Here is a 56,988-nt window from a genome sequence, read left to right on the forward strand (position 1 = left end):
CATGCGGCGGGCGGCAGCGTCATCGCTCGCGCGGCCTCGGTCTGGCGGGCCCGGAAGGCCTGCAGCTGGGCACGCAGGGCCGCGTCCTGGTTGGCGAGCATGGCCACCGCGAACAGGGCCGCATTGGCCGCGCCCGCGGCGCCGATGGCGAAGGTGGCGACCGGCACGCCCTTGGGCATCTGCACGATGCTGTGCAGTGAATCCACGCCCTGCAGGTGGCGGCTGGCCACCGGCACGCCCAGCACCGGCACCACGGTCTTGGCCGCGAGCATGCCCGGCAGGTGGGCGGCGCCGCCGGCGCCGGCGATGATGGCCGCGAGCCCGCGCGCCTGCGCCGCTTCCGCGTAGGCGAACATGTCGTCCGGCATCCGGTGGGCCGAGACCACCTTCGCTTCGTGCGCGATGCCAAATTCCTGGAGAATCGAGACCGCGTGCTGCATCGTGTCCCAGTCGCTGCTGGAACCCATCACCACGCCAACCTGTACCGAGCTCATGGATGCTCCCAAAGGTTGAATTTTACGGTTCCAGCCCGAGCTGGTCCGGTGGACCCCCAAGAAGAGCCCCACGCCATGATCGACGTCACCCTGGAAAATTTCGAAGCTGAGGTCATCGCGGCCTCCATGACCCAGCCTGTGCTGGTGGACTTCTGGGCGACCTGGTGCGGGCCCTGCAAGGTCATAGGCCCCATCCTGGAGAAGCTGGAGGCCGACTACGGCGGCCGCTTCAAGCTGGCCAAGATCGACTCCGACGAGCAGCAGCAGCTGGCCGCCGCCTTCGGCATCCGCAGCATCCCGACCGTCATCCTGATGATGAACGGCCAGCCGGTGGACGGCTTCATGGGCGCGCTGCCCGAGGGCAAGGTGCGCGAATTCCTGGACAAGCACCTGCCCGAGGGCGGTGACGCGGACCTGCCCGAGGAGGAGCCCGAGGTCGAGGCCGCCCCGCAGGACGCCGGCGCCGTGCTGGAGAAGCTGCAGCATGCCGTGGCCACCGACCCGGCCAACGACGACGCGCGCGCCGACTACGTCAAGGCCCTGCTGCAGGCCGGCAGGCCGCACGAGGCGGCGCAGGCTTTCGAGCCGGTGGCGGGCAAGGCCGCCCTGGAGCGCCGCTTCGAGTCGCTGGAGCGGGTGATCGACGCCTTCGCCTTCGCGGCCAGCCACGAGGGCCAAGGCGACTTCGACGGCCGCATCGTGGCCAACAAGCGCGACTTCGAGGCCCGCTTCGGCAAGGCCCGCCAGCTGATCGCCGCGCGCCGCTGGACCGAGGCCATGGACGAGCTGCTGGAGATCCTGATGCGCGACAAGGCCTGGCACGAGGACCTGGCGCGCAAGACCTACATCGCGGTGCTGGACATCATCGAGCCGCCCCGGCCCAAGGTCGCCGACGGCCAGATCCCGCCGGACGACCCGACGGTGGCCAGCTACCGCCGGCGGCTGTCCAGCGTCGTGCTGAGCTGAAGGGCCGGGCCTGGCGGCCTTCCCCATGACGAAGGGCCACCCCAGGGTGGCCCTTCGTGCTTGCGGCGGCCGGGACGGGATCGTCCGCCGGCCCGGGTCAGACGATGGCCTGCCGGTCCGGGAAGGCCTTCTGCCAGCGCAGCACCTCGACGCGCTCGCGCAAGCCCTGGACCCAGAACGGATCGGTGGCGAACAGGGCCCGGACGGCCTGCTCGCTTTCGGCCTCCACGATCCAGAGTCCGCCCACGGGGCGGTCGTCCCCGGGGTCGCGCAGCGAGCCGCCCACCAGCACCTGGTCCTGGTGGGCGTCCAGCCACGCCACATGCGCGGGCAGGTACGCGTGGCGCACGGGCAGGCGGTCGGGTCGGTCGTGGAATCGAACGGCAAACAGCATCAGGCCACTCCGGTGTCGGTCAGCACCCGCCAGGCTCCGGCGCCCGCTCAGGCCGTCAGGCGCTGCAGGGCTTCGCGGTACTTGGCGGCGGTCTTCTCGATCACGTCCTGCGGCAGACGCGGGGCGGGCGGGGTCTTGTCCCAGGGCTTGCCGTTCACCCGCACCTGTTCCAGCCAGTCGCGCACGAACTGCTTGTCGTAGCTGGGCGGGTTCTCGCCGCGCTCGAAGGCCGCCTGGTAGCCCTCCACCGGCCAGTAGCGCGAGGAATCGGGCGTGAGCACCTCGTCCATCAGCACCAGCGTGCCCGCATCGTCCAGGCCGAATTCGAACTTGGTGTCGGCGATGATCATGCCCTTGCTGAGCGCGAAGTCGGCCGCTTCCTTGTAGATGCGGATGCTGGTGTCGCGGATCTTCGCCGCCAGCTCGGGGCCCACCACGGCCACCACCTGGTCGAAGGAGATGTTCTCGTCGTGCTCGCCCGCCGCCGCCTTGGCGGCCGGCGTGAAGATGGGCTCGGGCAGCTTGCTGGCGTTCTTCAGGCCCGCCGGCAGGGGCACGCCGCAGACCGATTGCGTGTCCTGGTATTCCTTCCAGCCGCTGCCGGCCAGGTAGCCCCGCACCACGGCCTCGACCGGGATGGGCTTGAGCCGCTGGACCAGCATGGCGCGGCCGCGCACCTGGGCCGCCTCGTCGGGGCGCACCACGGACTCGGGCGCCTGCCCGGTGAGGTGGTTGGGGCAGATGTGGCCCAGCCGCGCGAACCAGAACAGCGCCATCTGCGTCAGCAGCTCGCCCTTGCCCGGGATGGGCTCGCCCATGATCACGTCGAACGCCGAGAGCCGGTCGCTCGCCACCATGAGGATGCGGTCCTCGCCCACGGCGTAGTTGTCGCGGACCTTGCCACGCGCGAGCAGGGGCAGCGAGTTGATGTTGGAGGTGTGCAGGGCGTTCATGGCAGCAAGAAAAAAGGCCCGGGATGCCCCGGGCCTTCGATTATCGCGCGCTGGCGCGCGCCGGCTCAGTGGACGACCTGGGCCAGTTCGCCCTTGGCGTACTTGGCGGCCACGACCTGCAGGCTCTCGCCCTTGATCTTGCCGGCCTGGCCCTCGCAGCCGAACTGGAGGTAGCGCTGCTTGCACACCTGCTTGGCGGCCTCGCGTGCGGGCTTGAGCCATTCGCGGGCGTCGAACTTCTCCGGGTTCTCGGCCAGGAACTTGCGCACCGCGCCCGTCATCGCGAGGCGGATGTCGGTGTCGATGTTGATCTTGCGCACGCCGTACTTGATGGCTTCCTGGATCTCCTCGACCGGCACGCCGTAGGTCTCCTTCATCTGGCCGCCGTACTGGCGGATCTGCGCCAGCAGCTCCTGCGGCACCGAGGAGGAACCGTGCATCACCAGGTGGGTGTTGGGGATGCGGCGGTGGATTTCCTTGATGCGATCGATCGCCAGAATGTCGCCCGTGGGCTTGCGGGTGAACTTGTAGGCGCCGTGGCTGGTGCCGATGGCGATGGCCAGCGCGTCCAGCTGCGTCTTCTTGACGAAGTCGGCGGCCTGCTCGGGGTCGGTCAGCAGCTGCTCGCGCGTCATGGTCGCGTCGGTGCCGTGGCCATCTTCCTTGTCGCCCTTCATGGTCTCCAGCGAGCCCAGGCAGCCGAGTTCGCCTTCCACCGTCACGCCCAGCAGGTGGGCCATGTCCACCACCTTGCGGGTGACGTCCACGTTGTACTCGTAGCTGGCGATGGTCTTGCCGTCGGCCTGCAGCGAGCCGTCCATCATCACCGAGGAGAAGCCGAGCTTGATCGCGCCGGCGCACACGTCGGGGTTCTGGCCGTGGTCCTGGTGCATCACCAGCGGGATCTCGGGGTATTGCTCGATGGCGGCCAGGATCAGGTGCTTGATGAAGGGCTCGCCCGCGTACTTGCGCGCACCGGCGCTGGCCTGCAGGATCACCGGCGCGCCGGTTTCCTTCGCGGCCTCCATCACGGCCTGAACCTGCTCCAGGTTGTTGACGTTGAAGGCCGGAATGCCATAGCCGTTCGTGGCGGCATGGTCCAGCAGTTCGCGCATGGAAACGAGAGGCATGGTGCGATCCTGAAGAGCTTGAAAGAGGGCTGCGCCCGTACGGCCGGCACAGAACAGTCAGATTTTAGCGACCCGGCCAGGCCAGGCGGCCTCGTGTAACAGCCTGAACGGGCCACAGCCCGAAGAAGGGCCCGAGCGGTGCAACACGCGGCGAGCGCCTACCCGGCTCAAAGAGCGCCGAAGGCCCTCAGAGCGGAGCCGCGAAACAGCGTGCAGCGGCCCGCCCCCTTGATGAATTCCGGGTCCCCCGGAATTCATCAACTGACTAGTCAGTTTGAAAACGCAGCAGCGTTTTCAAACTGCACGGCAAATTTTGAGCATGTTGGTCCCCCCCGGCGCACCCATGGGCTCGCCGCAGGTGATGACGTAGATGTCCCCGCTGGTGACGATGCCGCGCTTCTTCAGGTGCGCCTCGGCCTCGGCCAGCGCCGTGTCGCGCTCGGCGCTCTGGTCCACCAGCAGGGGGCGCACGTTGCGGTACATGGCCATGCGGCGCTGCGTGACCAGCTTGGTCGTCAGCGCGTAGATCGGGATGTGGATGCGGTGCCGGCTCATCCACAGCGCGGTCGAGCCCGAGTCGGTCAGCGCAACGATGGCCTTGCAGCCCAGGTGGTGGGCCGTGAACAGCGCGCCGATGGCGATCGACTGGTCGATGCGCGAGAAGCTCATGCCGGAGAAATCGGCGTCCAGCCGCACGTCCTCGGCCTTCTCCGCTTCCGAGCAGATGTTGGCCATCTCCACGATGGTCTCCAGCGGGTACTTGCCGGCGGCGGTTTCGGCGCTGAGCATCACCGCGTCGGTGCCGTCCAGCACCGCGTTGGCCACGTCGCTCACCTCGGCGCGGGTGGGCACCGGGTTGGTGATCATGGACTCCATCATCTGCGTGGCGGTGATGACGAACTTGTCGTGCTCGCGGGCGAGCCGGATCATGCGCTTTTGCAGCGCGGGCACGGCCGCGTTGCCGACCTCCACTGCCAGGTCGCCGCGCGCGACCATGATGCCGTCGCTGGCCTTGAGGATGGATTCCAGGTTGGGGATGGCCTCGGCGCGCTCGATCTTGGCGATCAGGCCGGGCTTGTGCCGCGCCTCCGCCCCGGCGACGTTGCACAGCTGGCGCGCCATCTCCATGTCGGTGGCGTTCTTGGGGAAGCTCACGGCCACGTAGTCGGCCTGGAAGCTCATCGCGGTGCGGATGTCCTCCATGTCCTTGGCGGTGAGTGCCGGCGCCGTCAGGCCGCCGCCCAGCTTGTTGATGCCCTTGTTGTTGGAGAGCTCGCCGCCCAGCTTGACGGTGGTGTGCACCTGCTCGCCGGCGACCCGGTCCACGGTGAGCACGATCAGCCCGTCGTTGAGCAGCAGCAGGTCGCCGGGCTTCACGTCGCGCGGCAGCTCCTTGTAGTCCAGGCCCACGCCATGGAGGTCGCCGGGCGCGGTGCGCGCGGCATCGAGCACGAACTTCTCGCCCGGCGCCAGCTGGACCTTGCCCTCGGCGAACTTGCCGACGCGGATCTTGGGGCCTTGCAGGTCGGCCATGATGGCCACCTCGCGCCCGGCGCGCTGGGCGGCCTGGCGCACCAGCGTGGCCCGGTCGATGTGGTCCTGCGCCTTGCCGTGGCTGAAATTGAGGCGCACGACGTTGACGCCGGCGCGGATCATCTGTTCGAGAAGCTGCGGGTCGCTGGAGGCGGGACCCAGGGTGGCAACGATCTTGGTGGCGCGACGGGCCATGGCTCTTCCGTGGTGGTGCAGGGTGCGGGATGCAGGCAGCCATTGTGGCCCATGACCGGGGCCGCCCTGCCTTGCGGGCACGATCGCGGCCCGATGTCCCCCAGGCATGGAAAAGTGGGCTTGCCGGCGCCTGGCCGCGAGCCCGGGGGAGAGGAACAGACTCAGGCCGCGGCGCGGCGCGACAGGATCTCGAAGGCGGGCAGGGTCTTGCCTTCCAGCACCTCGAGGAAGGCGCCGCCGCCGGTGCTGATGTAGCCCACGTCCTTCTCGATGCCGTACTTGGCGATGGCGGCCAGGGTGTCGCCGCCGCCGGCGATGCTGAAGGCGTCCGAGGCCGCGATCGCCCGGGCAATCGTTTCCGTGCCGTGCGAGAAGGCCTCGAACTCGAAGACGCCCACCGGGCCGTTCCAGACGATGGTGCCCGCCGACTCGAGCTGCGCAGCCAGGCGCTTCGCGGTCTCGGGGCCGATGTCCAGGATCAGGTCGTCGGCCTCCACCGCCGAGGCCGCCTTCACGGTGGCCGGCGCGTCGGCGGCGAAGGTCTTGGCGGTGACCACGTCGCTGGGGATGGGCACCTCGGCGCCGCGCGCCTTCATGGCCTCGATCACGGCGCGGGCGTCGCCCACCAGGTCGGGCTCGGCCAGCGACTTGCCGATGGGCAGGCCGGCGGCCAGCATGAAGGTGTTGGCGATGCCGCCGCCCACGATCAGGCGGTCCACCTTGGCAGCCAGCGACTGAAGAATGGTGAGCTTGGTCGACACCTTGGAGCCGGCGACGATCGCGGCCAGCGGGCGTCGCGGGTGCGCCAGGGCCTGGGTGATGGCGTCGATCTCGGCCGCCAGCAGCGGGCCCGCGCAGGCGAGCGTGGCGTATTCGGCGATGCCGTAGGTCGACGCCTCGGCGCGGTGGGCGGTACCGAAGGCGTCGTGCACGAAGATGTCGCACAGCGCGGCCAGCTTCTTGGCCAGCTCGGGGTTGTTCTTCTTCTCGCCCTTGTTGAGGCGGCAGTTCTCCAGCAGCACGAGCTGGCCGGGCTGAACCTGCACGCCATCCACCCAGTCACGCACCAGGGGCACCTCGCGGCCCAGAAGTTCGGACAGGCGCTGGGCCACGGGGGCCAGCGAATCCTCGGGCTTGAACTCGCCCTCGGTGGGCCGGCCCAGGTGCGAGGTGACCATCACCGCCGCGCCGGCGTCCAGCGCCATGCGGATGCAGGGAATGGAGGCGCGGATGCGGGTGTCCTCGGTGATGCGGCCGGCATCGTCCTGCGGCACGTTGAGGTCGGCGCGGATGAACACGCGCTGGCCGCGCGCGCGGCCCTGGGCGCAAAGGTCGGAAAAACGCAGGACTTGCATGGAGTCTCTTCGGATCGGTTGGACGGAAACCGAAGATTCTAGAAGCCGCGCCTTCCAGGCCGCTGACCCGGCCGGGCTACCAGCCCAGCCCCAGGTGCAGGGGCAGGTAGACCGCCATGCCGCCGACGATGGTGAGCAGCACGTTGCGGCGCCAGAAGTACAGCAGCGCGCCCACGGGCGCGGCGAAGAGGCGCGCGTCCAGCACGCTGGGCACCAGGTGGCCGGCCGTCATCACGATCTCGGGGGCGATCACGCCCGCCAGGGCCGCGGCCGGGGCGTAGTGCAACGCGCGCTCGGCCCAGGCCGGCAGCGACCAGGGCCGGTCCAGGATGAAGAAGAAACACCGGGTGAGCACGGTCACCGCGGCCATGCCGAGGATGACCGCGTAGGTCCAGGTCTCGCTGCGGGCCATCAGGCGGCGCTCCGAAATGCGGTCATGCCGGCTCCCCCGCCGCCAGCCGCGGGTCGCGCTTCTCCAGCACGGAGCACAGCAGCACCGCCGCCGCGATCGCGACCACGATGTTCAGCTTGAGCGGCAGCGCATACGCGGCTACGGACGCGCTGCCCGCCACCAGCACCGCCAGCCGGCGCAGCGCCGTGTTGGCCAGGGCGCAGAGCACGCCCACCAGGCACAGCACCCCGGCGAAACCCAGCCCCCACGCGGCCGGGATCAGGTTGCCCAGCGCGATGCCGATCACGCTGGCGATCATCCACGCGCACCAGGTGACGCAGTAGTTGCCGCTGAGGTAGGCCTCCTGCTCGCGGTGCTGCTGCGGCGTGGTGCCCGGCGTGGGGAAGCGCCGGGTGAAGAGGGCGTAGCTCATGTCGGCCGTGAGGTAGCCGTTGGCCAGGCGGCGCCAGCGCGGCAGGTGCATGAGGTAGGGCCGCAGGTGCAGGCTGAAGACCACGAAGCGCAGGTTCACGCAGAACGCGGTCGCGAAGATGACCCAGGCCGGCGCGCCGGCCACGATCAGCGGGATGGCGGCCAGCTGCGAGCTGCCGGCATAGACCAGGAAGGTCATGGCCAGGGCCTCGCCCACGCTCATGCCCGACTTCACCATGGCGACGCCGGTCATCAGGCCCCACGCGGCGATGCCGGTGGCCAGCGGGGCCATGTTGCGCGCGGCCTGGCGGAACGCCGGGTGGCGGAAATTCTCGGGCAGGAAGAACACGCTCAGCCGCCCAGCACGGCGCCCGGCGCCAGGGGGAAGCCGCGCAGGAAGTCGGCCGCGGGCAGGCGCTTGCCGCCGGCACGCTGCAGCACCCGCAGGCGCAGGGCGCCCTGGCCGCACTGCACGTCGATGCCCCCGGGCCCGGCGGCCAGCACCGTGCCGGGCGCCGCACCCGGCGGCGCGTCCAGGGGTTCGGCCTGCCAGACCTTGATGGCCTCGCCGGCGCACTGGGTGCCCGCGCCGGGCGCCGGGTTGAAGGCCCGGATGCGGCGGTCCAGCACGGCCGCGGCCTGGGACCAGTCGAGCCAGGCTTCGGCCTTGTCGATCTTGGCCGCGTAGGTGACGCCCTCGGCCGGCTGCTTCACCGGCTTCAGGCCGCCGCAGGCGGCCAGTTCCAGGGCCTCCACCGCCAGCCGGGCGCCCAGCACCGCCAGCCGGTCGTGCAGGCTGCCCGTGGTGTCCTGCGGGGCGATGGGCACGCGCTCGGCCAGCAGCATGTCCCCGGTGTCCAGCCCCGCGTCCATCTGCATCAGGGTGACGCCGGTCTCGGCATCCCCGGCCTCGATCGCCCGGTGGATGGGCGCCGCGCCGCGCCAGCGGGGCAGCAGCGAGGCGTGGATGTTGAGGCAGCCCAGGCGCGGCAGGTCCAGCACCCACTGCGGCAGGATGAGCCCGTATGCGGCGACCACCATGGCGTCGGGGCGCGCGGCCTGCAGCACCTCGCGGGCGGCCTGCGCCTCATCGGGATACTTGCCGTCCAGGCGCAGGCTGCGCGGCTGTGCCACCGGGAAGCCCTGTTCCAGGGCGAAGGCCTTCACGGGCGAAGGCTGCAGCTTCAGGCCGCGGCCCGCGGGGCGGTCCGGCTGCGTCAGCACCAGGGGGATCTCGAAGCCGGCGGCGTGCAGCCGCGCCAGGGCCTCGCGCGCAAACTCGGGCGTGCCGGCGAAGACGACGCGCATCAGTCCCGCTCGGACCGGGAGCCGCGGAATTCCATGCCGGCCTGGGTGCGCCGCACCACGCCGGCCGCATCCAGGTAGACCCAGTAGAGCATGTCCGCGCCGCCGGCATCGCGCCAGCGGTAGTTGAGGATGGGCCCGCTCCAGCTCGCGACGGCGTCGACCTGGGCCGGCGGCCCGAACTCGCGCTCCACGTCCTCGCGGGTCCAGCGGTCAACCGCGATGCGGCGGAACCCGTCCTCGGTCAGCACCTGTTCGGCCCGGGTCACCCGTCCGGCGGCATCCAGGTCCACCATCCAGGCCTGCTGGCCGAAAGGCTGGCGGCTGTACTGCAGGCGCTGGCCGGACGGCAGCGCGACGACACGGGTCGGCCGGCCGAAGCGGGCGATGACGCTGTCACCGCTCTGGCCCACCGCCGGGGCGTCGAACGGCCCGCCGGCGCAGCCGCCCAGCAGCGCCAGCGCCAGGGTCAGGGGAAGCAGCAGCGTTCGCACGGGCAGGCCCAGCCGCGGCATCAGGCGCGCTCGGTCTCGCGGCGCGACTTCAGCATCTTGGACTTGATGCGGTTGCGCTTGAGCGGCGACAGGTATTCGACGAAGACCTTGCCCAGCAGGTGGTCCATCTCGTGCTGGATGCACACGGCCAGCAGGCCCTCGGCCTCGATCTCGCGCGCCCGGCCCTCTTCGTCCAGGGCGCGCACGCGCACGGCCACGGACCGCTCCACGCCGTCGTAGATGCCCGGCACGGACAGGCAGCCCTCCTCGTTCAGGAGCTTGTCCTCGCTGGCCCACAGGATCTCGGGGTTCACCAGCACCAGCGGCTGGTTGCGGTCCTCGGACACGTCGATCACCACCAGGCGCTCGTGCACGTCCACCTGGGTGGCCGCCAGGCCGATGCCGTTGGCTTCGTGCATGGTCTCCAGCATGTCGGCGATCAGGGTGCGCACGCGCGCGTCCACCGCCTGCACCGGCTTGGCGACGGTGTGGAGCTTGGGGTCGGGATAGCGGAGGATGGGAAGTAGTGCCATGGGAACCTGCAGGTGTCGCTATTTTCGCCACTTTTGGGCGGCGACGCAGTCCTCAAGAGGCATAAACGTTGCCCAATCAAGGGCTTGGGCCCAGAATCAGCTGTACTTTGTCAAGACCTTGTGACGGCCCGGCAGCGCCAGGCCGCCCTACGCCGCACATGAAGAAATACCGCCAGAACCCTTCGCCGACCGCCCGGGATCCGCTCGCACGCGCCACCCGGGCCCTGGGCTGGGGGTTGGCCCTGGCGGCTTTCGCCATCGGGCTGCCGGCCCAGGCACAGTCGCAGCCGGCCGGCTCGCGCTTCCCGGTCACCCCGGGCCAACGCGCCACCGCGCAGCAGGTCGCCAGCGCCGGCGTGCCCCTGTCCGAACTGTCGCCCAACGCGCCCGAGCGCTACACCGTCAAGCGCGGGGACACCCTGTGGGCGGTGTCCGGGCTGTTCCTGAAGTCGCCCTGGCGCTGGCCCGAGCTGTGGGGCATGAACCTGCAGGAAATCCGCAACCCGCACCTGATCTACCCCGGCCAGCTGCTGGTCCTGGAAAAGCAGGACGGCATGGCCCGGCTGCGCGTGGGCCAAGCCCCCGACGGCCAGGCGCCGACCGAGGTGGTCCGCCTGTCGCCCCGGGTGCGGGCCGAGCCGCTGGCCGATTCGGCCATCCCGGCGCTGCAGCTCAACCTGATCGAGGCCTTCCTCACCGAGCCGCTCATCGTCGACGAGGCCACCCTGAACGCCGCGCCGCGCATCGTCGCCGCGCCGGAGAACCGGGTCATGATCACCCGTGGCGACCGGGCCTACGCCCGCGGCCTCGCGGCGACCCCGCTCAAGCTCACGCAGGCCGGCCGCAGCGACGACTTCCGCGTCTTCCGCAACGCCAAGCCGCTGCGCGACCCGGCCGACCCGAAGCGCGTGCTGGGCTACGAGGCCGAGTACCTGGGCCAGGCCCAGCTGGTGCGCAGCGAAAGCAGCGTAGCCGGTGCCGGCGGCAAGGCGGCGGTGGTGCCCGCCACCATCGACATCGTGACCGCCAAGGAGGAGATGCGCGTGGGCGACCGGCTGCTGCCCGAGCCGCCGCGCCAGTTCCCCAGCTACGTGCCGCATGCGCCGCAGGGCCTGGGCCCGGGCCGCATCGTGTCCGTCTACGGCGACGCGGTGTCCGTCGCCGGCCAGAACCAGGTCGTGGTCATCGACAAGGGCAGCGCCGACGGCATCGAGCCGGGCCATGTGTTCGCCATCCTCAAGGACGGCCGCAGCCTGGAAGACCGCACGCAGGAGGGCGAGCGCGCCCAGATGCAGCTGCCGGACGAGCGCAACGGCCTGCTGATGGTGTTCCGCCCCTTCGAGCACCTGTCGTACGCGCTCATCCTCGAGATCACCGACACGGTCAAGGTCGGCGACCGGGTCGCCAGCCCGCGCTGAGCGCGCGGGCGTTGCAGCCATGGACCGGTCGTCGCTGGCCGGCTGGCTGCGCCTCCTGCTGACCCCCGGCCTGGGCCGCTCCACGGCCCGCAGGCTGCTCGCGGCCTTCGGCCTGCCCGACGCCGTCTTCGAGGCCGACACCGAGGCCCTGCAGGCCCTGCTGGGCAGCAGCCTGGCCCGGTCGCTGGCCCAGGTGCCCGAGGCCCTGGGCCCTGCGGTGGAGGACACCCTGGCCTGGCTCGCACAGCCGCCCGGCGCCGCATCGCCCCAGGCCTCGCGCGCCGTCATCGCGCTGGGTGACCCGCTCTACCCCCCGCTGCTGCTCGCCACCGAGGACCCGCCGCTGCTGCTCTTCGCCCAGGGGCGCCTGGACCGCTTGCAGACGCCCGGCGGGTGGCCGCGCGCCGTGGCCATCGTCGGCAGTCGCAACCCGACGGCGCAGGGCGCCGACCACGGGCTCGCCTTCGCCCGCAGCCTGGCCCAGGCCGGGCTCTGCGTGGTGTCGGGCATGGCCCTGGGCGTGGATGCGGCGGCGCATGAAGGGGCGCTGCAGGGCGGCGCCGCGGGCGCCCTGCGCACGGTGGCGGTGCTGGGCACCGGCCTGGACCGGGTCTACCCGGCCCGCCACGCCGACCTGGCCGCCCGCATCGCCGACCAGGGCCTGCTGCTGAGCGAGTTCCTACTGGGAACGCCCCCGCTGGCGCAGAACTTCCCGCAGCGCAACCGCATCATCTCGGGCCTGGCGCAGGGCACGCTGGTGGTGGAGGCCACCCTCAGATCGGGCTCGCTGGTGACCGCGCGCATGGCGGCCGAGCAGGGGCGCGAGGTGTTCGCCATCCCGGGCTCGGTCCATGCGCCGCAGTCACGCGGCTGCCATGCGCTGATCCGCCAGGGCGCCCAGCTGGTGGAGACGGCCCAGGACGTGCTGGACGGGCTGCACGTCCAGGCGCCGCCCGGCGCGGCCGCGGCGCCCGCGCCGTCGCCGGGCGTGCGCCGGGACCCGGTGCTGGAGGTGCTGGGCCACGACCCCATGAGCCTGGACGGCCTGGTGGCGCGCTGCGGCTGGCCGGCCTCGGCGCTGCTGCCGCGACTGCTGGAACTGGAGCTCGAGGGTCGCGTGGCGCGCCTGCCGGGCGGCCTCTTCCAGCGCCGCGACGCGGCCTGATGCAACATCGCAACAAGCGCAAAGAAAGCAGCGGCCGGGCACGGAACTCCGCTATATTGGATTTCATGTTCGATGTACTCGTCTTCGTCTACGAACATTACTGGCGCGGCGATGTGTGCCCCGAGCTCCAGCAGCTCGAGCGCAAGCTCAGCGCCCACGGCTTCGATGCCGATGAAATCCATGCGGCCTTGAGCTGGCTCGACGGCCTGAATTTCGCCGCCCAGCACGCCTCGGCCGACCCGGGCCCGCGCGAGCCTGCGGGCGCCCCTGGCAGCATGCGCATCTACTCGGTGGCCGAACAGGACCACCTGGGCGCCGAGTGCCTGGGCTTCATTTCCTTCCTGGAGGGCGCGGGCGTGCTGCCCCCGGCCATGCGCGAGATCGTCGTCGACCGCGCCATGGCGGCCCCGGGCGACCCGGTCGCGCTCGACGAGCTGAAGATCATCGTCATGATGGTCTACTGGAGCTTCGGCCACGAGCCCGACGCGCTCGTGCTGGACGAGCTCTGCGAGCCCGCCACCGGCCGGCTCGCCCACTGAAGCCCCGCCTCAGGCCTCCAGCAGGCGCTCCGGGTTGGCGTCCAGCTTGGCCAGCGCGTCGCGCGTGGCCCGTACCGTCAGCGCCTCTTCCTCGACCGGCAGCAACAGGCCCGCCTGCAGGTAGGCGGCCAGGCGCTTGACCTGCACCAGGTAGCTGCGGCCGCCGGGTGCGGCGAACAGGTGCAGCTGGCCGCGCTCGCTGCGCCACACGTACTGCACCTGGGCCACCCGGCCGTTGTGGTCCAGCGAGAACCAGGTGCCCAGCTGCAGCTCGTTGGCCCAGGCCATCATGGCCTGGCTGGGCTGCGAGCCGCCGTCGGCCACGACCTCGATCATGGAGGCGTCCATGCCCAGCATCATCTCGATGCTCTCGGCGTCCAGCGGCAGGTCGGTGGCCGGGTCGGTCGCCACGTAGTCCTCCAAGTGGACGAGGCGCCGGGCCATCTCTTCCACGCGCGCGCGGGGGATGGCTTCGGTCTTGGACATGAAGGCGTCGGCCAGGGTGTCGCCGATGGCCTTGATGTGGCCTTCCTGTTCCTCGCCCTGGATGCCCACCAGCGTCATGCCCGCGCGCAGGCGCTGCAGCAGGCCCGGCAGGTCCTGGATGACCTGAGCGCGTTCGGTGCGGTTGGGCTTGGCGCCCGCCGACCAGACCAGCTCGGAGGCGGCGCGCTTGAGCGCGAGCGTCTCGTCGTGCTGCGGTCCGTGGCGCACCGCGGCCAGGGCCAGCACCTCGGCCCAGACCTTGAAGAGGAAGTCGCGGATCTCCTCGGGCACGGGCATGCCCTCGAGCAGGCTGCGCATCTCGATGGTGTACTGGATCGCCAGCGTTTCCTTCTGCTCGACCTGCTGCGCGACGCTGACCACCTTCTGCGTGGCGCCCTTCTCGGTGAGGTAGCGCGCGAGGAACTTCTGGAATTCCTCGTACACGAGCTGGAACACGCGGCGGCCGGTCTCCGGGTACTGCTCGATCACCTGCACGACGCGCTTGATCTCGATCTCCAGCGCGCTGCCGCCGATGCTCGCGGCGTCGAAGCCGAGCACGCAGGAGCCCATGCGGTCGATCAGGAGGCGCGCCGGGTGCTCCAGCGTCCCGAAAAATTCAGGCTCGGCCAGGGCCACGCGCAGGACCGGCATCTGCAGGCGCGCGAACCACACCCGCACCGCGGGCGGTATGCGCTCCTCGGACAGGATGCTCTGGAACATGAGCGCCACGATCTCGATGGTGGCCTTCTCGGAGGTGGTGGAGGCCTTCTTCTTGAGCTCGCCCGTCTTGCGCCGCAGGTCACCGGCAACGCGCTCGACCGCAGCGTTGTCATAGGGCGTGTCCTCGTCGCCGGCGCGCGTCATGGGATGCGTGCTGCCGGCGTCCAGCGGGGCGTCGGCGGGCTGGGTGGTCTCCTGCGCGCGCAGCGCGGCCGCCAGGCCGGGCGAGATCGGGGGCGCGGTGTCGCCGCCCGAGGCGGAGAAGCCGGCCACGCGATCGGTGAGCAGGCGCCGCAGCTGGCCCAGCACGCCGGTCGCGCGGGCGCGAACCCGGGCCAGGGGCGGGCTGCTGGTCATGAGGCGGGTTTCCTCGTGCACCCCACCGCTGTCGCCGGGCGAAGCCCCGCCCTGGGACGCGCCGCCGGGCTGCTGCCCGCGGCCCGCGCCGCCCGCCGGCGAGCCGCCCGGCGCCGCGGCGCCCATGGCGCCCGCCGGGCCCGAGGGAAACCCTGCGCTGCCGCTGCCCTGCGCGCCACCGAAGCCGCCACCGCGTGCGGCACCCGGGCCCCAGCCCGCGGCCGATGGGCCGGCCGCCGCGGCCCCGCCCGGGCCCGCGGGTCCGCCGGCGTAGCCCGGCCCGCCCGCGTAACCTACCGGACCGCCCGCGTAACCTGCCGGACCGCCCGCGTAACCTGCCGGGCCGGCGGCATGGCCTGCCGCGCCGCCGCCCTGGCCGCCGCCTGCCGCGCCCGCGTAGCCCCCGGGGAAGCCGCCGGCGGCTGCAGAGCCAGCCGGGCCGCCCTGCCAGGCGCCGCTCCAGCCCGTGCTGTCCTGTGCATCGGCCGGGCCCTCGGGCGCCCCGGGGCCACGGCGGCCCGCGGTCGGGGCGGGGGCGCGGCGAACCCGCTTGCTCAGGTCGATGTCGCGCATCACGCCCTGGCCGATGAGGAACTTGTTCAGCTCCGCGTAGGCCTGGGGCACCACCTCCAGCAGCATGCCCTTGACGGTGTCCTGCACCAGTTCGAAGCCGGCGTTCGACAGGCCGGCCGCGCCCCATTGCTCCAGAAGCAGCAGCGACAGGGCCTCGGGCCGAAGGATGTCGCCGGGCTGCTGGTCCTCGCCCTCGAGGTACTGCATGCGCAGCTTGAGGTCGTTGATCTCCCAGGTCGACTTCTCACCAACGGCCAGCGCCAGACGGGAGGAGAGGATCTTTCGCTCCACGACCTCCTCGCCCACCAGTTCGAAGGTCATGGCCTTGAGCCGAACCTGGGCGGTCGCCGTGGCCGGCAGCAGGGCCTGGCGCAGCCCGGCGCCCACGCCTTGCTGCCAGGCCGCCGACCTGCGGTCGAAGGCCATCATGGCGTCCCGGCGCTCCTGCATCTCGCGCGGGTTGCCGACGGCGTTGGAGACCTCCTGCAGGCGCCGCCCCACGGCCTGGACCAGGGCGGGCATGCCGGCCTGCACGCGCGCCACGAACAGCTCACGCGCCTGGCGCGCAAGGCGCGGGCCGGACTCGGGAGGGCGCGGCTGCGACACGGGGATGGATCCTAGACGGCGGCGCCCGCGTTCGGGTCGTTCGGGTCGCTGTCCTTGCGCGCACCGCCGCCCTTCACCAGGTCCTCGCGCTTGATGCCCAGCCACATCGCGATCGCGGCGGCCACGAACACCGAGGAATAGATGCCGAACAGGATGCCGATGGTCAGCGCCATGGCGAAATAGTGCAGCGTGGGGCCGCCGAACAGCAACATGGAAAGCACCATGACCTGGGTCGAGCCGTGCGTGATGATGGTGCGGCTGATGGTGGAGGTGATCGCGTTGTCGATGATCTGCACCGTGTTCAGCTTGCGCAGGCGCCGGAAGTTCTCGCGGATCCGGTCGAAGATCACCACCGACTCGTTCACCGAGTAGCCCAGCACCGCCAGCACCGCCGCCAGCACCGCCAGCGAGAACTCCCACTGGAAGAAGGCGAAGAAGCCCAGGATGATGACCACGTCGTGCAGGTTGGCGATGATGGCCGCCACCGCGAACTTCCACTCGAAGCGGAAGGCCAGGTAGATCATGATGCCGGCGACCACGAAGGCCAGGGCCTTCAGGCCGTCCGTGGCCAGCTCTTCGCCGACCTGCGGTCCCACGAACTCGGTGCGGCGAAGCTGCACGGTGCTGTCGCTCGCGCGCAACGCCGAGAGCACCTTCTCGCTCTGCTGGGCCGAGCTCACGCCCTTCTGGGCCGGCAGGCGGATCAGCACGTCGCGGGCGGTACCGAAGTTCTGCACCTGCACGTCGGGCAGGCCCAGGGCGGCCACCGACTGGCGCACCTTCTCCACCTCCACCGGCTGGGTGTAGGCGACTTCCATCACCGTGCCGCCGGTGAACTCCACCGAGAGGTGCAACCCGCGGGTGACCAGGAAGAAGACGGCGGCGGCGAAGGTGATGAAGGAAATCACGTTGAAGATCAACGCGTTTTCCATGAACGGGATGTCCCGTCGTATGCGGAAGAACTCCATGGCGGCTCTGGCCTCACTCTGCCTTGTTGGTTATAGCGCCGTCAGCGCCGGGTCGCCATACCGTACCGATGGACACGGTCTTCAGTCGCTTTTGCCGGCCGTACCAGAGGTTCACCAGGCCGCGCGAGAAGAACACCGCGGAGAACATGGAGGTCAGGATGCCGATGCAGTGAACCACGGCAAAGCCGCGCACCGGGCCCGAGCCGAAGGCCAGCAGCGCCAGGCCGGCGATCAGGGTGGTGATGTTGGAGTCGAAGATGGTGCCCCAGGCGCGTTCGTAGCCGGCGTTGATGGCCGCCTGGGGTGACGCGCCCAGCCGCAGTTCCTCGCGCACGCGCTCGTTGATCAGCACGTTTGAGTCGATCGCCATGCCCAGGGCCAGCGCCATGGCCGCCATGCCGGGCAAGGTCAGCGTGGCCTGCAGCATCGACAGCACCGCCACCAGCAGCAGCAGGTTGACGGCCAGCGACAGGCCCGAGAACAGGCCGAACAGCATGTAGTACACCGCCATGAAGGCGCAGATCACCGCGAAGCCCCAGGCCACGCTGTGGAAGCCCTTGGTGATGTTGTCCTTGCCCAGGGTCGGGCCGATGGTGTATTCCTCGATGATCTCCATGGGCGCGGCGAGCGAGCCGGCGCGCAGCAGCAGCGCCGTGTCGTTGGCTTCCACGGTGGTCATGCGACCGGAGATCTGCACCCGGCCGCCACCGATCTCGCTGCGGATCACGGGCGCGGTGACGACCTCGCCCTTGCCCTTCTCGAACAGCAGGATGGCCATGCGCTTGCCCACGTTCTCGCGCGTGACGTCGCGGAAGATGCGCGAGCCCTTGGCGTCCAGGGTCAGGTGCACCGCGGGCTCCTGGCTCTGGCCGTCGAAGCCCGGCTGGGCGTCGGTCAGGTTCTCGCCGGTCAGGATGACCTGTTTCTTGACCACCACGGCCTGACCGTTGCGGTCCATGAACTTCTCGTCGCCGAAGGGCACGGGCGCGCTGCCCAACTCGGCGGCGCGGGCCTCGGTGCCCTCGTCCACCATGCGCACCTCCAGGGTGGCGGTGCGGCCCAGGATGTCCTTGGCCTTGGCGGTGTCCTGCACGCCCGGCAGCTGCACCACGATGCGGTCGGCGCCCTGCTGCTGGATCACCGGCTCGGCCACGCCCAGCTCGTTGATCCGGTTGTGCAGCGTGACCATGTTCTGCTTGAGCGCCTGCTCCTGCACGCGGCGGGCCGCTTCCGGCTTGATGGTCGCCACCAGGCGCAGGTCGCTGCTGCCGTTGCCGGCGGGACCGTCGGTCTCCTGCAGGTCGGGGAACTGCTCGGCCAGCACGGCCTTGGCCGCGGCCAGGGCAGCCGCATCGCCGAACAGCACCTCCACGGACTGGCCGTTGCGGGTGATGCCGTTGTGGCGGATGGTCTTCTCGCGCAGCGCGGTGCGCAGGTCGCCAGCGAGCGACTCGGCCTTCTTGGACAGGGCCGCCTGCATGTCCACCTGCAGCATGAAGTGCACGCCGCCGCGCAGGTCCAGGCCCAGGTACATGGGCATGGCGTTGATCGCCGACAGCCAGCGCGGCGAGAGGGAGATCATGTTGACCGCCACCACGTAGCCCGGGTCGTTCGGGTCGGTGTTCAGCGCCTTCTGGATCGCGTCCTTGGCCTTGAGCTGCACCTCGTCGGTGGCGAAGCGGGCCTTCACGCCCGTGGCGTCCAGCGTGACCGCATCCGGCTGGATGCCGGCCTGCTCCAGCGCCTGCCGCACGCGCGCCTGCGTGCTGGCATCGATCCGGACGGAGGATTTGCCCGAGGACACCTGCACCGCGGGCGCCTCGCCGAAGACGTTGGGCACCGCGTACAGCAGGCCCACCACCAGCGCGACCAGGATGATCGCGTACTTCCAGACCGGGTAGCGGTTCATCGCCCGGCGCTTACTTCAGCGTGCCCTTGGGCAGGACCTGCACCACGGCGCTGCGCTGCACCTGCACTTCGACGCCGCTGGCGATCTCCACGGCGAGGTAGACGTCGCCCAGCTTGCTGACCTTGCCGACCAGGCCGCCGGAGGTGGCCACCTCGTCGCCCTTGGCCAGCGCCTCGATCATGGACTTGTGCTCCTTCTGGCGCTTCATCTGCGGCCGGATCATCACGAAGTAGAGCACCACGAACATGAGCACCAGCGGCAGCATGCTCATGAGGGAGGACTGCATGTCGCCGCCGGCGGCGCCGGCGGTCTGTGCGAAGGCGGAAGAAATGAACACGTTGGCTCCAGGGGAAGGCGGGACGCGCGGACGGACCGCCCGCAGGCGGCGCCGCGCGCAAAACCACGGATTGTAAGTGGGGCCCGGCACCGGGGCGCCGCCCCGGGCAACAGCCCCTCAGGCCGCTTGCCGCCGGCCGGCCGGCTCGGCGTCCAGCGCCTGCCAGCGCTCGCGCGCGGCGGCCAGGTTGCGCGCCTTCACGTGGCCGAAGCCCTTGATCTGCTCCGGCACGCGGGCCACCTCCAGCGCGTGGGCGTGGCCGGTGGCGTCCAGGCCGGCCAGCAGGCGCTCGACGCGGCCCATGTACTCGCCGATCAGCGCCCGCTCGGTGCGGCGCTCCTCGGTGTGGCCGAAGGGGTCGAGCGCGCTGCCGCGCAGGCCCTTGAAGCGCGCCAGCAGGCGCAGCGCCAGCACCGTGGCCGGGCCGAACTTGCGCTTGAGCAGCTCGCCCTTCTCGTTCCTGGCCGACAGCGCCGGCGGGGCCAGGTGGTAGTGGATCTTGAAGTCGCCCTCGAACTGGGCCTCGACCTTTTCGCGGAAGCCGGTCTGCGTGTGCAGCCGGGCCACCTCGTACTCGTCCTTGTAGGCCATGAGCTTGAAGAGCGACTTCGCCACCGCCTCGGCCAGGCTGCTGCGGCCCAGCGGGGCCTCGGCCGCGCGAACCTTCTCGACGAATTCGCGATAGCGGCGGGCGTAGGCGGCGTCCTGGTAGGCGGTGAGGAATTCGGCCCGGCGCGCAACCAGGGTGTCCAGGATCTCGCGCGGCTTGAAATCGATCACCTGCGCCGGGGCCAGCTGCTTCTCCACCGCGGCCCAGTCGTGGGCGGCGCGGCGGCCCCACTCGAAGGCGGCCTTGTTGGCCTCGACCTGCACCGCGTTGAGTTCCATGGCGCGCAGCAGCGAGTCCCGGCCCAGCGGGATCCAGCCCTTCTGCCAGGCGTAGCCCAGCATCATGGGGTTGGTGTAGATGCTGTCGCCCAGCAGGCGGGTGGCGGCGAGGTCGGCATTGAAGATGCCCACGCCCGCGGCGCCCACGGCCTGCGTCACTTCCGCCGCACAGGCGTCGGCCGGGTTGGCCCAGTTGCCGTTCTTGACGAAGGCGGCGGTGGGCGTGCTGTGGCCGTTCAGCGCCACGCGGGTGCGGCCCTCGCGCATGCGCAGCGCGGTCTCCTTGCCGGCGGTGACGATGGGGTCGCAGCCGATGATGAGGTCGGCCGCGGCCATGCTCACGCGGGTGGTGCGTATGCCGTCCTGGCTGTCGCCGATCAGCACGTGGCTCCAGGTGGCGCCGCCCTTCTGGGCCAGGCCGGCGGCGTCCTGCGTGACGATGCCCTTGCCCTCGATGTGCGCCGCCATGCCCAGCAGCTGGCCGATGGTGATGACGCCGGTGCCGCCCACGCCGGCGACCACGATGCCGTAGGCCCCGTGGAGCTGCGGCAGCACCGGCTCGGGCAGGGGTGCGCCCTCGTAGGGCGAGGCCGCCTTCTGCTTCTGCTTGCCCTTGAGCTTGCCGCCCTCGACGGTGATGAAGCTGGGGCAGAAGCCCTTGAGGCAGCTGGTGTCCTTGTTGCAGGTGCTCTGGTTGATGGTGCGCTTGCGGCCGAACTCGGTCTCCAGCGGCTCCACCGACAGGCAGTTGCTCTTGGCGCTGCAGTCGCCGCAGCCCTCGCACACCAGGTCGTTGATGAAGACGCGCACGGCCGGGTCGACCATCGTGCCGCGCTTGCGGCGGCGGCGCTTCTCGGTGGCGCAGGTCTGGTCGTAGATGATGGCCGTGCAGCCTTCGATCTCACGGAACTCGCGCTGGATCGCGTCCAGCCCGTCGCGGTGCTTGACGTCGACGCCGGGCGGCAGCTGGGCCACGGTGTACTTCTCGGGCTGGTCGGTCACGACCACCAGCTGGCGCACGCCCTCGGCCATCAGGCTGTGGGCAATCTGGATCACCGAGTGGCCCTCGGGCCGCTCGCCGACCTGCTGACCGCCGGTCATGGCCACGGCGTCGTTGTAGAGCACCTTGTAGGTGATGTTCACGCCGGCCGCGATCGACTGGCGGATCGCCAGCAGGCCGCTGTGGAAGTAGGTGCCGTCGCCCAGGTTCGCGAAGACGTGCTTCTCGGTGCTGAAGGGCTGCTGGCCCACCCAGGGCACGCCCTCGCCGCCCATCTGCGTGAAGCCCACGGTGGCGCGGTCCATCCACACCGACATGAAGTGGCAGCCGATGCCGGCCATGGCGCGCGAGCCCTCGGGCACCACGGTGGAGGTGTTGTGGGGGCAGCCCGAGCAGAACCAGGGCGTGCGGTCAGCCTGCACGTCCAGCACCTGCATGGAGCGCTCCTTGGCGTCCAGGATCGCGAGGTGGGCGTCGATGCGGGCCTGCGTGTCCGCGTCCAGCCCCAGCTTGCGCAGCCGCTGGGCGATGGCACGCGCGATCAGCGCCGGCGTGAGGTCGGCGTTGGCGCGCAGCAGGGTGTTCGCGGTCGGGTTCGCATGCGACCACTCGCCGCCGGTGAATTCGCCGTCGCTGTCGCTGAACTTGCCGACCACGTTGGGCCGCACGTCCGAGCGCCAGTTGTACAGCTCCTCCTTGAGCTGGTATTCGATGATCTGGCGCTTCTCCTCGACCACCAGGATCTCGCGCAGGCCCTGGGCGAAGGCGCGCGTGCCCTGCGCCTCCAGCGGCCAGACCACGCCGACCTTGTGCAGCCGGATGCCCAGGCGGCGGCAGGTGGCGTCGTCCAGCCCCAGGTCCAGCAGGGCCTGGCGCATGTCGTTCCAGGCCTTGCCGCTGGCGATGATGCCGAAGCGGTCGTTGGGGCCCTCGACGGCGTTGTAGTTCAGGCCGTTGGCGCGGATGTAGGCCAGCGCGGCGTACCACTTGTAGTCGAAGAGGCGCGCCTCCTGGTCGAGCGCGCCGTCCGGCCAGCGGATGTGCACGCCACCGGGCGGCATCTCGAAGTCGGTGGGGATGTGGATCTGCACCCGCTCCGGGTCGATCACCGCGGTGGCGCTGGACTCGACGATCTCCTGGATGGTCTTCATGCCCGCCCACACGCCGGCATAGCGGCTCATGGCGATGCCGTGCAGGCCCATGTCCAGCACCTCCTGCACCGTCGCCGGGAAGAACACCGGCAGGCCGCAGGCCTTGAAGATGTGGTCGCTCTGGTGCGCGGCGGTGGAGCTCTTGGCCACGTGGTCGTCACCCGCCACCGCCAGCACGCCGCCCCAGGGGGTGGTGCCCGCCATGTTGGCGTGCTTGAAGACGTCGGAGCAGCGGTCCACGCCCGGGCCCTTGCCGTACCAGATGCCGAACACGCCGTCGAACTTCTGCGTGCCTGCGGGCGCGAAGCCCAGCTGCTGCGTGCCCCACAGCGCCGTGGCGGCCAGTTCCTCGTTCACGCCCGGCTGGAACACGATGTTCTGCGCCTTGAGGTAGGCGCTGGCCTTCCACAGGGCCTGGTCGTAGCCGCCCAGGGGCGAGCCGCGATAGCCGCTGATGAAGCCGGCGGTGTTCCTGCCGGCCATCGCGTCGCGCTGGCGCTGCAGCATGGGCAGCTTGACCAGCGCCTGCACGCCGCTCATGAAGGCGCGGCCGTGGTCCAGCGCGTACTTGTCGTCCAGGGTGACCGTTTCCAGGGCCTTGCGGATGTGTTCCGGCAGCGGTGCATTCATGACCGTGTTGTCTCCAGCTTTATGAAGCGCCAGTGTAGGACGGATGCACGGATAAGTCTTTGCGTTTCATGCCCGGATTGGGCTAGGATGAGAAAGAACCTTTCCTCAAGTAGCCCATCTTGGAAACGATCGATAAGTTCGACCTGCGCATCCTGCATGAACTGCAGGCCAACGCGCGCCTGACCAACGCCGAGCTCGCGCAGCGCGTGGGCCTGTCGGCCGCGCCCTGCTGGCGGCGCGTGCGCGCCCTGGAGGAGGCCGGCTACATCAAGGGCTACCGCGCCGAGATCGACCGCCACAAGATCGGGCTGGGCGTGCTGGCCTTCGTGCGGCTCGATGCGGACCGCATCAACGCCGACAGCACGCGGCAGATGGAGGAGGCGATCCGCAGCATTCCCGAGGTGGTGTCCTGCCACTACATCAGCGGCACCGGCACCTTCGAGCTGCAGGTGGTGGCGCCCGACCTGGACAGCTTCTCGCAGTTCGCGCGCAAGACCCTGATCGCGCTGCCGAACGTGAAGGACCTGCACACCAGCTTCTCGCTCGGCGAGGTCAAGGCGCCCAGCAGCCTGCCGCTGGCGCACCTGGGCCCGCTGCGCTGAAGGCCCGCGCGCCGCTCAGGAGCGCGGCCACAGCACCCACAGATGCAGGGGCTGCTTCAGCCGCCCGGCCAGCTCGCCGGCTTCCGGCCCCCAGCCGGTGAAATAGTCGGCCCGCACCGCGCCCGTGATCGCGCTGCCGGTGTCCTGGGCGAACACCAGCCGGCGCAGCTGCACCGCCGGCCCGCTGGAGGCCAGCCACACTGGCGTGCCATAGGGAATGCTGTCCTTGTCCACGGCGATCGAGCGCCCGGGCGTGAGCGCCACGCCCTGCGCGCCGCGCGGGCCGAAGCCAGCGTCGAAGTCGGCCAGCGGCTCTTCGCGGAAGAACACGTAGCGCGGGTTGCTCCAGAGCAGCTCGCTGGCCCGCTGCGGGTTCTGCACCAGCCAGGCGCGTATGCCGGGCCAGCTCGCGTCGCGCACCGCGCCCTGCTGCAGCAGCGCCGTGCCTATGCTGCGGTAGGGCTGTTCGTTGGAGCCCGCGAAGGCCAGCCGCACCAGCTTCTGCGTGCCATCGGGCTCGGTGACGCGCAGGCGGCCCGAGCCCTGGATCTGCAGCACCAGCGCGTCCACCGGGTCCGACAGCCAGGCGATCTCGCGGCCGCGCAGCGCGGCGCGCGCCTCGGGCAGGCTCTCGATCTCCTGGCGGGTGTACCAGGGGCGGCGCGCCATCGCGGGCGGCCGGTACAGCGGCACCGTGTGCGTGGCGTCGGGCTGGCGGGTGGCGTCCAGCAGCGGCTCGTAGTAGCCGGTCAGCAAGCCCTCGTCGCCACCCTGCAGCGTTTCCACGCGATAGGGCTGCAGGTTGCGCATCATCCAGGCCGCCTGCTCCTCGCCGCTGGCGATGGAGAGCTGGCGCGCCTGGGGGCACAGGGGCGCGATGACGGATGGCGGGCGCTCGCAGTTCTTGAGCCAGGCGTTCCAGGCCTCGTGCAGCGCGTCCTCGCCCCAGCCCGGAAGCTCGGACCAGCGCACCGGCTGCCAGCGCGCGCGCGGCAGGGCCAGCGCCGGCGGCAGCGGCGCGCCCGCATCCGCGGCCGCGGCCCCGGGTGCGGCGGACACCGGGGCCGAGGGCGGGCCCAGCGGCACGGAGGTGCAGGCGGCCATGCTTCCTACAATCGCGGCCAGCGCGGTCCACGCGCGCCACGGAACCTGTCCCATGCTTGCCCTTTTCCTCGAAGCCATGCTGGCCATGGTGGTGTTCATCTTCATCGTCTGGTGGACCATGTTCTCCGGCCGCAAGAAGGGTGAGCCGCCGCGCGACGACGAGTCGCCCCGCTAGGCCCCCGCCGGCAGGCCGCGCAGCAGGTTCGCGAGCTCGACCGCCGACTTGACCTCCATCTTGTCGAACAGCCGGGCGCGGTGCACCTCCACCGTCCGCACGCTGATGTCCAGCTGGTCGGCGATCAGCTTGTTGGGCAGGCCCTCGACCACCAGGCGCATCACGTCGCGCTCGCGCTCGGTCAGCTCCGCCAGCCGGGCCTGCAGCCGCAGCTGCTCGCGCCGCGCCGACAGGGCCAGCGCCGACAGGGCCAGCGCCTTCTCGATGCGGTCGACCAGCGCGTTGTCGGAGAAAGGCTTCTCGCAGAAATCGAAGGCGCCGCGCTTGACCAGGTCGACCGCTGTCGGCACGTCGGCGTGCCCGGTCAGGAAGATGACCGGCATCAGGGCCGCGAGCGCGCGCGCCTGCAGCTGCTCGAACAGCGCCAGCCCGCTCATGCCCGGCATGCGCACGTCCAGCAGCAGGCAGCAGGGCTCGGCCGGCTCGTGGCCCGCCATGCGGGCCAGGAAGTCCTCGGCGCTGGCGAAGGGTTCGCTCAGCAGGCGCCGGGTGCGCAGCAGCCAGGCGAGGGCCTCGCGCACGCCCGCGTCGTCGTCGACGATGAACACGGTGGCGGCCTGCGCAGGTTGCATGGAGGGCGGGGGATTCAGTGCGCCGGCGCGGCCGGCAGGGTGAACCGGAAGATCGTACCGCGCGCCTCGCGGGCCTCGAAGGCGAGGAAACCGCCATGCTGCTCCACCACCGTGCGGCACAGCGACAGCCCCAGGCCCATGCCCTCGGCCTTGGTGGTGAAGAAGGGGGTGAACAGCTGCTGGCGGACCTCGGGCGCGATGCCCGGCCCGACGTCGGCCACGGAGAATTCCAGCCAGGCCTTGCCGCCGGCCCCGGGCACCTGGCGCACCGCCATCAGCAGGGACGGATCTTCCACGGCGGCCTCGTCCATCGCCTGCATGGCGTTGCGCGCCAGGTTCAGCAGCACCTGCTCGACCATGGTGCGGTCGCACTGCACCGGCGGCAGGCCGGGGGCCAGCCGGGTGCTCACGCGCACGCCCAGCTTGCGCGCCTGCAGGTTCACCAGCGGCATCACCGCGTCCAGCAGCTGGCCGGCCGCCACCGGCTCGCGCGCGCTCTCGCGCCGCCGCACGAAGTCGTGCACGCTGCGGATCACGCGGCCCGCGCGCTCGGCCTGCTCGGCGATGCGCCGCATGGCCAGCGCGATGTCGCCCAGCGGCTCCGCGTCCGCCGGCCCGGCCCCGGCCGGCTGCGCCTGCAGCAGGTTGAGCGAGCCGGTCGCGTAGCTGGCGATCGCCGCCAGCGGCTGGTTCAGCTCGTGCGAGAGCAGCGAGGCCATCTCGCCCACGGTGGCGAGGCGGGCGGTCGCCTGCAGGCGCTCCTGGCTGGCACGCGAGAGCTCCTCCACGCGGCGCTGCTCGCTGATGTCCAGGATCGCGCTCATCCAGCCGGTCTGCACGCCATGCTGGTTGATCAGCGGCGCCTCGATGATGAGCACCGGGAAGCGGCGTCCGTCCTGGCGCATGAAGATGGACTCGAAGCCCTCGCGCGGCGGCGTCGCCTGGGCCGACAGGCGCACCGCCTGGCGCTGGCTGTACTCGGCGGCCAGCTCCGAGGGCCAGTAGGGCTGGGGCGAACCATGGCCGACCAGGGCCTCGGCCGGGAACCCCACCATCTGGCAGAAGGCGGGGTTGACGTAGGTGGTGCGGCCCTCGAGATCGCGCGCGCGCAAGCCGGTCACCAGGGAATCCTCCATGGCCTTGCGGAAGGCCAGCGCATCGGCCAGGTCGCGTTCGACCTGCAGGCGCCGGCGCGTGTCCTTGGCCAGCAGCCACAGCACCAGCAGCAGCGCCACCGACATGGCGGCGACCAGGGCGGTGAGCACGTTGGGGAACAGCTGCGGCGCGCCGCGCCAGCTGTCCAGGCGCAGCACCAGGGTCTCGCCGGGCAGGTCCAGCAGCTGCCTGGAGCTGAAGACCTGGCCGCCCCGCGGCGCGATGCCGCGCACCGCCAGCCGGGTGCCGTCGGCCTCGGTGAAGGACAGGTCCTGGCTGCGCGTGAGCGACTGGCTCACCATGCCGCCCAGGATCTCGCTGAGCGCGTAGGTGGCGACCAGGTACTCGGCCGGCTGCCCCATGTGCGCCAGCGGCAGGCACAGCTCCATCACCTCCAGGCCCAGGCCGTCGGCCTGCGGCAGGAAGTAGCTGGGCGCATAGGCCGGCCCCGAGAGGCGGCGCGCGTTCGTGCAGGCCTGCGCCACGTCGGGCTCGGCGTTGTCGCGGCCCAGCCGGTCGTAGGCGCCGGGGCGGTAGGGCGTTCCGGCCGAGGCGCGGACGCGCAGCCCGGCATCGCGCCACTCCAGGCGCAGCCATTCGCGGTGCTCGCCCAGCAGCGCCTGGGCGCGGCGCTGCCACTCGCCGGGCGCGGGCTCGCCCGATTGCAGGGCCTGCAGCGTCTGCACGTTGCGCCCCAGGCCGGCCCGGATGTCCGCCAGGGCCTCGGCGTTGTCCCGCTCCACGCGCTCCTGGGCCCGGCTGCTCTCGTAGCGCCCGGCCAGCCACACCAGCGTCACCAGCAGGCTGGCCACCAGCAGCAGCAGCGCGGTCCACAGCAGCCAGCGCCCGGTGCCGGGCGCGCGTCGCCAGGCGAAGCCCGCCGGGTTCACAGGACGCGGTGCTCCAGCGCCGGAAGCTGGGCGCGCAGGCGCTGCTGCTGCTGCGGGTCCAGGTCGGCCAGCACCACGCCTTCGCCCTCCTCGCGCCGGGCCAGCACCTGGCCCCAGGGGTCGGCCACCAGGGTGTGGCCCCAGGTGCGGCGTCCGTTCTCGTGCGTGCCGCCCTGCGCGGGCGCCACCACCCAGGCCAGGTTCTCGATCGCACGGGCCCGCAGAAGCACCTCCCAGTGGGCCTGGCCGGTGGTCCAGGTGAAGGCGCTGGGCACCAGCAGCACGTCGGCCGCCAGCGCCCGGTACAGCTCGGGGAAGCGCAGGTCGTAGCAGACGGACAGGCCGATGCGCCAGCGATGGCCGTCGCGCGAGGGCAGGTCGAAGGCCACCGGCTCGCGGCCCGGCTCGATCAGGCGCGATTCGTCGTAGCGCTCGCGGCCGTTGTCGAACCAGAACAGGTGGATCTTGTCGTAGCGCGCCGCCAGGCTGCCATCGGGCGCGTACACCAGGTGGGTGTTGCGCACATGGGCCGCGTCCCCGGCGGCCAGCGGCAGCGTGCCGCCGGCCAGCCACAGCCCGAACTCGCGCGCGGCACCGGCGAGGAAGGCCTGGATCGGCCCCTCGCCGGCGGCCTCGCGCACCGCCAGCTTGTCACCGTCCACGCGGCCCATGAGGCAGAAATACTCGGGCAGCACCGCGAGTTCGGCACCGGCGCGCGCCGCCTGCTCGAGCAGACGGCGCGCGGCCTCGAGGTTGGCCTGCACCGAGGTGGCGGACACCATCTGGATCGCGGCGACTTTCATGGACGGCTTTCTGGCGTGTCAGTTGGTGCCCGCGCGGGGCGGCTGGGCGGCGGCGGCCTCGGTGGCCGCGCCGCGCGGAATGCGGGTGACCTGCGGGTCGGACCAGGTGCCGCCGACGTGGAATTCCTGCGTGGCGGCGCGGATCAGCGGCTGGCGCAGCACCAGCTGCGCCAGGAAGCTGCCCAGGCCGATCGCCGGGTTGATCACGCTGGCCACCAGAGAGGCGGTCCCGGCGTTGATCTCGGGCACCACCACCACCTTGATGTCCTGCGTCTCGCGCGCGATGTCGGCCTTGCCGTCCATGAGCACGGCGGCGTTGACACCCTTCATCTGCAGGTTGTTGGTGGCGGCGATGCCGTCCTGGATGGTGATGTCGCCACGCACGAAATCGAAGGCGAAGCCCTCGCTGAAGACGTCCCGGAAGTCCAGCGCCAGGCGGCGCGGCAAGGCCTGCAGGCTGAGCACGCCCAGCAGCTTGGCCAGCCCCGGGTCGGCCTTGAGGAACTGCCCGGCCTCCACGTTGACGTTGAAGGCGCCGTCCATGCTGGCGTAGTTGAGCGAGAGCGGCGAGCCCAGCCAGGCCACCTGGCCCTCCATGCGGCCACGGCCGCGCTGCAGCACGTCCTTCATGCCGAAGCGGGCGAGCAGCTGTCCGGAATCGGCGATGTCGAGCCGGAAGCGCAGGGCGGTGCGCATGCGCTCGGGCGCGGGCCGGGCGCCGCGCGGCGGCGGCGCGGCCGAGGGCGGCGCCGCCAGCACGGCCCAGTTGCCGGTGGCGGAGAAGCTGGCCTCGGGCAGGCTGAGGTTCATGCGCGAGAGCCGCCACTCGCGCTGCGCCCCCGCGCCCCGGTTCTGCGCCTCGACCTCGAGCCTGCCGAGCTTGCGGCCCTTCAGCTCGAACTCGTCCACCACCACGTCCAGGGCCGGCAGGGCCGAGGGCTGCTCGTCGATCAGGGTCTCGACCTCGCGGGCGGCCTGCGCGGCCAGCGACAGCCGGGACAGCCGTGCGTAGACCCGCGCCGGACCGGCGCTGGCCTGGCGGTATTCGATGTAGCCGCCCAGTTCCGCCCCGTCCACGTTGGCGCGCCAGGTGCCGCCCTCGCGCGAGCCGCCCAGCACCACGTTGTGCAGGGCCCGCCCGTCCAGCACCAGCTCGCGCGCCCGCAGCGCCATGACGGTGGGCAGGTAGGACTGCAGGCTGGACGCCGCGCTGGCGGCCGGGGCGCTGCCGTTCGCCGCGGCGGCCGGCCCGCGGGCGGACGCCTGCGACGACGAGAAGAGCTCGGACCAGCTGTCCAGGTTGACCGCGCCCAGGTTGACGTTGGCCGCCACGCCCTGCTCGGGCGCGGCCACGGATTCGCCGGGCGCCAGGCCCAGGGCCAGCGTGCCGCGCAGCACGCGGGGATCGGGGCCCGAGAGGTCTCGCAGGTAGCTGACCTGCAGCAGGCGGCCGAGGTCCAGGCTGAGCTGGTCCTGCAGCCGCCCGCTGGCGGCCGGGGCCGCCGCCGATTCGCGGGTGAGCGCGGTTTCGAAGCGCAGGGGCAGGCTCTGCTCCGCTGTCTTGGCCAGCGGCGGCGGCAGGTTTACGGCCAGCCCCTGCAGGGTGCTCGCGACGGTGACCTCGGGCACGCCGCGCCGCACCAGCACGCCCACGCTGTAGGGGGCGCTGCCGGTCGCGTCGCGGGCCAGGCGGGCCACGAAGCCCAGCTCGCGCGCCTGGCGCAGGCCCTCGGCCGTGGCGGTGCCCGTGGCGCGGATCTGGACCCAGGTCTCCGGCCGCGGCCCCGGGGCCGGCCGGGTGCCGCCCTCGATGCGCACGTCCCCGCCCAGCGCACGGGCCTGCGTGCCCGTGAGCGTGAAGCCGCGCTCGTTGAAGGCGACGGTGCCGCGCGCGCGGGCCAGCAGCGGGATGTCGGGCGTGAGCTGCACGTCGTTGCCGGCGAGCAGCACGCTGCCCTGCACGCGTGACTTGTCCAGGCTGGCCACGGGCAGCTCGAGCTTGAGCCGCACCTCGGTCGGGCCGGTGGCGCTGGCGCGGGCCAGGCTCTGGCTGACCAGCTCGCGGATGGGCGAGCCATTCACCACCGCCAGCGCGTCGGGCAGCGGGCCCTTGATGTCGGCCGTGACGCCGACGGTGGTGGCGTCCAGGTTGGGGATCTGGGCCTCGGCGCGGAACTGCAGCCCCGGCGCCCCCAGGATGCGGCCTGTGGCGCCCTTGACCGCCATGCCGGCGCGCTCGAAGACCAACTCGCCGCTGAGCTGGGTGAGCGCGGGCCAGGCCGGCCCGCTCGGGGTGGCGCTGCGCGGCACGTAGGCGAGGGTGGCGTTGCGCACCTCGGTGCTGATGCGGAAATCGCCCTGGCGCGGGCTGCGGAACGGGAAGTCGGCCAGGTCGCCGCGCACCCGCACCTTGCCGCCGCTGGCCTGGCCGCTGAGCACGGCCTCGCGCACATAGCTGCGCGCCTCCTGGGGAACGCCCAGGGGCAGGTAGCGCCAGATGCGGGCCCCGTCGGCGCGCGCGATGGTGGCCTGCAGGTCCAGCACGCCGGGGAAGCGTCGCGCGCCCGTGCCGGTCTTCCAGCTGGCCTGCAGCTCGCCCTGGGCGTCGGCGTTGCTGAAGCGCAGGCCGTTCACGCTGGCCGAGATCGCGGGGCCATCGAGCTTCCATTGCAGGTCGGCCGAGAGATCGTCCATGCGCAGCAGCGGGTCCTCGAACACACCCGGCAGGTCCAGCAGGCCGTTGTGCAGGCGGATGCGGCCCTTGCCGCCGGCCTGGGTCAGGTCCAGGTCCACGCTGGCGCCGCGCACGCCCGGCGTCGCGCCATGCCCCGGGTGGCCGGCGCTGGCCGCCAGTGCCGGTTGCGCCGCGATCTCCAGGCCGCTGGCCCGCACCCGGGCCTGGTAGCTCTGCAAGGCGTCCAGCGGGCCGGTCCAGCGGGCCTGCAGCAGCTCCACCTCGCCGCGCGGCGCATAGGCCGTCAGCGCGTCGTGCGTCGCCTGCGACAGGGGCAGCCGCGCCGCGACCTGGCCCAGGGCGAACAGGTCCAGCCGGTCGGCGCGCAGCTCGCCCTGCGGCGGGTGCTGGCCGGAGGCGTCCAGCCAGCGCAGGAAGACGTTGCCGCCCGGCCAGCGCTGGCCTTCGCGGGTCTGGAACTGCAGCCCCGTGGTCTCCAGCTCGAAGCCGCCGTCCAGCCGCTTGCCGCCCAGGCGGCCCGAGATCGAGGCCAGCGCCAGCGGCGCCAGCCGGGGGCCCAGCGTGGTGTCCACGTCGGCCAGCGCCAGGTCGGCGGTGCCGCCGGTGACGACCCCGTGGGCCACGTCGGCCCAGGCGCGCACGGCGCCGTGGCCATGGCTGACCTGGATGCCCAGGTCGGCGTAGCGCCCCAGCTCGGTCACGTCGACGCGGGCGAAATCCGCGTGCAGCTGGCCGTCCCAGTCGCGCCAATGGCCGGCATGCGTGGACAGCAGGGGCTGGCGGAAGATGCCGCGCAGGCTGAAGCGCTCGCCCCAGGCGGTGGGCGGCGTCGCGTCCAGGCGGATCGCATGGCGCCGGGCGCCGTTGCGCACCACCAGGTCCACGTGCTCCAGCGCCAGGGGCGCCGCGCCCCGCATCTCGTCATGCCAGCGCACCGTGCCCTCGTGGATCACGAATTCGGGCTGCTCGAAGAACCAGTCGGCGCCGCCGCCCCCGGCGCCGCCCCGGGCCAGGTCCAGGCCTGCGACGTGGACGCGGCCGTCGGCGTCGCGCCGGATGTCGATCTCCGGCCGGTCGATGTACAACTGCTCGAAGCCCAGGGCCAGCACCGAGCGCGGCGACAGCGAGGCCAGCACCCGCGGCAGCAGCAGGGCGGGCCGGCCGGCCGCGTCGAGCAGGGCGACCTCCCTGAGCTCGAAGGAGGGGATGAATCCCTCCGTCAGCACCTCGATGCTGCCGATGCGCACGGGTACCCCCAGCACGCGCGAGGCCTCGGCTTCGACCCGGGGGCGCATCTCGCCGATTCGCGGCACAATCCACTGATGGAGAGCACCCCAGGCCAGCACCAGCGCGAGCCAGGCTGCCAGCAGCAACCAGAGCGCCAGCTTCGCCACGGCGGCATAGGCCCGCAGCGGGCCTGAGGGTTTCGTCGGGCGGTGGGTCATGAAAACATCGAAGCGTTGGGAATTATGATCGCCGCACGGGGCCTGGGTTCATCCGTCGCCGGGCTGGCGCAGCCCGCGCCGCTGTCCGCCCACTCCCGGTTCGCCCAGCGCATCCGCCGCCGCTACCCCCAGGAGCGCGCGCTCCTGCCCGCGGGCGCCCCCACCCCGGCCACCCTGGTCAGCGTCTTCCAGGCCCTGCGCGGCCGCGGCCTGGCCGCCGGCGCCGCGCTGCGCGTGCTGCGGCAGCTGGTGATGGAGCGGCTGCTCACCCTGGACTGCGACCAGGAGGCGTCGCTGGCGGTGGTCACGCGGGGCGTCACCGAGCTCGCCGAATTCGCGCTGGACATCGCCTGCACCGAGGCCGAACGCGAGCTCGATGCGCTGCACGGCGCCCCGCTGGACGAGAACGGCCGCCGGGCCCGGCTCTGGGTCGTCGGCATGGGCAAGCTGGGGGCACGCGAGCTCAACGTCTCCAGCGACATCGACCTCATCTACGTCTACGACGAGGACGGCGAGACCGCCGGCACCGACAACGGCCGCGGCCGCATCAGCAACCACGAGTACTTCGCCAAGGCGGTGCGCATCGTCAGCGCGCTCATCGGCGAGGTGACCGAGCACGGCTTCGTGTTCCGGGTCGACCTGATGCTGCGGCCCAACGGCAACTCCGGCCCGCCGGCGATTTCGCTGGGCGCCCTGGAGGACTACTTCCTGGTCCAGGGCCGGGAGTGGGAACGCTTCGCCTGGCTCAAGAGCCGGGTCGTCGCGCCGCGCGCCGCCATCGACGACGGCTCGGCCAAGGCGCTGGGCGGCGTGGTGCTGCCCTTCGTGTTCCGCCGCTACCTGGACTACGCCGTCTTCGACGCGCTGCGCGTGCTGCACAAGCAGATCCGCGAGCATGCCGCCCGCCGCAGCGCCGGCCGGCCCGAACGCGCCAACGACGTGAAGCTGTCGCGCGGCGGCATCCGAGAGATCGAATTCACCGTGCAGCTGCTGCAGGTGGTGCGCGGCGGCCAGTTCCCCGAGTTGCGCACCCGTGCCACGCTGTCGGCGCTGCAACGGCTGGAGGCGGCCGACCTGATGCCGCGGGCCACGGGCGAGGCCCTGGCGCGCGCCTACGAGTTCCTGCGCCGGGTCGAGCACCGCATCCAGTACCTGGACGACCAGCAGACCCACGTGCTGCCCATGGACGACGACGGCGAGGACGTCGACGCCCCAGGCAGCGGCCCCACGGGCGACCTCGCCTGGATCGCCCGCAGCCTGGGCTTCCCCGACCCCTGCGCCTTCCTGCACGCCCTGGACGAACACCGCGAGCTGGTGGCGCAGGAGTTCGACCGCCTGCTGGGCGGCAGCGCGGGCTGCAAGGGTTGCGCCGGACCGCGCGCCGTGCAGTCGCAGTCCCCCGACCTGGACAAGGTCGTGGCCGGCCTGCCGCCGCGCCTGCGCGAGCGGCTCCAGGGCTGGCGCCAGCACCCCCGCGTGCTGGCCCTGCGCGAAGACGCCCGGGTGCGGCTGGCCCGGCTGGTGGACCGCACCGCGCAGTGGCTGGAGGCCGGTCTGGTGAACGAGGAGGCGGCGCTGCGCATGGTCGACTGGATCGAGCCGCTGCTGCGCCGCGACAGCTACCTGGCGCTGCTGGTGGAACGCCCCGGCGTGCACGAGCGGCTGCTGCGCCTGCTGGGCGCGGCGCGCTGGCCCGCCCGCTACCTGCTGCAACACCCCGGGGTGATCGACGAGCTGGCGAGCCAGCAGCTGCTGGGCGAGCGCTTTGCCGCCGCCGATTTCGAAGCCGAGCTGGAGGACAGGCGGCGCTCCCTGCGGGTGACGGGCGAGGACGACGACGAGGCCCTGCTGAACCTGCTGCGGCGCGCCCACCACGCGGAGGTGTTCCGCACCCTGGCGCGCGACGTGGAGGGGCTGCTCACCGTGGAGCAGGTGGCGGACGACCTCTCCGCCCTGGCGGACGCCATGCTGCGCGTGACGGCGCGCTGGTGCTGGCAGCGGCTGAAGCAGCGCCACTGCGAACAGCCGCATTTCGCCATCATCGGCTACGGCAAGCTGGGCGGCAAGGAACTGGGCTACGGCAGCGACCTGGACATCGTCTTCGTCTACGAGGACGAGGACGAGCGCGCGCCGGAGGCCTACGCCGCCTTCGTGCGCAAGCTGATCAACTGGCTCTCGACCAAGACGTCCGAGGGCGACCTGTACGAGATCGACACCGCGCTGCGCCCGAACGGCAGCTCCGGCCTGCTGATCACCACCTTCGACGCCTACGCCAACTACCAGCGCGGCCGCGGCAGCAACACCGCCTGGACCTGGGAACACCAGGCCATGACGCGGGCGCGCTTCGTGCTCGGCGAGGAAAGCCTGCGCCAGCGCTTCGACACCGTGCGCGAGGCCGTGATCACCGCCCCGCGCGACCGCGAGTCGCTGCGGGCCGAGATCGTGGGCATGCGCGAGAAGGTCCGGGCGGCGCGGCCGGTGCCCGCCGGCCGCTTCGACGTGAAGCACAGCCCCGGCGGCATGGTGGACGCGGAGTTCGCGGTGCAGTTCCTGGTGCTGGCCTGCGCGGCCTCGCACCCTTCGCTGGTGGACAACGTGGGCAACATCGCCCTGCTGCAGCGGGCCGAGGCGGCCGGGCTGCTGCCGGCCGGCGTGGGCCAGGCCGCTGCGGCGGCCTACCGCGAACTGCGGCGGGTGCAGCACCGCGCCCGGCTGGACGAGGCCCCCACGCAGGTGGAGCCGCAGGCCGTCACGGCCGAGCGCGAGGCCGTGCTGGCCCTCTGGCGCGCCGTCTTCGGCTGATCAGGCCGGGGCGTCGCCGCGGATGCGGCGTACCAGGGCCGTGGTGGAGTAGCCGGGCACGAAGGGAATGGCCAGGGCCTGGCCACCCCAGCTGCGCACCAGGGCCGACTCCGGCAGCGTGTCCATGTCGTAGTCGCCGCCCTTGACCAGGATGTCGGGGCGCAGCTCGGCGATGAGCGCGGTGGGCGTGTCCTCGTCGAACCAGGTCACCAGACTCACGCTGTCCAGCGCGGCCAGCATGACGGCGCGGTCGGCCTCGTTGTTGAGCGGGCGCTCGGGCCCCTTGCCCAGGCGGCGCGCCGACGCATCCGAATTGAGCGCCACCACCAGGCTGGCGCCCAGGGCACGCGCCTGGCCCAGGTAGACCACGTGGCCGCGATGCAGCACGTCGAACACCCCGTTGGTGAAGACCACGGGGCCGGGGAGGCGGGCCACCGCTTCGCGCGCCGCGGCGCGTGCGACGATCTTGTCCAGGAAGCCCGGGGGCTGCACCGCGCGCCTCAGGCGGCGCTGGGCAGCGGCGCGCCGGCCGGTGCCAGCGAGGCCGTGATTTCCTTGCGGTAGCGGTTGAGCTCCTGCACGCTCTTGAAGCTGCGGTCCATCAGCAGGCTCATGTTGTGCAGGATGCGCTCGACCACCTTGCTTTCCCAGGCGGCGTCGAAGTTGATCTGCTTGTCCAGCCAGTGCTCCAGCCACTCCGGGTTGGGCAGGCGGGACTGGATGGTGTCGCGGGGGAACAGCGACTTGTTCACGTGCAGGTTGGTCGGGTGCAGGGCCTGCGCGGTGCGGCGGGCGCTGGCCATCAGGACGCCCACCTTGCTGAACGCGGCCTTGGCCTCGTTGCCGAAGCGCGAGATCGCGCGCTTCATGTAACGCAGGTAGGCGCCGCCGTGGCGCGCCTCGTCCTGCGACAGCGTGGTGTAGATCTTGCGGATCACCGGCTCGGTGTGCCACTCGGCGGCCCGGCGGTACCAGTGGTTCAGGCGCACCTCGCCGCAGAAGTGCAGCATCAGGGTTTCCAGCGCCGGCGCCGGCTCGAACTCGAAGCGCACGGCGTGCAGCTCTTCCTCGGTGGGCACCAGGTCGGGCCGGAAGCGGCGCAGGTACTCCATCAGCACCAGCGAATGCTTCTGCTCCTCGAAGAACCAGATGGACATGAAGGCGGAGAAATCGCTGTCGTCGCGGTTGTCGCGCAGGAACATCTCGGTCGCGGGCAGGGCTGCCCACTCCGTGATGGCGTTCATCTTGATGGTGTAGGCCTGCTCATCCGAGAGCCGCGACGCGTCGAACTCGTTCCAGGGGATGTCCTTGTCCATGTCCCAGCGGACGGACTCGAGTTGCTTGAACAATTCCGGATAGAGCATGAGGGGCGTACTTTCGTCGAACAGCGAATTTTAAGGGTGAGGGTGAAAATCTCTTGACCAAATGCCGGCATGGCCCTGTTTCGTGCCGGCCCACCAGGAGTTTTCGCAACATGAAAACAAGAGTGTACGCCGCATGGATGACCTGCCTGGCCGGGCTGCTGGCCGTCTGCGCCCTGGCGCCGGCCCGCGCCGCGGCCCCGGCCGCCGCAGCACCTTCGGCCACAGGAAGCTGCCCCGCCACCCTTCAATACGTGTTCCCGCGGCTTCAGGATGAAAAACCCCAGTCGCTGTGCCAGTACAGCGGCAAGGTGCTGCTGGTGGTGAACACGGCCAGCTACTGCGGCTTCACGCCGCAATACAAAGGCCTGGAGGCGCTGTACGCCAAGTACAAGGACCGGGGGCTGGTCGTGCTGGGCTTCCCGTCCAACGATTTCGCCCAGGAGACGGGCGACAACAAGCAGATCGCGGACTTCTGTGAGAACACCTACGGGGTGAAGTTCCCCATGTTCAGCAAGACCAGCGTGCGCGGCAAGGACGCCAACCCCCTGTACAAGGAGCTGGCCCACATCACCGGCCGGGCACCGTTGTGGAATTTCCACAAGTACATGGTCGCCCGCAACGGCGCCGTGGTGGCGAACTACAGCAGCCTCACGACGCCGGACGACCGCGACCTGGTTCGCGAACTGGAAAAGCAGCTCGCCGCGCCGGCGCCCTGAGGGCGGTTCACAAAAATTTACCTGCCTGGACGGCGTCCTGCTGGAACCCTGCGCGCGCTGGCCCACTCTATCGGGCACAAGCGAGGGGGACACGATCCAGGTTACTGCTGCGAAGCCTTCCGGGCCACGGCCCGGAGTGCAATCCCGAGGCGACTCTTCTCCTCCTCCCTCCCTCCCTCCTTCGTTTCGGGGCGCTTCGCGGCATTTTTATTCAAGGGCTTCACCGCGGGTTAACACGGCAGACGCCCACCACGAAAAAGCCCGGCATGGCCGGGCTTTTTCGTGGGCGGCGTCGCGCGCAGGCCGCGTCAGCGGGGTGCGCTGTCCTGGAAGCTGGCGCGCTGCACCAGCTTGTCGTGCAGCTTGGCGAGGTTGGGATAGGGCGTGCGCCAGTCGAGGTCCGGGAAGCGGAAGTCGAGGTAGCCGGTGGCGCAGCCGGCGGCGATGTCGGCCAGCGTGAGGTGGATGCCCGCGCAGTACGGCTTGTCACCCAGGCCCTGGCTCATGGCCTTCAGGCTGGCCTGGATCTTGGCCATCTGGCGGTCGATCCAGGCCTGGCTGCGCTCGCCCTGGCTGCGACCGGCCCAGGTCTTCTCGAGGCGGGCCAGGATGGCGGCGTCCAGCAGGCCATCGGCCAGTGCTTCCCAGGTCTTGACCTCGGCGCGTTCGCGGCCCACGGCCGGAATCAGCTTGCCGACCGGCGAGAGCGTGTCCAGGTACTCGACGATCACGCGCGAGTCGAACAGCGCCTCGCCGCCTTCCATCACCAGGCAGGGCACCTTGCCCAGCGGATTGGACTGGCCGATGCTGGTGTCCGCCGACCACACGTCCTCTTCCACGAAGTCGTAGTCCAGCTTCTTCTCGGCCATCACGATGCGAACCTTGCGCACGTAAGGGCTGGAGTGGGATCCGATCAACTTCATGGTGGGGGCGTCCTGGCGTTCGAGTTCTCGTGGGTGTGCGGGCCATTTTACAGACGGCTCGTCGGCATCGCTCGTGGGCTGCCGCCTACAATCCTGGCGATGATGCCTTCGACCGTATCCGCGCTGTCTCCCCTGGACGGGCGCTACGCCGGGCGCCTGGCGGCGCTGCGGCCCCTGATGAGCGAGCAGGGCTACATGCACAAGCGCGTGCAGGTGGAAGTGTGCTGGTTCATCGCCCTGTCCGATGCGGGCTTCGCTGAATTCAAGCCGCTGACGCCCGGCGCCCGCACCTACCTCCTGGGCCTGGTCAAGAACTTCTCGAGCGCCGACGCCGACGCGATCAAGGAGATCGAGAAGACCACCAACCACGACGTCAAGGCCGTGGAGTACTGGATCAAGTCCAAGTTCGAGGCCCGGCCCGAGCTGCGCGCGGCCAGCGAGTTCGTGCACTTCGCCTGCACCAGCGAGGACATCAACAACACCAGCCACGCGCTGCAGCTTAAGGCCGCCCGCGAGCAGGTGATCCTGCCGGCACTGGACGGCCTGGTGGAGAAGCTGCGCAGCATGGCGCACGCCCTGGCCGAGGTGCCCATGCTCAGCCGCACCCACGGCCAGACCGCCAGCCCCACCACCGTGGGCAAGGAGATCGCCAACGTGGTGGTGCGCCTGGCCGCCGCCCGCGAGCGCATCGCCGCGGTGAAGCTGCTGGGGAAGATGAACGGCGCGGTGGGCAACTACAACGCGCACATGGCCGCCTGGCCTGAATTCGACTGGGAAGCCTTCGCCCGCAAGGTGGTGGAGACGCCCGAGCCGCTGGGCCTGGGCCTGACCTTCCAGCCCTATTCGATCCAGATCGAGCCGCACGACTACATGGCGGAATTCTTCGACGCCGTGGCCCGCGCCAACACCATCCTGGTCGACTGGTCGCGCGACGTCTGGGGCTACATCAGCCTGGGCTACTTCAAGCAGAAGCTGCGCGAGGGCGAGATCGGCTCGTCCACCATGCCGCACAAGGTCAACCCGATCGACTTCGAGAACGCCGAAGGCAACCTGGGCCTGGCCAACGCGCTGCTGCGCCACCTCTCGGAGAAGCTGCCGATCTCCCGCTGGCAGCGCGACCTGACCGATTCCACGGTGCTGCGCAACATGGGCGTGGCCCTGGGCTACGCCGTGCTGGCGTACCACTCGATGGGCATCGGCCTGGGCAAGCTGGAACTCAACCGCGAGGCCCTGGACGCCGACCTGGACGCCGCCTGGGAAGTGCTGGCCGAACCGATACAGACCGTGATGCGCCGCTACGGCGTGCAGGGCGCCTACGAGAAGCTCAAGGCCGTGACGCGCGGCAAGACCGTTGCCGCCGAGGACCTGCACGGGCTGATCCGCTCGCTGGACATCCCCGAGGCCGAGAAGGAGCGCCTGCTCGCCATGACGCCTTCCAGCTACATCGGCAAGGCGGCCGAACTCGCGCGACGGGTGTAGGTCCGGTTTGGCGATCAAGTCCACCATCTTCAAGGCCGAAGTCCAGGTTGCGGACATCGACCACGGCTACTACGCCGACCACACGCTGACCCTGGCGCGCCACCCGAGCGAGACCGACGACCGCATGATGGTCCGGCTGGCGGCGCTGGCGCTCAACGCCCACCGCCTGCAGGACGACTGCGGCGGCGACGGCACCCTGGGTTTCGGGGCGGGCCTGTCCAACCCGGACGACCCGGACGTGGTGCTGCGCGACTTCACCGGCGCCACCCGCCTGTGGGTGGAGGTGGGCCAGCCCGAGGAAAAGCCGCTGGTGCGGGCCTGCTCGCGTGCCGATTCGGTCTGCGTCTACGCCTTCTCCAGCGCGGCCGACATCTGGTGGCGCGGCATCGAGAACAAGGTGGCGCGCCTGGCCAACCTCTCGGTCTGGCGCATCCCCACGCAAGCCGCGCCGGAACTGGCGCAGCTGGCCGAACGCAGCATGCGGCTGCAGGCCACCATCCAGGAAGGTGCGCTCATGATCGGCAACAGCGAACGCACCGTCTCCTTCGAGCCCGTGCGCTGGAAACAGGCCACCCGCTAGGCCGGACCCGGCATCCAGCGGCCGCAAGCCCAGCACGCTTCGAAGCCGCCCTCCACGATCTCGCCGCAGGCGCAGGCCCAGCGGCGCTGCGGCACCCGGCGCAGGGCGGCCAGCAGCGCGCGCGCCGCCGGCTCCTGCGCTTCGTCGCGCAGCCACACCTCGGGCAGGCACTGGTCGGGCGGCAGTTCACCGGCTGCCGCGCCCAGGTAATAGCGCTGCATCACGGCGTCGATGCCGCCCTGGCGCAGGGCGTCCACCCAGAGCGCCGCGATCGCGATGTTGGGGGCCTGGGTCAGCTTGCGCATGCCGGCTCAGGCCCGCGCGGCCCGTTCGGCATAGCGGTTGAAACGCCAGGCACTGCCGTCCAGCGTGATGCGGCGCCAGGTGCTGCGCTTCTCGGCCGGGCTCATCTCGGTCCAGCGCTGCACCTCGTCGAAGCTGCGGCCGCAGCCCTTGCAGCGCTCGTCGCCCTGGCTGGTGGAGCAGATCGCGATGCAGGGGGTGTCGGGCGTGGTGTCGTACCAGGCCATCCAGGCCGCCTGCGCGGCGGGCGCCAGGGCCTGCTCGTCGACCTCGTCGCGGTGCTGCACGACCATCAGCGCATAGACCTCGGCCAGCGCGCGCAGCTCCGCCGCCAGGGTCACGCCATCGGGCGAAGGCTTGCGCTCGCGCCAATGGTTGATGGCGGCCTCGATGTCGGTGATGTGGATGGCGGCCATGGGCGGGCAATGCGGGAAGGGGCGCATCATACGTCCAGCCGCGCGGCGGCGCATGGCCTAGAATCGAAAGATCCTGAAGGGGAGTAGCCCCGCCCGCGCGGCCCACGCGCGGGCTCGGCAAGCCGTCATCACGTGGCCCACGGGCCACCGGTTTGCCGGGCGACGCAACATGCGTTCGCCGGGCAAGACCTTCGATACGAACCGGGCGGTTCGCATCGAAGTCGCGTCCCCGCGCTGCGCTGCCGCCACCCGGCCCTCGACTGACACGGAGCCTCGCGCACATGGAGTTCTTTTCCCCTGCCTGGTGGTCGGCCCTGCTGGCCATCATCCTCATCGACCTGGTCCTGGCCGGCGACAACGCGATCCTGATCGCGCTGGCCGCGCGGGCCCTGCCGCCCGCGCTGCAGAAGCGCGCCATCGCCTGGGGCACGGTCGGCGCCATCGCCATCCGCTCCCTGATGACGCTGGGCGCGGTCTGGCTGCTCAAGGTCCCCGGCCTGCTGGCGGTCGGCGGCGCCGCGCTGCTGTGGATCGCCTGGGGGCTGGTGGCCGGGGACGGGGGCGACGAGACGCACGCGCCGCCGCCGGCCACGCTGGCCGGCGCCATGAAGACCATCATCGTGGCCGACGCGCTCATGGGCATCGACAACGTGCTGGGCGTGGCCGGGGCTGCGCACGGCTCCTTCAGCCTGGTGCTGATCGGCCTGCTGGTGAGCGTGCCCATCGTCGTCTTCGGCAGCACGACGGTGCTGCGCCTGATGGACCGCTGGCCCTGGCTGGGCAAGGCGGGCGCCGCGGTGCTGGCCTTCACGGCCCTCAAGATGATCTGGGACGACCCGCTGCTGCAGGGCTGGCTGGGACGCGCCTGAAGGCCCGCCGGCGCGGGCCCGGTGCTATGCTGGCGCGATGCTGAAGCTCATCTCCAAGTGGCTGCTCAGCGCGGCGGCGCTGCTCTTCGTGGCCTACCTGTACCCGGGCGTGGAGGTGCGTTCCTTCGGCTCGGCGCTGATTGCCGCCTTCGTCATCGGCCTGCTCAACAGCGTGCTGCGGCCGGTGCTGGTGGTGCTCACGCTGCCCGTGACGCTGCTCACGCTGGGCCTGTTCCTGTTCGTGATCAACGCCCTGATGTTCTGGGCGGCGGGCAGCATGCTGGCGGGCTTCCACGTGGCGGGGTTCCTGGCCGCGCTGGTGGGCTCGCTGATCTATTCGTTCCTGGGCATCGTCATCGAGTCAGCGCTCGAGCGCCTGTTCTCGAAGCAGTGACTGCATCTCGCGCGCGCGGGCGTCGATGATGGACGCCTCGAAGTAGTCGCGGGAGCCCGTGGCGCTGCGCCGCACCAGGTCCTGCGCGCCACGCAGCCGGTCCAGGGCGGCCTGGTAGTCCAGCTCGGCGGCATGCGACTCGGCGTCGGCGCGTATGGCTCGCAGCGTCTGGCCCTGGGCGGTCCAGGCCCGGGACAGCAGCGTCCAGGCCTGGCCATCGCGCGGGTGGGTGCTGACCCAGGTCTGCAGCCGCTCCGAGGCCGCGGACGCCTGGCCCGCCTGGAGCGCCGCCTCCGAGGACAGCACCAGTTCGGGCCGGCGCAGCGGCTGGGCCTTGGCCAGCGCCAGGGCCGGGCCGGGCTGGCCCGCCTGCTGCGCGATCTCGGCCGCCAGCAGGCCGGCCTGCCGGGCCGCTTCGGGGGTGTCGGCCACCAGCGTCGCCAGGGCCTGGGCGTGGCGCATCGCGGCCGGGAAGTCACGCAGCCGGGCCTCGGCCAGGGCCGCCGCATACAGCGCGCCCGCCTGGCGCGCGCGGTCGCCGCCTTCGCTCAGGGCGTTCGGCGTGGTGAAGGAGCGCAGCACGTCCACCCCGGGGTTGGACAGCACACGGGCGCGGCCGGCCATCATGGCGTGCACCACGTCGGGGGGTGCGGGCGGCAGGGTCGGCGCCAGCTGCTGGCGCTGCCGCACCTCGGCGATCCGCTCGGTGGTCAGCGGGTGGCTGCGCAGGTAGGGGAAGGCGCCGTTGTCGGTCAGGCGCGAGGCCTGCTGCAGCTTCTCGAACATGCTGGCGAAGCCGCGCGGATCGAAGCCCGCCTGCGTCATCACGCCCAGGCCGATGCGGTCGGCCTCGCGCTCCATGTCACGCGTGAAGTTGATCTGGCTCTGCGCCGCCACCGCCTGGCCGCCGGCGATGAGCGCGTTGCCAGCGTCGGCATTGCGGCCCAGCGTGAGCGCCCCCAGCAGCATGGCCGCCATCATGATGGGGAGCTGGCGGCTCTGCTGCGACATCATGCGCGAGATGTGGCGCTGGGTGATGTGGCTCAGTTCGTGGCCCAGCACGGCCGCGACCTCGTCGCGCGAGCTGGTGGCGCTGATGAGGCCCAGGTTCAGGCCCATCCAGCCGCCCGGCAGGGCGAAGGCGTTGATCTCGCGGTCCTTGCCGAGCAGCACCTGCCAGGCGAAGCGGTCGTCCATGTCGGGGCCCAGCTCGCCGCGCTCGCGGGCAGCAGTGAGCAGGCGCTGCCAGATGCCGGCCACGTACTCGTCCAGCACCGGGTCGTCGATGAAGTCGGGATCGCGGTAGAGCTCGCGCGCGACGCGCTCGCCCAGCTTGCGTTCGGCGGCCACGGTGAGGTCGCCGCCGTCGCCCAGCGCGGGCAGCTGCGCATGGGCCGGCGGCGCGGCCACGGCCAGCGCGAGCAGCAAGGCGCCCAGCCTGCGGAACAGGGGTGTCAGCACGGCCCGTATGATGCCTGAGCAAAGTCAATCGCCTGTAAATTCTGGTGCCCGGCCATGTCCCAACCGACCTCCCCCCTCACCCACTTCGATGCCGCCGGCCAGGCCCACATGGTCGACGTCGGCGGCAAGCCCGCCACGCGCCGCGTGGCCGTGGCCGCCGGCCGCATCCACATGTTGCCCGCCACGCTGGCGCTGGTGCAGTCGGGCCAGGCGAAGAAGGGTGACGTGCTGGGGGTGGCGCGCATCGCCGGCATCCAGGGCGCCAAGCGCACCAGCGAGCTGATCCCGCTGTGCCACCCGCTGGCCATCACCCGCGTCGCGGTGGACCTGACGGTCGAGCCCGACAGCCACTCGGTGCGCTGCGAGGCGACGGTGGAAACCGTGGGCCCGACCGGCGTCGAGATGGAAGCCCTCACCGCGGTGAACGTGGCGCTGCTCACGGTGTACGACATGTGCAAGGCCGTGGACCGCGGCATGACCATCACCGACGTCAAGGTGCTGGAGAAGCACGGCGGGAAGTCGGGGTCGTGGGTGGCGGCCGCGTGATGCTGCCGTGGCGCGCAGGGCGGGGCCTGGTGCTGGCCCTTGCCGCGCTGGCGGAAGGGCCCTTCGCCCTCGCCCAGGCCGCGCCGCCCCAGGTGGTCGATGTCCCCAGCCGCCCCGGCGTGAGCGTGCGCGTGCTGGCGCAGCAGCCGGCGCAGCCGCGCGCCGTGGTCCTGCTGCTGCCCGGTGGTGACGGCGCGCCGCGCATCGCGGACGACGGCAGCGTGGGGCGCATGGCCAACAACTTCGTCATCCGCACGCGCGCGCTGTACCTGGCGCAGGGGATTGCGACCGTGGTGGTGGACGCGCCCTCGGACCACGGCCGCCCGCCCTACCTGGCCGGCTGGCGCCACAGCCCCGAGCACGTGGCCGACCTGGCGGCGGTGCTGCGCTGGGCGGGGCAATGGGCACATGCGCCGGCTTGGCTGGTGGGCACGAGCCGGGGCACCGAGTCGGCCGCCGAGGCGGCGCTGCGCCTGCAGGGCATGCCCGGACTCGCCGGCCTGGTGCTCACCTCGACCATCCTGGACGACCCACGCACCACGGCCGTCCCCGAGCTGCCGCTGGACACCTTGCGCCTGCCGGTGCTGGCGGTGCACCACGCCCGCGACACCTGCCGCGTGAGCGCCTATGCCGACCTGCCACGGCTCATCGTCCGCCTGCCCACCGGCGTGCCCGGCCAAGTGCGGGTCGTGCAGGGCGGCACCTCCACCGGCGACGCGTGCCGCGCCATGGCCTGGCACGGCTTCAACGGCGCGGAGCCGGAGGTGGTGCGCGAGATCGCCGCCTGGATCCTCGCGCACTGAGGACCGCGATTCAGTCGCCGGCCGACGCGCCGCGCAGCGGCTTGTGGTTCTCCTCCCGCCAGTCCTCGTAGTCCTTGGGAAACGCCGCCTTCAGGCGTTGCAGCAGCTGCAGCGCTTCCTCGTTGCGGCCCAGCATGACGTCGGCCTCGATCGCCTTCAGCGCCACCCGCGGCTCGGGCGAGTAATGCAGCGCATCCAGCGCCATCGTTCGCTGCGTGGCGGCGTTGGCGCGGGTGAGCTCGGTGGTGGTGAGGTCGGCGAAGCGCGCCTGCGGCCCGAACAGCCAGGACACCCGGGCCGCGGCCATCGGGTCTTCGCGCCACTGCGGCTGGCGCTCCTCGGGCGCGAGGTAGACCTGGCTCACGCGCTGGTAGTCCCAGGCGGCGAACCCGGCCGCGGCCAGGGCCGCCAGGCCCAGGGCCACGCGCACCGCGGCAGCGGGCGACAGCGGGCGTTCGGTGCCACCGGCCTGGCCGCCCGGCCGCGCGCACAAGAGCCCGAGGGCCGCGCCCGCCGCGATCTGGAAGGGCGCATACCAGAGCGGGTATTCCACCAGGCTGTGCAAGCCGATGGCGAGCAGCACGCCCCAGGCCATCTGCCGCGCCGTGTCGGCCTCGGCCAGCGGGCGGCCGCGCCACAGGCCCCAGGCGATGGCGGCACAGACGGCCAGGGCCAGCGGCAGGCCCAGCTCCACCGCCAGGTGCAGCGGCAGGTCGTGGGCGTTGTCCAGGATGTCGCAGAACCGCGGGCCCGGGTACAGCGTCATGAAATGCGCGTAGTCCAGCTCGCCCCAGCCCCAGCCCAGCCAGGGGCGCTGGGCGATCAGGTGGACCACGTTGGAATACAGCACGCGACGGCTCGAACAGCTGTTCACCGAGGCCACGCGTTCCCACAAGGCGGTGCCGCTGCCGCCAACGGCGGCCAGCAGCAGCGGCAGCGCGATCGCCGCCGCGGCATAGGCCAGCACCATCACGCTCCACTGCAGGCCGCGCTCACGGCGCGGGCCGGGCCAGGCGACCGCCAGCGCGCCGATGGCCAGCAGCTGCAGCAGCCCGGTTCGCGAGGTGGTCGCCGCGCTGCCGGCCGCCAGCACCGCGCCGGCCAGCCAGGGCAGCAGGCGGTGGCGTGAACGCGGCGCGAACCAGAGCAGGGTGGCCATGCCGATGCTGGTGAGCGTGGCGAACTGGTTGCGCTGGCGCAGGTTGGCGTAGGCCTCGCCCAGGGCGGCGTTGCTCACCCAGCCGATGCGCCCCTGCGTGAAGCCGAAGTACTGGCCTAGCGCGATCAGGGTGCTGAGCAGCGAGGCGGCCAGCCAGGCCCCGGCCAGCACGCGCAGGAAGCGCGCGTCCTGCGCGCCGGCTGCCGCCACGCACGCGCTGGCGGCGATGATCGCGCAGCCCGCGGCCAGGCCCAGGGTCTCGGGCGCCAGGCCGCTGCGCAGGAAGGCCCAGGCCGGCACGCCCGCCAGCACCAGGGCCAGCAGGGGCGCGACGCGACCGGCCGGCGACAGGGCCAGCGCAAGCGCGGTGCAGGCCGCGCCCAGCAACCAGGGCTGCACCCAGGAGGACGGCCCCCCCGCATAAGGCGTGAGCCAGGGCAGCAGCAGGCACAAGCCCAGGGCCGCCCAGCGCGGCGAAGCCAGCACCGTGGTGTTCACGGCTGCGCCCATCCGCGCACGAAGGGCAGCGGGTCGGCGGCCGGGCCGTCGCACAACCGGGACTCCAGCGCCCGCGGGTCCTGCTTCCAGGCGTCCCAGCCCTGCGCGACGCAATCGCGGAACTCGCGCTGGAAGCGCGCCTCGCTGAAGCCTTCGGCGAATTCACGGCAGGCGTGCGGGTCGAACACGGGGCCCGCGTCCTCGAAGGCCTGCACCGCGGCCGCCAGCGAGGCGGCGGTCTGCTCGGGGAAGTGCAGGCCCGTGGGCGCTTCGGCTGCGCCGCCCAGCGGCCGCAGGGTCTCCAGCGAGCCGCCGGCGCCATAGGCGATGACGGGCGTGCCGCAGGCCTGCGCCTCCACCGGGGAGATGCCGAAGTCCTCGTGCGCGGCGAACAGGAAGGCGCGCGCCGATTGCAGGGCCGCCTCCACCGCCTCGTCCGGCAGGCGGCCGCGCAGCTCCACGTTGGGCGGGCAGCGGCGGCGCAGGGCCGGCATCTCGGGGCCGTCGCCGATCACGACCAGCTTGCGCGAGGGCATCTGGCGGAAGGCCTCCAGCATCAGGTCGATGCGCTTGTAGTTCACCAGGCGCGACACCGTCACGTAATGGTCTTCCTTGTGCGTTTCCATGCGCAGCCGCTCCACGCGCACGGCGGGGTAGATCAGGCGCGACGGCCGGCGGTAGGTGCGCCAGATGCGCTGCTGCACGTGGCGCGAGATGGCGACGAACAGGTCCACGTTGTTGGCGGTCTGCCGGTCCCAGGCCCGCAGGCGCTTGAACAGCAGGCGGGCCAGCCAACCCTTGGCGCCGCGGTCCAGGCCGTAGTCGCGCAGGTACTCGCGGTGCAGGTCCCAGGCGTAGCGCATGGGCGAGTAGACATAGCTCACGTGGAACTGGTCGGCCCGCGTGAGCACGCCCTTGGCGAAGGCGTGGGAGCTGGACACCACGATGTCGGCATCGCCCACGTCATGGCTTTCCACCGCGAGCGCGGTGACCGGCAGGTAGTTCCAGAAGCGGCGGGCGACGGCCGGGGCGTTCTGCAGGAAGGTCGTGCGGATCGGGCCGGCCGCGGCCAGGCGCTGGCGGTCGGCGGCCGAGAGGTGGTCGATGGTCGCGAAGGCCTGAGCGCCGGGGAAGCAGGCGAGGATCAGGCGGAACGCGTCCTCGGAACCGCCCCATTCGGTCAGCCACTCGTGCACGCAGGCCACGCGCGCATCACGGCGGGCGGTGGCGGGCAGGGCGGCTTCGGGCATGGGCGCTATTGTGGCCGAGGCGGGGGCCCCTTCCGTTGCGCCCGCCCCGCGCGGCGGACGATGGGCGTCGTGGGCGGAGTGCCGCTTATCATGGCCCGCCATGAAGGTGCTCCTGTGGAAGATCGGCGCGCTGGGCGACGTGCTCATGACGACGCCGCTGGTGCGCCAGCTCCGTCGCGGCTGGCCCCAGGCGCGCATCGAGTACCTGGTGGGTCAGGCCTCGCGCGCGGCCATCGAGGGCAACCCGCAGCTGGACGCGGTCCGCAGCTTCGACGACGCGACGCTGTTCCGCACCCGGCCGGCCGGGCTGCCGGCCATCGTGCGGGCACTGCGCGGCTACGACGCCGTGTTCGTCCTGGACAAGCACTGGATCTTCGCCCTGCTCGCGGGCGCGGCGGGCGCGCCCTTGCGCATCGGGTTCCGCCGCCGCGCCGTCGATGCGATGGGCCTGACCCGGCACGTGCCCTACGGCGCACTGCGCCACGAGGTGCACGCCTACCTGGACCTGGCCGAGGCGGCGGGCCTGCCGGTCGACCGCGACGACCTGGCGCTCGAATTCGGCGGCGCCGTGGCGGCGGACCTGGCACCGGGCACCACGGTGCTGGTGAACAGCGGCGGGGCCAACCCCCACGAGGACTCCTCGGTGCGGCGCATGCCCGACCCACTGTTCGCGGGTCTGGTGCAGGCCTGCGCCGCGCAGGGGCCCGTCGCCTTCCTGGGTTCCGCGGCCGAGGCGGCGTACTACGAGCGCTTCGCCGGACCGGCCACGACCAACCTGTGCGGCCGCACCTCGATCCGCGAGGCGGCGGGTGCGTTGCGGTCGGCGGCGCGCGTCATCACCACCGACACCGGGCTCATGCACCTGGCCGCCGCCGTGAACCCCCGGGTGCTGGCGGTGTTCGGCCCCACGCACCCGGCCCGCAAGTGCCCGCCGGGCGCGCAGTGGGTCTGGCGCGATGCGCTGCGCTACGATGCCGCCTACGAAGTCTCCGGCCGCGTGCCGCGAGCCCGCTTCTTCGAAACCATGCAGGTCGAACACATCCTCCATGCAGCCGGCCTGATCGCGCCCACCCATGGCTGACGCGACGCCGTCCGGCGCCGCTGCCGACTCCTCCGTCCTCTCGAAGTACAGGCGGGTCTGGGCCCAGCTGCCGCCGCGCCTGCGCGCCAGCGCCGCCGTGCTGATGCTGGGCAACGTGGCGGGCGCCGCCCTGGAAGTCGCGGGGCTGGCCCTGCTCACGGCGCTGATGTCGGCGATCACGCCCGGCGCCAGCGGCACGGCCAGCCCCTGGATGCAGGCCCTGCTGCGGGCGCTGGACCCCGGCGACCCCGTGCAGCAGGCACTGCGGCTGGTGGCCGCCTGCGCGGCCGTGTTTGCGCTCAAGAACATCTTCATGGCCGCCCTGGCCTGGCTGGAAGCCAGCTTCGCTTTCCACTTGCAGGCCTTCCTGTCCGACCGCGTGCTGCACAACCTGCTCGTTCAGGACTACGAGCAGGCGGCGCGGCGCTCACCCGCCGTGCAGCTGAACCTGATGACCAGCGAGATGCAGACGCTGGTCTTCGCCGTCGCCCTGCCCACGCTGACCTTCGTCTCCGAACTGCTGCTGATGCTGGCCGTGGTCGGGTTCCTGTTCTGGGCCGAGCCCACGCTGACGGCGGCCGTGGTGGGCATTGTCGGCATCGCCGTGGCGGTGCTGATGCGGGCCAGCCGGCGCGCCGTGGGCACGCTGGGGCGCCAGCGCCAGCGCATCGAGGACGAGCGCACCCGCCGGCTGCGCGAAGTGGTCGACCACCTGCGCGAGGTGCACGTCTACCGCGCAGCCCAGGAGGCCCGGCGCCGCCTGCGCACCAACGGCGACGAGCTCGCACGCATCCTGCGCGCGTTCCAGATGCTGTCCACCGGGCCGCGCTTCGTGCTCGAACTCGTGCTGGTCGGGGTGCTGCTGGGCGCGGTGCTGATCGGCCTGCAAGGTGCCACCCGGCATGCGCTCATCGTCAGCGTGGGCGTGTTCGCCGCCTCTGGCTTCCGCCTGCTGATCGGCGCGAACCGCCTGATCATGAGCGCCCAGGGCATCCGCTTCGGCCAGTTCGCGTTCGCCCGCATCCTGGGTGACCTGGAGGCCGTGGGCCGGGACGGGCCCGCCACGGCGGCCCTGCCCCTGCCCGCCACCCTGCAGCCCGCCCCGCGGGCCCTGGCGCTGGCCGGGGCCAGCTACGGCTATCCCGGCGGGCCGCCGCTGCTGCAAGGCCTGGACCTGGCGCTTGCGCCCGGCGAGATGGTGGGCATACGCGGGGGCTCCGGCATGGGCAAGACCACCCTGCTGGAACTGTTCGCGGGTCTGCGCCAGGCCTCGGCCGGCCACCTGCTGCTGGACGGGCGACCGGTCGCCGACCCGGCCCGCGACATCTTCCCGGCGGTGGGCTACCTCGGGCAGAGCCCGGCCGTCTTCAGCGATTCGGTGCGGCGCAATGTGGCCTACGGCTGCGCCGACGAGGCGATCGACGATGCGCGCGTCTGGTCCGCGCTGGCACGCGCCCACCTGGAGGCGCACGTGCGCACGCTCCCCGGCGGCCTGGACGCCGAGATCGGCCGCGACGGCGTGCAGTTCTCCGGCGGCCAGGCGCAGCGCCTGGCACTGGCCCGGGCGCTGTACGCCGGGCGCCGCTTCCTGCTGCTGGACGAACCGACCTCGGCGCTGGACGGCCCGACCGAGGCCGACGTGATCGCGACGCTGGTCGAACTCTCGCGCGAGTGCGGCCTGCTGCTGGTCTCGCACCGCCCCGCGCCGCTGCAGGCCTGCACGCGGGTGTACGAACTGCAGCAGGGCCGGCTGCAGCCGGTGGGCCTGGCGGACCTCAGGCCATGAGACGCCGCACCAGCAGCTCGAACTGGGGCTGGTAGCAGAAGTCGTAGCCCTGCGGCCCCTCGGGGATGACGTTGGGACAGAGGTGGCAGACCTCGAGCAGGCGCCGCACCTTCAGCGCCTCGGCCACGGAGAAGGGGAAGCTCTGGTTGCCGATGAACAGGCGGGCACCCGCGATCACCCGGGCCAGCTCCAGGAAGTCGCGCACCGGCTGGTACTCCAGCCTGGGAATGCGCTGGCGCATCTCGGCGAATTCGGCCTCGACGCCCACGAACACCACCCGGGGGTAAGCCGACAGGAAAGCGTGGTCGATGGACGGCGCGTGATAGCGCTGGCTGCGCGCCAGCACGATCGCGTCCGAGAACTCCGCAGCCGGGTCGGCGAACAGCCAGGGCTGGCCCAGGTCGGCATTGACCGCGAAGGTCAGGAAGTACCAGCGCGCGATGTGGCCGCTTTGCTGCGGGAAGGGGTAGTCGCGCATGCGGTCCATGTCCCAGTCCACCGCCTGCCCCGGTTGCCAGACTTCGCATGCGGCGACACCCGGCTGCGCGGCCAGCAGCGGGCGCAGCCTGTCGAACATGGCCTGGTTGAAGGTGACATTGCCCAGCGGATGGGCCCGCTTGCCGTAGTAGGCCGGCGTGTCCAGCTTCAGGTGCAAGGACAGGGGCAGTCCGGCGGCGAGCGAACGCATGGCAGGCAGCGCGTAGACGATGTCGCCGGCATTGCCGCTGTGCTTGAAGCGCGCCTGGCCCGTGCACTGCACCTCCAGCACCGGCGGCACCACGCGCTTCAGATTGGCCGTGTACAGCCGCGACTTCAGGTCCTCGAACATCGAGAAGGCGTAGCTCACGCTGCGCTGCGGCAGGGATCCGGGCTTCAGCAGGGGCATGCTTGTCTCCTCGGGCGCCGTTGCGCCAGCGGGCTCACAGGCCGCGCTCCCAGGGCAGGCCGGTGCGGCCGGTGACGTGGTCGCAGTCCATGTGGAAACCGGGCTTCATCACCTCGTCGACAGTGCCCACGCGCACGCCGTTGAGCGCGCGGAAGTACTTGAACCACACGATGCCGTCGTCCTGCACGTAGAGCTTGAAGTCCGAACTCGGGTAGCCGCGCACCACGCCCAGGGGAATGCGCAGCCCGATCGCATCGCCGGGCGGGAAGAGGCGCGGGCAGGCCTGCTCCAGGCGCTCGAAGGCCGCCAGGGCGCGCGCCGGGATCGCGGCCGCCTTGCGCGCCTGCGGGTTGGCGCCGTGTTGCAGCGGGCACAGCCAGAAGCCGTTCAGCCGGGCTGCCGTGCCGGGGCTGCCCTGGCCCAGCTTGCGTTCGGCCATGGCGACCAGGCCGCGCGAGGGCATGAACCTGCACGCCCCGGCATCGGCCAGGGAAAGCGCCTGGCGCGCCAGCAGGTCGTCGATGGCCTGGGCCAGCGCGGGGTCCATGGTGCCGCTGTCCTGGCCGCCCGGCAAGGTCGGGAACAGCGCGAACATCGTGGTCGAGGCGTCGAGCAGCGCCTTGGCACGCCGCCCGTCGGCGCTGGGATCGTCCGCCCCCTTCAGGCCCGCGATGTTGATCCAGCGCGAGTCGGGGTGGAAGCGCGGCGCGATCAGGGAGTAGGAGATGCTGGACAAGGTCACGAAGGTGGCCGGCCTGGCACGTACATCGGCCGGGATGTCCACCGCGAAGGGCTCGCCCTCGCCCCAGCTCAGGTGGTTCCAGCTGCGCCAGGGCACGGCCTGCGTCAGCAGCATGGCCTGCCAGCCCACCATGGCCAGCACCACCGTCATTCGAAGGGCGCGCGTGCCCGGCAGCAGGTGGGCCAGTCCCACGCACAGCGGGCCGGCCATCAGCAGGAAGGCCATGAAGTAGCGGCCGTTCCCGCTGGTCACCAGCCAGGGCACGAAGGCGGCAGCGGTCAGCGCGAGCAGCCAGGCCGGCGCCGGGTTGCGGCGCACTGCGGCCCGGCCGGCCACCACCACCACGAAGGCCAGCAGCAGGGCCAGCGCGAAGCGGAAGTCGGGCGCGATGATTTCGGTGTAGACCCCGCCATCCGGTGCGGCCATGGCCAGGGGCCGCAGCAGGGCCTCGCGCAGCGAGTCGGGCAGAAAGCGGATCATGGGTGCCAGCCCAGGGCCGCGCGCAGCGGTGCGAACAGCGGGTCGTAGAACGGGTAGACCGGGTTGCCGTAGTGCTGCCACAGCAACCACCCCCAGCGGCCATAGCCCAGGGCCACGCCGGCAAGGGTGGCGATGCCGGCCAGCAGCAGCTGGCCCAGGCGGCGGCCTTGCCGGGCCTCGCCGCGCAGCCACAGCAGGGGCAGCACCAGCGACAGCGGGCCGTTGCTCAGCTTGAAGGCGACCGCGATGCCCGCGAACAGGCCGGACGCCACGAGCAGCCGCAGGGACGCCGGGCCGTGGCCGTCGGCCGGCAAGGGCACGGCCTCGAGGGCCAGCGCAACCGCCCACACCAGGGGGATGGCCGCGTAGAGATCGTTGGACGTGCTGTCGAACATGGACAGCACCAGCCCGCTCAGGAAGGCGAGCAGCACGGCGGCCGCGCGCATCGCCAGCCCGTACAGGTCCCGCTCGGGCACCATGCGGCGCGCCAGCAGCCACAGCGCGGGCACCGCCGGCAGGTACAGCAGGTCCAGCACTGCGCCCGCCCAGCGCCCGGCCACGCCGGCCTGGAACAGCTTGTAGACCGGCCAGTACAGGTAGGGGTACTGGAACGACTGGCCGGAGGCCGCAAGATAGTCCCGGTCGAAGCGCGGGTGCTCAGCGATCCAGCCCAGGTAGATGTGGTGGTTGATGGCGTCCCAGCTCAGGCCGATGCTGCCCAGGCCCAGCGGTATTGCGGCGAAGGCCAGGGCAGCCAGGGCCACCAGGGCCGCCAGCTCCTGGGCGGGGGTGGGCAGGCGCAGGCTCATGAACGCGCCGAGCGCCAGCAGAAATGCAGCGCGCCGGCAAAGAACGAGGCGATGCCGACCTGCATGCCGGCGGCCATCAGCGTCACCGCGGGGATGGCCGAGCGCATGGTCTCCACCGGGTCCAGGGGGCCGAAGCCCGCGCGCACCCAGTCCACCGTCAGCCAGAGCGACCAGGCCAGGCCGACGATGAAGGACGCCAGCCCGAGCAGCAGCCCGTTCTCCAGCGTGAATTGCGAGGCCCAGCGCTGCATCCAGCCGGGCTGCGGCACCAGGCCCGCGAGCACGGCGAGCCACTTCGTGAGCAGCGCGAAGATGATGAACTGCACCCCCAGCAGCGTCGCGCCGCCCAGGAACAGCAACGTGTGGATGCCCAGATGCAGGGGCTGGGTCACGGCCGGCCCTGCCAAGCCCAGGACCAGCCCCAGGGCGCCGGCGAGGAAGAGGCCCACGCCCGGGTAGAGGAACAGCCAGCGCGGGCAGAACAGCAGCAGGAAGCGAAGGTGCCGCCAGCCGTCACGCCAGGTGCGCAGGTGCGGCGGGCGGTCGCGCCCGTCGGGCCGCAGCGTGGTGGGCACCTCCTCGATACGCAGCCCGCCCAGGGCGGCCTTGGCCACCATCTCACTGGCGAACTCCATGCCTGGCGTGATCAGGCCCAGGCGCAGCATGGCCTCGCGCGAGAAGCCGCGCAGGCCGCAATGAAAGTCGCGGATCGGAGTGCGGAAGAAGAGCCGTCCGATGAAGCTGAGGACCGGGTTGCCCAGGTAGCGGTGCAGGAAGGGCATGGCCCCGGGCGCGATGCCGCCCTTGAAGCGGTTGCCCATCACCAGCTGCGCGCCGGCGCGCAAGCGGGCGAGGTAGTCCGCCAGGGCCGAGAAGTCGTAGCTGGCGTCGGCGTCGCCGATGATCACGTAGCGCCCCTGCGCGGCCTGCACGCCCGCCAGCAGCGCCGCGCCATAACCGCGTCGGGGCACCGGCACCACCCGGGCGCCAGCCGCCTGCGCGATCGCCTGCGAGCCGTCCTCGGAGCCGTTGTCGGCCACCAGCACCTCGCCGGCGACACCGTGGCGCTGAAGGAAGTCCCGCGCGGCCTGCACGCACTGGGCCACGGTTCGCGCCTCGTTCAGGCAGGGCATCAGCACGGTCAGCTCGGTCTCGGGCATAGGCTGGAGGATAAGGGCTCGCCGCAAATGCAACGAGCGGCACAAGGCCGCTCGTGGGTCATGCGCTACAGGCCTCAGGCGGCCTGCAGGCTGTCATCAGCCGCGGCAGGAGCCGGGCAGGTACTTGGCGGGGATGGGGTTGGACGCCGACGGACCGCAGACCCACTTGTAGATCGCCTTGCCCATGTCGGTGGACGAGGAGGCGGCCTGGGAATCGGTGGAATACGGCACCAGCTGGATGGCCTTGCCATCGATGTTGGTGGAATCGATGCCGGTGGCGACCACGGTCACGACGCCGTTGATGTCCGTGTGCACGCTCAGGACGTACTTGGAAGCCTGGTTGGTGGACTCGCAGCCCCAGTTGTCGGCCGCGGGCGTGGAGGAACCGGACTGGTACACCTCGGTGATGGTGGTGCGGCAGGCCGAGGCGGCGAGCACGACTTCCGACATCTTGGCGCGCTTGGTGTAGTCCTGGTACGCGGGCAGGGCCACGGCGGCCAGAATACCGATGATCGCGACCACGATCATCAGTTCGATCAGGGTAAAGCCCTGTTGCAGTTGACGCTTCATTGGAACCTCCGGGTTGTTGATGAAGAAGCGTGTTCTCTGCTGCAAAGGCTGTGCCACCCGGAACTAACTCACAAATGAGCCATTTCTGGGTTCTTTAGTACTCAATTTGGGTTCCTATTTGTGTCATCGCTCACTGTAAAAGCAACAAAATTGTCAGCAGGCAACGAAAAAACGTCGGCCGGCGCAAGGCCGGCCGACGTGTGCGCGCCGCGATCCGCGGCGCTCGCCCCAGATCTCAGCCGCGGCAGGTACCCGGCAGGAACTTGAGCGGGACACCGTTGTCCGCGGTCGGGCCACAGACCCACCTGAAGATCGGCTTGCCCAGGTCGCTCGCGGCCTTGGCCACGGTGGTGGCGTCGCGGTACGGAACGAGCTGGATCTGCATCTGGTCGATCTTGTCGTCGTTGAACCCCTGGGCCATCACCGTGATCACGCCGTTCTGGTCCGTGTGGACACTGCGGACATATTTGGAGCTGGCGTCCGTGGACTCGCAGCCCCAGCCATCGGCCGGCGGCGTGGTGCTGCCCGACTGGTACACCTCGGTGATGGTGGTGCGGCAGGCCGACGCCGCCAGGATCAGCTCCGACATCTTCGCCCGCTTGCTGTAGTCGATGTAGGCGGGCAGGGCCACGGCGGCCAGGATGCCGATGATGGCCACGACGATCATCAGTTCGATGAGCGTGAAGCCGCGTTGCTGTTGCAGGGATTTCCTCATGGGTGCTCCTCAGGTTGGGGAGCTTGGCCACCCGCAATCCGGAGGCCATGGGGCTACCTTGGGAAATGAGGAACGAACTTGTTCCGTGGAGGCACGAGCCTCACGCCTGCCCTGACGGAATGGTCAAGCGACAAAAATGTCGCGACACAAGCGGCGACACCGGTCCCTGAGGTCGCGGCGGCTCGCGGCGCCCGGCCTCGCGGCCCGTGGCCCGTGGCCGGACCCCGGCTACTTGATGCAGACCGAGCGCACCTGCTTCAGGTCCGTCAGGCCCATCATGATCTTTTCCATGCCGTCCATCTTCAGGGTCCGCATGCCGCTGGCGACGGCGGCGACGAAGAGTTCGGCCACGCGGGCGCGCTCCTGGATCAGTTTCTTGATCTCGTCGTCGGCCACCAGCAGTTCATGCAGGCCGATGCGGCCCTTGTAGCCGGTCTTGTTGCACTTCTCGCAGCCCACGGCCCGGTAGTAGCGCAGCCGGCCGCCTTCGCCGTGGGCCTTGACCCAGGCCTCGTACAGCTTGCGGGCCTCGCCCGCGTAGTCGGCCCTCCAGGCCGCGCTCTGGCGCAGGTCGTCGGCGTATTCAGCGATGAAGGCCTTGATCTCGTCGGACTCCGGAAAGTAGGCATCCTTGCAGTCACACAGCTTCTTGGCCAGGCGCTGCGCCAGGATGCCCAGCAAGGCGTCGGCGAAATTGAAGGGGTCCATGCCCATGTCCAGCAGGCGGATGACGGACTCGGGCGCCGAGTTGGTGTGCAGCGTGGAAAACACCA

Annotated in this window: 50 protein-coding genes and 1 pseudogene (1 of these 51 only partly in view); 15 read left to right on the forward strand and 36 right to left on the reverse strand. The window is 71.4% G+C overall.

What is annotated here, in order from left to right; all coding sequences use genetic code 11:
- Positions 1-494, reverse strand: a 494-nt coding sequence (gene purE, locus IM725_RS02230) for a 5-(carboxyamino)imidazole ribonucleotide mutase (RefSeq protein ID WP_193778939.1), incomplete at its 3' end; no start/stop codon positions are given.
- Between the two features lie 75 nt (positions 495-569).
- Between purE and trxA the strand changes: the two genes are divergently transcribed.
- A complete protein-coding gene (gene trxA / locus IM725_RS02235; RefSeq protein ID WP_193778940.1) occupies positions 570-1,460 on the forward strand; it encodes a thioredoxin in 891 nt (296 codons plus the stop codon).
- 97 nt (positions 1,461-1,557) lie between these two features.
- Here the strand turns inward: trxA and IM725_RS02240 are convergent, their stop codons facing one another.
- From IM725_RS02240 to def, 10 genes are all read right to left on the reverse strand, one after another.
- A complete protein-coding gene (locus tag IM725_RS02240) occupies positions 1,558-1,854 on the reverse strand; it encodes a YciI family protein (protein WP_193778941.1) in 297 nt (98 codons plus the stop codon).
- A gap of 47 nt (positions 1,855-1,901) precedes the next feature.
- Complete coding sequence (locus IM725_RS02245; RefSeq protein ID WP_193778942.1) at positions 1,902-2,807, reverse strand: phosphoribosylaminoimidazolesuccinocarboxamide synthase; 906 nt, start codon at positions 2,805-2,807, stop codon at positions 1,902-1,904.
- Between the two features lie 65 nt (positions 2,808-2,872).
- Positions 2,873-3,937 carry a class II fructose-bisphosphate aldolase gene (gene fba / locus IM725_RS02250; RefSeq protein WP_193778943.1) on the reverse strand — a complete coding sequence of 355 codons (1,065 nt, stop codon included), beginning with the start codon at positions 3,935-3,937 and terminating at the stop codon, positions 2,873-2,875.
- Between the two features lie 294 nt (positions 3,938-4,231).
- Positions 4,232-5,665, reverse strand: coding sequence for a pyruvate kinase (gene pyk / locus IM725_RS02255; protein WP_193778944.1), 1,434 nt, complete (start codon positions 5,663-5,665; stop codon positions 4,232-4,234).
- A 161-nt stretch (positions 5,666-5,826) separates the two neighbouring features.
- Positions 5,827-7,020 (reverse strand): phosphoglycerate kinase, encoded by a 1,194-nt coding sequence (locus IM725_RS02260; protein WP_193778945.1) that lies wholly within the window; start codon positions 7,018-7,020, stop codon positions 5,827-5,829.
- A gap of 76 nt (positions 7,021-7,096) precedes the next feature.
- The gene (locus IM725_RS02265) at positions 7,097-7,432 is read right to left on the reverse strand and encodes an AzlD domain-containing protein (protein ID WP_193778946.1); all 336 of its coding nucleotides are present in this window, start codon (positions 7,430-7,432) and stop codon (positions 7,097-7,099) included.
- Between the two features lie 22 nt (positions 7,433-7,454).
- On the reverse strand, positions 7,455-8,135 hold the full coding sequence (locus IM725_RS02270; protein WP_193779009.1) for an AzlC family ABC transporter permease: 681 nt from the start codon (positions 8,133-8,135) through the stop codon (positions 7,455-7,457).
- A gap of 59 nt (positions 8,136-8,194) precedes the next feature.
- Positions 8,195-9,151, reverse strand: coding sequence for a methionyl-tRNA formyltransferase (gene fmt, locus IM725_RS02275; RefSeq protein WP_193778947.1), 957 nt, complete (start codon positions 9,149-9,151; stop codon positions 8,195-8,197).
- Positions 9,151-9,663 (reverse strand): hypothetical protein, encoded by a 513-nt coding sequence (locus tag IM725_RS02280; protein WP_193778948.1) that lies wholly within the window; start codon positions 9,661-9,663, stop codon positions 9,151-9,153. Before IM725_RS02280 ends, fmt begins: the two co-directional genes overlap by 1 nt.
- On the reverse strand, positions 9,663-10,175 hold the full coding sequence (def, locus tag IM725_RS02285; RefSeq protein WP_193778949.1) for a peptide deformylase: 513 nt from the start codon (positions 10,173-10,175) through the stop codon (positions 9,663-9,665). Before def ends, IM725_RS02280 begins: the two co-directional genes overlap by 1 nt.
- A 158-nt stretch (positions 10,176-10,333) precedes the next feature.
- Between def and IM725_RS02290 the strand changes: the two genes are divergently transcribed.
- The 3 genes from IM725_RS02290 (at position 10,334) to IM725_RS02300 (ending at position 13,297) form a co-directional block, all read left to right on the forward strand.
- Complete coding sequence (locus IM725_RS02290; RefSeq protein ID WP_193778950.1) at positions 10,334-11,593, forward strand: LysM peptidoglycan-binding domain-containing protein; 1,260 nt, start codon at positions 10,334-10,336, stop codon at positions 11,591-11,593.
- Positions 11,594-11,612: 19 nt separating this feature from the next.
- On the forward strand, positions 11,613-12,758 hold the full coding sequence (dprA, locus tag IM725_RS02295) for a DNA-processing protein DprA (protein ID WP_193778951.1): 1,146 nt from the start codon (positions 11,613-11,615) through the stop codon (positions 12,756-12,758).
- Between the two features lie 65 nt (positions 12,759-12,823).
- Positions 12,824-13,297, forward strand: coding sequence for a DUF494 family protein (locus IM725_RS02300; RefSeq protein ID WP_193778952.1), 474 nt, complete (start codon positions 12,824-12,826; stop codon positions 13,295-13,297).
- Between the two features lie 9 nt (positions 13,298-13,306).
- Here IM725_RS02300 and IM725_RS02305 read toward each other — a convergent pair whose 3' ends face one another.
- From IM725_RS02305 to IM725_RS02325, 5 genes are all read right to left on the reverse strand, one after another.
- Positions 13,307-16,039, reverse strand: coding sequence for a DUF1631 family protein (locus IM725_RS02305; protein ID WP_193778953.1), 2,733 nt, complete (start codon positions 16,037-16,039; stop codon positions 13,307-13,309).
- 11 nt (positions 16,040-16,050) lie between these two features.
- Positions 16,051-17,007: a protein translocase subunit SecF gene (gene secF, locus IM725_RS02310; protein WP_193778954.1), complete on the reverse strand. Its 957-nt coding sequence runs from the start codon at positions 17,005-17,007 to the stop codon at positions 16,051-16,053.
- 13 nt (positions 17,008-17,020) lie between these two features.
- Positions 17,021-18,916 carry a protein translocase subunit SecD gene (gene secD / locus IM725_RS02315; protein WP_193778955.1) on the reverse strand — a complete coding sequence of 632 codons (1,896 nt, stop codon included), beginning with the start codon at positions 18,914-18,916 and terminating at the stop codon, positions 17,021-17,023.
- Positions 18,917-18,926: 10 nt separating this feature from the next.
- A complete protein-coding gene (gene yajC, locus IM725_RS02320; protein ID WP_193778956.1) occupies positions 18,927-19,253 on the reverse strand; it encodes a preprotein translocase subunit YajC in 327 nt (108 codons plus the stop codon).
- Positions 19,254-19,370: 117 nt separating this feature from the next.
- A complete protein-coding gene (locus IM725_RS02325; protein WP_193778957.1) occupies positions 19,371-22,922 on the reverse strand; it encodes an indolepyruvate ferredoxin oxidoreductase family protein in 3,552 nt (1,183 codons plus the stop codon).
- 119 nt (positions 22,923-23,041) lie between these two features.
- Between IM725_RS02325 and IM725_RS02330 the strand changes: the two genes are divergently transcribed.
- Positions 23,042-23,524: an Lrp/AsnC family transcriptional regulator gene (locus tag IM725_RS02330; RefSeq protein ID WP_193778958.1), complete on the forward strand. Its 483-nt coding sequence runs from the start codon at positions 23,042-23,044 to the stop codon at positions 23,522-23,524.
- 15 nt (positions 23,525-23,539) lie between these two features.
- On the opposite strand, the gene mltA is transcribed toward IM725_RS02330, so the two are convergent.
- The 5 genes from mltA to IM725_RS02355 are packed head-to-tail and all read right to left on the reverse strand — an operon-like array spanning position 23,540 to position 32,423.
- Positions 23,540-24,748: a murein transglycosylase A gene (gene mltA / locus IM725_RS02335; RefSeq protein WP_193778959.1), complete on the reverse strand. Its 1,209-nt coding sequence runs from the start codon at positions 24,746-24,748 to the stop codon at positions 23,540-23,542.
- 51 nt (positions 24,749-24,799) lie between these two features.
- On the reverse strand, positions 24,800-25,435 hold the full coding sequence (locus IM725_RS02340; protein ID WP_193778960.1) for a response regulator transcription factor: 636 nt from the start codon (positions 25,433-25,435) through the stop codon (positions 24,800-24,802).
- A 14-nt stretch (positions 25,436-25,449) separates the two neighbouring features.
- Positions 25,450-27,480, reverse strand: a complete 2,031-nt coding sequence (locus tag IM725_RS02345; RefSeq protein ID WP_287065290.1) for a sensor histidine kinase — start codon at positions 27,478-27,480, stop codon at positions 25,450-25,452.
- On the reverse strand, positions 27,477-28,283 hold the full coding sequence (locus tag IM725_RS02350) for a carbon-nitrogen hydrolase family protein (protein ID WP_193778961.1): 807 nt from the start codon (positions 28,281-28,283) through the stop codon (positions 27,477-27,479). Before IM725_RS02350 ends, IM725_RS02345 begins: the two co-directional genes overlap by 4 nt.
- Positions 28,284-28,301: 18 nt before the next feature.
- Positions 28,302-32,423, reverse strand: a complete 4,122-nt coding sequence (locus IM725_RS02355) for a YhdP family protein (RefSeq protein WP_193778962.1) — start codon at positions 32,421-32,423, stop codon at positions 28,302-28,304.
- 24 nt (positions 32,424-32,447) lie between these two features.
- On the opposite strand from IM725_RS02355, the gene glnE reads away from it, so the two are divergent.
- Positions 32,448-35,225: a bifunctional [glutamate--ammonia ligase]-adenylyl-L-tyrosine phosphorylase/[glutamate--ammonia-ligase] adenylyltransferase gene (glnE, locus tag IM725_RS02360; protein WP_193778963.1), complete on the forward strand. Its 2,778-nt coding sequence runs from the start codon at positions 32,448-32,450 to the stop codon at positions 35,223-35,225.
- Here glnE and rfaE2 read toward each other — a convergent pair whose 3' ends face one another.
- Together rfaE2 and IM725_RS02370 are read right to left on the reverse strand one after the other, a co-directional pair.
- The gene (rfaE2, locus tag IM725_RS02365) at positions 35,226-35,717 is read right to left on the reverse strand and encodes a D-glycero-beta-D-manno-heptose 1-phosphate adenylyltransferase (RefSeq protein ID WP_193778964.1); all 492 of its coding nucleotides are present in this window, start codon (positions 35,715-35,717) and stop codon (positions 35,226-35,228) included.
- A gap of 8 nt (positions 35,718-35,725) precedes the next feature.
- The gene (locus IM725_RS02370) at positions 35,726-36,589 is read right to left on the reverse strand and encodes a ferritin family protein (RefSeq protein WP_193778965.1); all 864 of its coding nucleotides are present in this window, start codon (positions 36,587-36,589) and stop codon (positions 35,726-35,728) included.
- A gap of 110 nt (positions 36,590-36,699) precedes the next feature.
- On the opposite strand from IM725_RS02370, the gene IM725_RS02375 reads away from it, so the two are divergent.
- Entirely contained in the window at positions 36,700-37,305 is a 606-nt protein-coding gene (locus IM725_RS02375) for a glutathione peroxidase (RefSeq protein ID WP_227753516.1), read from the forward strand.
- 308 nt (positions 37,306-37,613) lie between these two features.
- Here IM725_RS02375 and IM725_RS02380 read toward each other — a convergent pair whose 3' ends face one another.
- Positions 37,614-38,228: a glutathione S-transferase N-terminal domain-containing protein gene (locus IM725_RS02380; RefSeq protein ID WP_193778966.1), complete on the reverse strand. Its 615-nt coding sequence runs from the start codon at positions 38,226-38,228 to the stop codon at positions 37,614-37,616.
- A gap of 99 nt (positions 38,229-38,327) precedes the next feature.
- Here IM725_RS02380 and purB point away from each other — a divergent pair, with 99 nt between their 5' ends.
- Positions 38,328-39,707 (forward strand): adenylosuccinate lyase, encoded by a 1,380-nt coding sequence (purB, locus tag IM725_RS02385; protein ID WP_193778967.1) that lies wholly within the window; start codon positions 38,328-38,330, stop codon positions 39,705-39,707.
- 7 nt (positions 39,708-39,714) lie between these two features.
- Positions 39,715-40,287 (forward strand): YaeQ family protein, encoded by a 573-nt coding sequence (locus tag IM725_RS02390; RefSeq protein ID WP_193778968.1) that lies wholly within the window; start codon positions 39,715-39,717, stop codon positions 40,285-40,287.
- Here the strand turns inward: IM725_RS02390 and IM725_RS02395 are convergent.
- Together IM725_RS02395 and IM725_RS02400 are read right to left on the reverse strand one after the other, a co-directional pair.
- A complete protein-coding gene (locus tag IM725_RS02395; protein ID WP_193778969.1) occupies positions 40,284-40,592 on the reverse strand; it encodes a DUF2007 domain-containing protein in 309 nt (102 codons plus the stop codon). The two genes, IM725_RS02390 and IM725_RS02395, sit on opposite strands and share 4 nt — an antisense overlap.
- Before the next feature lie 6 nt (positions 40,593-40,598).
- Positions 40,599-41,006: a DUF3717 domain-containing protein gene (locus tag IM725_RS02400; protein ID WP_193778970.1), complete on the reverse strand. Its 408-nt coding sequence runs from the start codon at positions 41,004-41,006 to the stop codon at positions 40,599-40,601.
- A 281-nt stretch (positions 41,007-41,287) separates the two neighbouring features.
- Between IM725_RS02400 and IM725_RS02405 the strand changes: the two are divergent.
- Positions 41,288-41,851, forward strand: a pseudogene (locus tag IM725_RS02405) (TerC family protein); the annotation flags it as partial.
- A 64-nt stretch (positions 41,852-41,915) separates the two neighbouring features.
- Positions 41,916-42,269, forward strand: coding sequence for a phage holin family protein (locus IM725_RS02410; protein ID WP_193779012.1), 354 nt, complete (start codon positions 41,916-41,918; stop codon positions 42,267-42,269).
- Here the strand turns inward: IM725_RS02410 and IM725_RS02415 are convergent.
- Complete coding sequence (locus tag IM725_RS02415; RefSeq protein WP_193778972.1) at positions 42,237-43,730, reverse strand: M48 family metalloprotease; 1,494 nt, start codon at positions 43,728-43,730, stop codon at positions 42,237-42,239. The genes IM725_RS02410 and IM725_RS02415 overlap by 33 nt on opposite strands.
- A gap of 54 nt (positions 43,731-43,784) precedes the next feature.
- On the opposite strand from IM725_RS02415, the gene moaC reads away from it, so the two are divergent.
- Positions 43,785-44,276, forward strand: coding sequence for a cyclic pyranopterin monophosphate synthase MoaC (moaC, locus tag IM725_RS02420; protein WP_193778973.1), 492 nt, complete (start codon positions 43,785-43,787; stop codon positions 44,274-44,276).
- 29 nt (positions 44,277-44,305) lie between these two features.
- A complete protein-coding gene (locus IM725_RS02425) occupies positions 44,306-45,079 on the forward strand; it encodes an alpha/beta hydrolase (RefSeq protein ID WP_321576183.1) in 774 nt (257 codons plus the stop codon).
- 10 nt (positions 45,080-45,089) lie between these two features.
- Here the strand turns inward: IM725_RS02425 and IM725_RS02430 are convergent, their stop codons facing one another.
- Both IM725_RS02430 and IM725_RS02435 read right to left on the reverse strand, forming a co-directional pair.
- The gene (locus IM725_RS02430; protein ID WP_193778974.1) at positions 45,090-46,748 is read right to left on the reverse strand and encodes a PglL family O-oligosaccharyltransferase; all 1,659 of its coding nucleotides are present in this window, start codon (positions 46,746-46,748) and stop codon (positions 45,090-45,092) included.
- Positions 46,733-47,986 (reverse strand): glycosyltransferase, encoded by a 1,254-nt coding sequence (locus tag IM725_RS02435; RefSeq protein ID WP_193778975.1) that lies wholly within the window; start codon positions 47,984-47,986, stop codon positions 46,733-46,735. Before IM725_RS02435 ends, IM725_RS02430 begins: the two co-directional genes overlap by 16 nt.
- Positions 47,987-48,086: 100 nt before the next feature.
- Between IM725_RS02435 and IM725_RS02440 the strand changes: the two genes are divergently transcribed.
- Entirely contained in the window at positions 48,087-49,067 is a 981-nt protein-coding gene (locus IM725_RS02440; RefSeq protein WP_193778976.1) for a glycosyltransferase family 9 protein, read from the forward strand.
- Positions 49,060-50,853 carry an ABC transporter ATP-binding protein gene (locus IM725_RS02445; protein ID WP_193778977.1) on the forward strand — a complete coding sequence of 598 codons (1,794 nt, stop codon included), beginning with the start codon at positions 49,060-49,062 and terminating at the stop codon, positions 50,851-50,853. Before IM725_RS02440 ends, IM725_RS02445 begins: the two co-directional genes overlap by 8 nt.
- On the opposite strand, the gene IM725_RS02450 is transcribed toward IM725_RS02445, so the two are convergent.
- The 7 genes from IM725_RS02450 to IM725_RS02480 all read right to left on the reverse strand — a co-directional run.
- On the reverse strand, positions 50,843-51,739 hold the full coding sequence (locus IM725_RS02450) for a glycosyltransferase family protein (protein ID WP_193778978.1): 897 nt from the start codon (positions 51,737-51,739) through the stop codon (positions 50,843-50,845). The genes IM725_RS02445 and IM725_RS02450 overlap by 11 nt on opposite strands.
- 34 nt (positions 51,740-51,773) lie before the next feature.
- Entirely contained in the window at positions 51,774-52,961 is a 1,188-nt protein-coding gene (locus tag IM725_RS02455; protein ID WP_193778979.1) for a hypothetical protein, read from the reverse strand.
- Entirely contained in the window at positions 52,958-53,770 is an 813-nt protein-coding gene (locus IM725_RS02460; RefSeq protein ID WP_193778980.1) for a hypothetical protein, read from the reverse strand. Before IM725_RS02460 ends, IM725_RS02455 begins: the two co-directional genes overlap by 4 nt.
- Entirely contained in the window at positions 53,767-54,930 is a 1,164-nt protein-coding gene (locus IM725_RS02465) for a glycosyltransferase family 2 protein (RefSeq protein WP_193778981.1), read from the reverse strand. Before IM725_RS02465 ends, IM725_RS02460 begins: the two co-directional genes overlap by 4 nt.
- Positions 54,931-55,026: 96 nt before the next feature.
- Complete coding sequence (locus tag IM725_RS02470) at positions 55,027-55,500, reverse strand: pilin (RefSeq protein ID WP_193778982.1); 474 nt, start codon at positions 55,498-55,500, stop codon at positions 55,027-55,029.
- A gap of 235 nt (positions 55,501-55,735) precedes the next feature.
- On the reverse strand, positions 55,736-56,215 hold the full coding sequence (locus tag IM725_RS02475) for a pilin (protein WP_287066759.1): 480 nt from the start codon (positions 56,213-56,215) through the stop codon (positions 55,736-55,738).
- 228 nt (positions 56,216-56,443) lie between these two features.
- Positions 56,444-56,988: the end of a GspE/PulE family protein gene (locus IM725_RS02480; RefSeq protein WP_193778983.1), read on the reverse strand. The gene runs 1,864 nt beyond the window's last position; 545 of the gene's 2,409 nt are visible here — the last part of the coding sequence; its start codon lies off the right edge, out of view; the stop codon is at positions 56,444-56,446.

Origin of the sequence: Ramlibacter aquaticus (assembly GCF_015159745.1) — a bacterium.
In the GTDB taxonomy this organism is placed as follows: Bacteria; Pseudomonadota; Gammaproteobacteria; order Burkholderiales; family Burkholderiaceae_C; genus Ramlibacter; species Ramlibacter aquaticus.

Coding starts and splice junctions, on each gene's coding strand:
- trxA (WP_193778940.1), top strand. CDS start 570: ATGATCGACGTCACCCTGGAAAATTTCGAAGCTGAGGTCATCGCGGCC.
- IM725_RS02240 (WP_193778941.1), bottom strand. CDS start 1,854: ATGCTGTTTGCCGTTCGATTCCACGACCGACCCGACCGCCTGCCCGTG.
- IM725_RS02245 (WP_193778942.1), bottom strand. CDS start 2,807: ATGAACGCCCTGCACACCTCCAACATCAACTCGCTGCCCCTGCTCGCG.
- fba (WP_193778943.1), bottom strand. CDS start 3,937: ATGCCTCTCGTTTCCATGCGCGAACTGCTGGACCATGCCGCCACGAAC.
- pyk (WP_193778944.1), bottom strand. CDS start 5,665: ATGGCCCGTCGCGCCACCAAGATCGTTGCCACCCTGGGTCCCGCCTCC.
- IM725_RS02260 (WP_193778945.1), bottom strand. CDS start 7,020: ATGCAAGTCCTGCGTTTTTCCGACCTTTGCGCCCAGGGCCGCGCGCGC.
- IM725_RS02265 (WP_193778946.1), bottom strand. CDS start 7,432: ATGGCCCGCAGCGAGACCTGGACCTACGCGGTCATCCTCGGCATGGCC.
- IM725_RS02270 (WP_193779009.1), bottom strand. CDS start 8,135: ATGGCCCCGCTGGCCACCGGCATCGCCGCGTGGGGCCTGATGACCGGC.
- fmt (WP_193778947.1), bottom strand. CDS start 9,151: ATGCGCGTCGTCTTCGCCGGCACGCCCGAGTTTGCGCGCGAGGCCCTG.
- IM725_RS02280 (WP_193778948.1), bottom strand. CDS start 9,663: ATGCCGCGGCTGGGCCTGCCCGTGCGAACGCTGCTGCTTCCCCTGACC.
- def (WP_193778949.1), bottom strand. CDS start 10,175: ATGGCACTACTTCCCATCCTCCGCTATCCCGACCCCAAGCTCCACACC.
- IM725_RS02290 (WP_193778950.1), top strand. CDS start 10,334: ATGAAGAAATACCGCCAGAACCCTTCGCCGACCGCCCGGGATCCGCTC.
- dprA (WP_193778951.1), top strand. CDS start 11,613: ATGGACCGGTCGTCGCTGGCCGGCTGGCTGCGCCTCCTGCTGACCCCC.
- IM725_RS02300 (WP_193778952.1), top strand. CDS start 12,824: ATGTTCGATGTACTCGTCTTCGTCTACGAACATTACTGGCGCGGCGAT.
- secF (WP_193778954.1), bottom strand. CDS start 17,007: ATGGAGTTCTTCCGCATACGACGGGACATCCCGTTCATGGAAAACGCG.
- secD (WP_193778955.1), bottom strand. CDS start 18,916: ATGAACCGCTACCCGGTCTGGAAGTACGCGATCATCCTGGTCGCGCTG.
- IM725_RS02325 (WP_193778957.1), bottom strand. CDS start 22,922: ATGAATGCACCGCTGCCGGAACACATCCGCAAGGCCCTGGAAACGGTC.
- mltA (WP_193778959.1), bottom strand. CDS start 24,748: ATGGTCCACCAGACGATGAAGATGAACACCACCATGGCCAGCATGGCT.
- IM725_RS02340 (WP_193778960.1), bottom strand. CDS start 25,435: ATGCAACCTGCGCAGGCCGCCACCGTGTTCATCGTCGACGACGACGCG.
- IM725_RS02350 (WP_193778961.1), bottom strand. CDS start 28,283: ATGAAAGTCGCCGCGATCCAGATGGTGTCCGCCACCTCGGTGCAGGCC.
- IM725_RS02355 (WP_193778962.1), bottom strand. CDS start 32,423: ATGACCCACCGCCCGACGAAACCCTCAGGCCCGCTGCGGGCCTATGCC.
- glnE (WP_193778963.1), top strand. CDS start 32,448: ATGATCGCCGCACGGGGCCTGGGTTCATCCGTCGCCGGGCTGGCGCAG.
- IM725_RS02370 (WP_193778965.1), bottom strand. CDS start 36,589: ATGCTCTATCCGGAATTGTTCAAGCAACTCGAGTCCGTCCGCTGGGAC.
- IM725_RS02375 (WP_227753516.1), top strand. CDS start 36,700: ATGAAAACAAGAGTGTACGCCGCATGGATGACCTGCCTGGCCGGGCTG.
- IM725_RS02380 (WP_193778966.1), bottom strand. CDS start 38,228: ATGAAGTTGATCGGATCCCACTCCAGCCCTTACGTGCGCAAGGTTCGC.
- purB (WP_193778967.1), top strand. CDS start 38,328: ATGATGCCTTCGACCGTATCCGCGCTGTCTCCCCTGGACGGGCGCTAC.
- IM725_RS02395 (WP_193778969.1), bottom strand. CDS start 40,592: ATGCGCAAGCTGACCCAGGCCCCCAACATCGCGATCGCGGCGCTCTGG.
- IM725_RS02400 (WP_193778970.1), bottom strand. CDS start 41,006: ATGGCCGCCATCCACATCACCGACATCGAGGCCGCCATCAACCATTGG.
- moaC (WP_193778973.1), top strand. CDS start 43,785: ATGTCCCAACCGACCTCCCCCCTCACCCACTTCGATGCCGCCGGCCAG.
- IM725_RS02430 (WP_193778974.1), bottom strand. CDS start 46,748: ATGGGCGCAGCCGTGAACACCACGGTGCTGGCTTCGCCGCGCTGGGCG.
- IM725_RS02435 (WP_193778975.1), bottom strand. CDS start 47,986: ATGCCCGAAGCCGCCCTGCCCGCCACCGCCCGCCGTGATGCGCGCGTG.
- IM725_RS02440 (WP_193778976.1), top strand. CDS start 48,087: ATGAAGGTGCTCCTGTGGAAGATCGGCGCGCTGGGCGACGTGCTCATG.
- IM725_RS02445 (WP_193778977.1), top strand. CDS start 49,060: ATGGCTGACGCGACGCCGTCCGGCGCCGCTGCCGACTCCTCCGTCCTC.
- IM725_RS02450 (WP_193778978.1), bottom strand. CDS start 51,739: ATGCCCCTGCTGAAGCCCGGATCCCTGCCGCAGCGCAGCGTGAGCTAC.
- IM725_RS02455 (WP_193778979.1), bottom strand. CDS start 52,961: ATGATCCGCTTTCTGCCCGACTCGCTGCGCGAGGCCCTGCTGCGGCCC.
- IM725_RS02460 (WP_193778980.1), bottom strand. CDS start 53,770: ATGAGCCTGCGCCTGCCCACCCCCGCCCAGGAGCTGGCGGCCCTGGTG.
- IM725_RS02465 (WP_193778981.1), bottom strand. CDS start 54,930: ATGCCCGAGACCGAGCTGACCGTGCTGATGCCCTGCCTGAACGAGGCG.
- IM725_RS02470 (WP_193778982.1), bottom strand. CDS start 55,500: ATGAAGCGTCAACTGCAACAGGGCTTTACCCTGATCGAACTGATGATC.
- IM725_RS02475 (WP_287066759.1), bottom strand. CDS start 56,215: ATGAGGAAATCCCTGCAACAGCAACGCGGCTTCACGCTCATCGAACTG.